Origin of the sequence: Exiguobacterium sp. UBA1053 (assembly GCF_002316465.1) — a bacterium.
Lineage (GTDB): Bacteria > Bacillota > Bacilli > Exiguobacteriales > Exiguobacteriaceae > Exiguobacterium_A > Exiguobacterium_A abrahamii.
This window is the reverse complement of record NZ_DCDO01000013.1, coordinates 865,073-922,743: the sequence shown is the minus strand read 5'-3', so window position 1 is coordinate 922,743 and position 57,671 is coordinate 865,073. Positions and strand designations below refer to the sequence as shown.

At 47.8% G+C, this 57,671-nt stretch carries 50 protein-coding genes, 2 pseudogenes and 2 riboswitches (1 of these 54 cut by a window edge); of the genes and pseudogenes, 31 read left to right on the top strand and 21 right to left on the bottom strand.

The genetic code is table 11. From position 1 onward, the window contains the following. A protein-coding gene (locus tag B3G15_RS12350) for an O-antigen ligase family protein (protein ID WP_290721443.1) crosses the window boundary here: on the bottom strand, positions 1-1,157 show its 5' portion. 112 nt of this gene lie to the left of the window's left edge; 1,157 of the gene's 1,269 nt are visible here — the first part of the coding sequence; the start codon lies at positions 1,155-1,157; its stop codon lies off the left edge, out of view. 338 nt (positions 1,158-1,495) lie between these two features. On the opposite strand from B3G15_RS12350, the gene B3G15_RS12345 reads away from it, so the two are divergent. From B3G15_RS12345 to B3G15_RS12285, 13 genes are read left to right on the top strand one after another with little or no spacing between them, the layout of a single operon-like run. Continuing rightward, positions 1,496-2,131, top strand: coding sequence for a YveK family protein (locus tag B3G15_RS12345; RefSeq protein WP_290721441.1), 636 nt, complete (start codon positions 1,496-1,498; stop codon positions 2,129-2,131). Between the two features lie 21 nt (positions 2,132-2,152). After that, a complete protein-coding gene (locus B3G15_RS12340) occupies positions 2,153-4,018 on the top strand; it encodes a polysaccharide biosynthesis protein (protein WP_023469400.1) in 1,866 nt (621 codons plus the stop codon). Between the two features lie 15 nt (positions 4,019-4,033). Continuing rightward, the gene (locus B3G15_RS12335; RefSeq protein WP_023469399.1) at positions 4,034-5,293 is read left to right on the top strand and encodes an oligosaccharide flippase family protein; all 1,260 of its coding nucleotides are present in this window, start codon (positions 4,034-4,036) and stop codon (positions 5,291-5,293) included. A 12-nt stretch (positions 5,294-5,305) separates the two neighbouring features. Beyond that, the gene (locus B3G15_RS12330) at positions 5,306-6,592 is read left to right on the top strand and encodes a glycosyltransferase family 39 protein (RefSeq protein ID WP_290721438.1); all 1,287 of its coding nucleotides are present in this window, start codon (positions 5,306-5,308) and stop codon (positions 6,590-6,592) included. Beyond that, complete coding sequence (locus tag B3G15_RS12325; protein WP_290721436.1) at positions 6,582-7,616, top strand: NAD-dependent epimerase; 1,035 nt, start codon at positions 6,582-6,584, stop codon at positions 7,614-7,616. Before B3G15_RS12330 ends, B3G15_RS12325 begins: the two co-directional genes overlap by 11 nt. Then, complete coding sequence (locus B3G15_RS12320) at positions 7,606-8,955, top strand: phenylacetate--CoA ligase family protein (protein ID WP_290721434.1); 1,350 nt, start codon at positions 7,606-7,608, stop codon at positions 8,953-8,955. The genes B3G15_RS12325 and B3G15_RS12320 overlap by 11 nt, the downstream gene beginning before the upstream one ends. A 12-nt stretch (positions 8,956-8,967) precedes the next feature. Beyond that, positions 8,968-10,311 (top strand): nucleotide sugar dehydrogenase, encoded by a 1,344-nt coding sequence (locus B3G15_RS12315; protein ID WP_290721423.1) that lies wholly within the window; start codon positions 8,968-8,970, stop codon positions 10,309-10,311. Next, positions 10,299-11,408 carry a glycosyltransferase family 4 protein gene (locus tag B3G15_RS12310; RefSeq protein ID WP_290721420.1) on the top strand — a complete coding sequence of 370 codons (1,110 nt, stop codon included), beginning with the start codon at positions 10,299-10,301 and terminating at the stop codon, positions 11,406-11,408. Before B3G15_RS12315 ends, B3G15_RS12310 begins: the two co-directional genes overlap by 13 nt. A gap of 15 nt (positions 11,409-11,423) precedes the next feature. Next, positions 11,424-12,044 (top strand): sugar transferase, encoded by a 621-nt coding sequence (locus B3G15_RS12305; protein WP_290721417.1) that lies wholly within the window; start codon positions 11,424-11,426, stop codon positions 12,042-12,044. After that, entirely contained in the window at positions 12,025-13,098 is a 1,074-nt protein-coding gene (locus B3G15_RS12300; RefSeq protein WP_290721414.1) for a lipid II:glycine glycyltransferase FemX, read from the top strand. The genes B3G15_RS12305 and B3G15_RS12300 overlap by 20 nt, the downstream gene beginning before the upstream one ends. Next, the gene (locus tag B3G15_RS12295) at positions 13,095-14,246 is read left to right on the top strand and encodes an aminotransferase class I/II-fold pyridoxal phosphate-dependent enzyme (protein WP_290721411.1); all 1,152 of its coding nucleotides are present in this window, start codon (positions 13,095-13,097) and stop codon (positions 14,244-14,246) included. Before B3G15_RS12300 ends, B3G15_RS12295 begins: the two co-directional genes overlap by 4 nt. A gap of 23 nt (positions 14,247-14,269) precedes the next feature. After that, the gene (locus B3G15_RS12290; RefSeq protein ID WP_290721409.1) at positions 14,270-15,013 is read left to right on the top strand and encodes a hypothetical protein; all 744 of its coding nucleotides are present in this window, start codon (positions 14,270-14,272) and stop codon (positions 15,011-15,013) included. A 29-nt stretch (positions 15,014-15,042) separates the two neighbouring features. After that, positions 15,043-15,939: an LCP family protein gene (locus B3G15_RS12285; protein WP_290721406.1), complete on the top strand. Its 897-nt coding sequence runs from the start codon at positions 15,043-15,045 to the stop codon at positions 15,937-15,939. 285 nt (positions 15,940-16,224) lie between these two features. Here the strand turns inward: B3G15_RS12285 and B3G15_RS12280 are convergent, their stop codons facing one another. Both B3G15_RS12280 and B3G15_RS12275 read right to left on the bottom strand, forming a co-directional pair. Then, positions 16,225-16,830, bottom strand: coding sequence for an AmiS/UreI family transporter (locus B3G15_RS12280; RefSeq protein WP_290721403.1), 606 nt, complete (start codon positions 16,828-16,830; stop codon positions 16,225-16,227). A 146-nt stretch (positions 16,831-16,976) separates the two neighbouring features. Next, complete coding sequence (locus B3G15_RS12275) at positions 16,977-18,230, bottom strand: SH3 domain-containing protein (RefSeq protein WP_058704503.1); 1,254 nt, start codon at positions 18,228-18,230, stop codon at positions 16,977-16,979. Between the two features lie 172 nt (positions 18,231-18,402). On the opposite strand from B3G15_RS12275, the gene B3G15_RS12270 reads away from it, so the two are divergent. Then, positions 18,403-19,314, top strand: a complete 912-nt coding sequence (locus tag B3G15_RS12270) for a Gfo/Idh/MocA family protein (RefSeq protein WP_290721400.1) — start codon at positions 18,403-18,405, stop codon at positions 19,312-19,314. A gap of 65 nt (positions 19,315-19,379) precedes the next feature. Here the strand turns inward: B3G15_RS12270 and B3G15_RS12265 are convergent, their stop codons facing one another. Further along, positions 19,380-20,000 carry a hypothetical protein gene (locus B3G15_RS12265; protein ID WP_290721398.1) on the bottom strand — a complete coding sequence of 207 codons (621 nt, stop codon included), beginning with the start codon at positions 19,998-20,000 and terminating at the stop codon, positions 19,380-19,382. Next, complete coding sequence (locus tag B3G15_RS12260; protein WP_290721396.1) at positions 19,997-20,686, bottom strand: hypothetical protein; 690 nt, start codon at positions 20,684-20,686, stop codon at positions 19,997-19,999. Before B3G15_RS12260 ends, B3G15_RS12265 begins: the two co-directional genes overlap by 4 nt. Positions 20,687-20,817: 131 nt before the next feature. Here B3G15_RS12260 and B3G15_RS12255 point away from each other — a divergent pair, with 131 nt between their 5' ends. Together B3G15_RS12255 and B3G15_RS12250 are read left to right on the top strand one after the other, a co-directional pair. Next, a complete protein-coding gene (locus B3G15_RS12255; protein ID WP_290721395.1) occupies positions 20,818-21,891 on the top strand; it encodes a glycerate kinase in 1,074 nt (357 codons plus the stop codon). A 62-nt stretch (positions 21,892-21,953) separates the two neighbouring features. Beyond that, the gene (locus B3G15_RS12250; protein ID WP_047392959.1) at positions 21,954-22,523 is read left to right on the top strand and encodes a hypothetical protein; all 570 of its coding nucleotides are present in this window, start codon (positions 21,954-21,956) and stop codon (positions 22,521-22,523) included. Positions 22,524-22,569: 46 nt separating this feature from the next. On the opposite strand, the gene B3G15_RS12245 is transcribed toward B3G15_RS12250, so the two are convergent. Continuing rightward, a complete protein-coding gene (locus tag B3G15_RS12245; RefSeq protein ID WP_290721391.1) occupies positions 22,570-23,049 on the bottom strand; it encodes a glutathione peroxidase in 480 nt (159 codons plus the stop codon). A gap of 170 nt (positions 23,050-23,219) precedes the next feature. Here B3G15_RS12245 and B3G15_RS12240 point away from each other — a divergent pair, with 170 nt between their 5' ends. The 6 genes from B3G15_RS12240 (at position 23,220) to B3G15_RS12220 (ending at position 29,482) form a co-directional block, all read left to right on the top strand. Then, positions 23,220-23,414: a hypothetical protein gene (locus B3G15_RS12240; protein WP_029342614.1), complete on the top strand. Its 195-nt coding sequence runs from the start codon at positions 23,220-23,222 to the stop codon at positions 23,412-23,414. A 240-nt stretch (positions 23,415-23,654) separates the two neighbouring features. Then, positions 23,655-23,808: riboswitch (cyclic di-AMP (ydaO/yuaA leader) on the top strand. Between the two features lie 221 nt (positions 23,809-24,029). After that, positions 24,030-24,110 (top strand): potassium-transporting ATPase subunit F, encoded by an 81-nt coding sequence (locus B3G15_RS16010; RefSeq protein WP_071908832.1) that lies wholly within the window; start codon positions 24,030-24,032, stop codon positions 24,108-24,110. Positions 24,111-24,133: 23 nt separating this feature from the next. Next, positions 24,134-25,774, top strand: a complete 1,641-nt coding sequence (gene kdpA / locus B3G15_RS12235; protein ID WP_214724014.1) for a potassium-transporting ATPase subunit KdpA — start codon at positions 24,134-24,136, stop codon at positions 25,772-25,774. Positions 25,775-25,791: 17 nt separating this feature from the next. Further along, a complete protein-coding gene (kdpB, locus tag B3G15_RS12230) occupies positions 25,792-27,861 on the top strand; it encodes a potassium-transporting ATPase subunit KdpB (RefSeq protein ID WP_023469376.1) in 2,070 nt (689 codons plus the stop codon). A 14-nt stretch (positions 27,862-27,875) separates the two neighbouring features. Next, on the top strand, positions 27,876-28,397 hold the full coding sequence (kdpC, locus tag B3G15_RS12225; RefSeq protein ID WP_290721386.1) for a K(+)-transporting ATPase subunit C: 522 nt from the start codon (positions 27,876-27,878) through the stop codon (positions 28,395-28,397). Beyond that, a complete protein-coding gene (locus B3G15_RS12220; RefSeq protein ID WP_290721384.1) occupies positions 28,394-29,482 on the top strand; it encodes a universal stress protein in 1,089 nt (362 codons plus the stop codon). Before kdpC ends, B3G15_RS12220 begins: the two co-directional genes overlap by 4 nt. A gap of 636 nt (positions 29,483-30,118) precedes the next feature. Here B3G15_RS12220 and B3G15_RS12215 read toward each other — a convergent pair. Together B3G15_RS12215 and B3G15_RS12210 are read right to left on the bottom strand one after the other, a co-directional pair. Further along, positions 30,119-33,703 carry an SH3 domain-containing protein gene (locus B3G15_RS12215; protein WP_290721382.1) on the bottom strand — a complete coding sequence of 1,195 codons (3,585 nt, stop codon included), beginning with the start codon at positions 33,701-33,703 and terminating at the stop codon, positions 30,119-30,121. 201 nt (positions 33,704-33,904) lie between these two features. Continuing rightward, positions 33,905-35,965: pseudogene (locus B3G15_RS12210) on the bottom strand (thioredoxin domain-containing protein). A 276-nt stretch (positions 35,966-36,241) separates the two neighbouring features. Between B3G15_RS12210 and B3G15_RS12205 the strand changes: the two are divergent. Then, positions 36,242-36,610: a hypothetical protein gene (locus B3G15_RS12205; protein ID WP_290721379.1), complete on the top strand. Its 369-nt coding sequence runs from the start codon at positions 36,242-36,244 to the stop codon at positions 36,608-36,610. A gap of 508 nt (positions 36,611-37,118) precedes the next feature. On the opposite strand, the gene B3G15_RS12200 is transcribed toward B3G15_RS12205, so the two are convergent. The 4 genes from B3G15_RS12200 to B3G15_RS12185 form a co-directional block, all read right to left on the bottom strand. Further along, positions 37,119-37,502 (bottom strand): helix-turn-helix domain-containing protein, encoded by a 384-nt coding sequence (locus B3G15_RS12200; RefSeq protein ID WP_290721377.1) that lies wholly within the window; start codon positions 37,500-37,502, stop codon positions 37,119-37,121. Between the two features lie 202 nt (positions 37,503-37,704). After that, positions 37,705-38,589, bottom strand: coding sequence for a tyrosine-type recombinase/integrase (locus B3G15_RS12195; protein WP_290721374.1), 885 nt, complete (start codon positions 38,587-38,589; stop codon positions 37,705-37,707). 283 nt (positions 38,590-38,872) lie between these two features. Next, entirely contained in the window at positions 38,873-39,277 is a 405-nt protein-coding gene (locus tag B3G15_RS12190; protein ID WP_290721371.1) for a hypothetical protein, read from the bottom strand. A gap of 150 nt (positions 39,278-39,427) precedes the next feature. Then, positions 39,428-40,948: a recombinase family protein gene (locus B3G15_RS12185; protein WP_290721368.1), complete on the bottom strand. Its 1,521-nt coding sequence runs from the start codon at positions 40,946-40,948 to the stop codon at positions 39,428-39,430. Between the two features lie 80 nt (positions 40,949-41,028). Between B3G15_RS12185 and B3G15_RS12180 the strand changes: the two genes are divergently transcribed. Continuing rightward, the gene (locus tag B3G15_RS12180; RefSeq protein ID WP_290721366.1) at positions 41,029-41,925 is read left to right on the top strand and encodes a hypothetical protein; all 897 of its coding nucleotides are present in this window, start codon (positions 41,029-41,031) and stop codon (positions 41,923-41,925) included. A gap of 52 nt (positions 41,926-41,977) precedes the next feature. On the opposite strand, the pseudogene B3G15_RS12175 reads toward B3G15_RS12180, so the two are convergent. Further along, positions 41,978-42,136: pseudogene (locus tag B3G15_RS12175) on the bottom strand (DUF255 domain-containing protein); the annotation flags it as partial. A gap of 599 nt (positions 42,137-42,735) precedes the next feature. Between B3G15_RS12175 and B3G15_RS12170 the strand changes: the two are divergent. Both B3G15_RS12170 and B3G15_RS12165 read left to right on the top strand, forming a co-directional pair. Further along, positions 42,736-42,915 carry a hypothetical protein gene (locus B3G15_RS12170; protein ID WP_035396111.1) on the top strand — a complete coding sequence of 60 codons (180 nt, stop codon included), beginning with the start codon at positions 42,736-42,738 and terminating at the stop codon, positions 42,913-42,915. A gap of 129 nt (positions 42,916-43,044) precedes the next feature. Next, complete coding sequence (locus B3G15_RS12165; protein ID WP_290721358.1) at positions 43,045-45,792, top strand: FN3 associated domain-containing protein; 2,748 nt, start codon at positions 43,045-43,047, stop codon at positions 45,790-45,792. Positions 45,793-45,806: 14 nt separating this feature from the next. On the opposite strand, the gene B3G15_RS12160 is transcribed toward B3G15_RS12165, so the two are convergent. Continuing rightward, positions 45,807-46,163, bottom strand: a complete 357-nt coding sequence (locus B3G15_RS12160; protein WP_064299344.1) for a hypothetical protein — start codon at positions 46,161-46,163, stop codon at positions 45,807-45,809. A 348-nt stretch (positions 46,164-46,511) separates the two neighbouring features. Between B3G15_RS12160 and B3G15_RS12155 the strand changes: the two genes are divergently transcribed. Both B3G15_RS12155 and B3G15_RS12150 read left to right on the top strand, forming a co-directional pair. Next, positions 46,512-47,390, top strand: a complete 879-nt coding sequence (locus B3G15_RS12155) for a CAP domain-containing protein (protein ID WP_290721355.1) — start codon at positions 46,512-46,514, stop codon at positions 47,388-47,390. An 87-nt stretch (positions 47,391-47,477) separates the two neighbouring features. Continuing rightward, a complete protein-coding gene (locus tag B3G15_RS12150) occupies positions 47,478-47,975 on the top strand; it encodes a GNAT family N-acetyltransferase (protein WP_290721353.1) in 498 nt (165 codons plus the stop codon). 59 nt (positions 47,976-48,034) lie between these two features. Here B3G15_RS12150 and B3G15_RS12145 read toward each other — a convergent pair whose 3' ends face one another. From B3G15_RS12145 to B3G15_RS12130, 4 genes are all read right to left on the bottom strand, one after another. After that, positions 48,035-48,850 (bottom strand): MetQ/NlpA family ABC transporter substrate-binding protein, encoded by an 816-nt coding sequence (locus B3G15_RS12145; RefSeq protein ID WP_029342601.1) that lies wholly within the window; start codon positions 48,848-48,850, stop codon positions 48,035-48,037. Between the two features lie 27 nt (positions 48,851-48,877). Then, entirely contained in the window at positions 48,878-49,543 is a 666-nt protein-coding gene (locus tag B3G15_RS12140) for a methionine ABC transporter permease (RefSeq protein WP_290721349.1), read from the bottom strand. Next, positions 49,533-50,546, bottom strand: coding sequence for a methionine ABC transporter ATP-binding protein (locus tag B3G15_RS12135; protein ID WP_050678124.1), 1,014 nt, complete (start codon positions 50,544-50,546; stop codon positions 49,533-49,535). The genes B3G15_RS12140 and B3G15_RS12135 overlap by 11 nt, the downstream gene beginning before the upstream one ends. 84 nt (positions 50,547-50,630) lie before the next feature. Next, a riboswitch (SAM riboswitch) is annotated at positions 50,631-50,736 on the bottom strand. 62 nt (positions 50,737-50,798) lie between these two features. Next, the gene (locus B3G15_RS12130; protein ID WP_290721345.1) at positions 50,799-51,986 is read right to left on the bottom strand and encodes an aminotransferase class I/II-fold pyridoxal phosphate-dependent enzyme; all 1,188 of its coding nucleotides are present in this window, start codon (positions 51,984-51,986) and stop codon (positions 50,799-50,801) included. Positions 51,987-52,134: 148 nt separating this feature from the next. On the opposite strand from B3G15_RS12130, the gene B3G15_RS12125 reads away from it, so the two are divergent. Then, positions 52,135-53,745 (top strand): alpha-glucosidase, encoded by a 1,611-nt coding sequence (locus B3G15_RS12125; RefSeq protein ID WP_290721342.1) that lies wholly within the window; start codon positions 52,135-52,137, stop codon positions 53,743-53,745. A 264-nt stretch (positions 53,746-54,009) separates the two neighbouring features. On the opposite strand, the gene B3G15_RS12120 is transcribed toward B3G15_RS12125, so the two are convergent. From B3G15_RS12120 to B3G15_RS12110, 3 genes are all read right to left on the bottom strand, one after another. Then, a complete protein-coding gene (locus B3G15_RS12120) occupies positions 54,010-54,747 on the bottom strand; it encodes an MBL fold metallo-hydrolase (RefSeq protein ID WP_149427826.1) in 738 nt (245 codons plus the stop codon). Between the two features lie 126 nt (positions 54,748-54,873). After that, positions 54,874-55,680 (bottom strand): SMP-30/gluconolactonase/LRE family protein, encoded by an 807-nt coding sequence (locus B3G15_RS12115; RefSeq protein ID WP_214858296.1) that lies wholly within the window; start codon positions 55,678-55,680, stop codon positions 54,874-54,876. A 168-nt stretch (positions 55,681-55,848) separates the two neighbouring features. Further along, on the bottom strand, positions 55,849-56,112 hold the full coding sequence (locus B3G15_RS12110; RefSeq protein WP_023469359.1) for a metal-sensitive transcriptional regulator: 264 nt from the start codon (positions 56,110-56,112) through the stop codon (positions 55,849-55,851). Between the two features lie 226 nt (positions 56,113-56,338). Here B3G15_RS12110 and B3G15_RS12105 point away from each other — a divergent pair, with 226 nt between their 5' ends. Both B3G15_RS12105 and B3G15_RS12100 read left to right on the top strand, forming a co-directional pair. Beyond that, on the top strand, positions 56,339-56,902 hold the full coding sequence (locus B3G15_RS12105) for an RNA polymerase sigma factor (protein WP_290721335.1): 564 nt from the start codon (positions 56,339-56,341) through the stop codon (positions 56,900-56,902). After that, a complete protein-coding gene (locus B3G15_RS12100) occupies positions 56,883-57,620 on the top strand; it encodes an anti-sigma factor (RefSeq protein ID WP_290721332.1) in 738 nt (245 codons plus the stop codon). Before B3G15_RS12105 ends, B3G15_RS12100 begins: the two co-directional genes overlap by 20 nt. The last annotated feature ends 51 nt before the right edge of the window (positions 57,621-57,671 follow it).

Below are 57,671 nucleotides of genomic sequence, written 5' to 3'. Positions count from 1 at the left end.
TGAAGTAGTCCGAGCCAGCCAGTAAGCAACAGGGCGAGAAAAGTGAGATCCGTCGTCTGAATCCGAAACAGTCGATAGAACAGATACAGAAAGACTGCACCGTACAGCAAACAACCGATGAGTCCGAATTCATAAAGATGGGTGATCGGTGTGCTGTGGAACGTATAGAGAACTTGTTCGTTCAGTTGTTCCTGCAGACCGCGTGGGGCACTTCCAATCCCGTGTCCGAACCAAAGCGAATCAGTGGAAGCGCGCCATCCTACTTGCCAAAGCGTAAATCGTCCGTTGAGACTGAGCAAACGGGGAAGCAGTCCTTGAAACGCAAAAACAGCTAGGAGAATCAAGCTTCCCGTTACGTAACATGCTGTCACCTGCATCCTGCGTCTCGTTCCTTCAACCATTCGAATACTCGTCAAAAGAGCAAGGAGGAGAAAAGAATAGATTCCTGTCTGCGAACCACTTCGAAGTAGAGCGATGGTGATGAGAAGGAGGAGAACAGCATGTAGAAAGCTTTGCCGACGTGGGAACTGTTTGAGTAGATAGAACCAAGCAAACAGTCCGCCTGGAACAAGCCACGCTGCAAACGTATTCGGATTGTTCATCAGACCAGCGAGGCGAAGGAATGAGCCTTGTTCCCCGACGTACAATTGTGGAAACGACAAGGGACCGATCCGAAGCCATTGCAGGTTTTCGACCGGGACATACTCTGAACCAAAGGAGACGATGAGGGCATAGGAAGCGAGAAAGACGGCCTGTCCATAAAGAAAGTGACACAAAAGCCGTTGCCATTGTTCGATCGATGTACGCGAGAGCGAAGAGACGATGCCAACGAATAGCCAAGTCGAGATGAGGTAAAGCGAAGCGAGAACACGATCCGTATTCGCGTTAAAAAAGAAAAAAATGATATGAAATGTCAGATAAATCAGAAAAATGATTACAATTTGATGCCCAGTCGCTCGATTGGCACGATAGAACGGTCGTAAGATGAACCAACAGACGCTGAACAGAACGATATAGATGGGAAGCAACCAAAGAGACCACTGTTTCGGCAATACTTCGTCCGTGAACGATAAGGGACGAATCCAAGCATCGAGCATGATCCAAACGACTAGGATGGATAAGGCAAACGATGTGGGTATATTGGCTGATTTTAACATGATTTCTAAAGACTATCCACCCTTCATATAGGACTTATTACCGATTTAAGCACTTTTTAATCATCAAATTTGTATTTACCCTTATCTTTCAAAACATCATGCAGATAAATGAAAAAATATTAAGGAAAACGTGATCATTTTTTCATGAATCGCGTTTTTTTCGTGACATGAATTCATGCTATGAACTAGTGTCACGCAAGCGAGATAGCTACTGAAAAAAATATAATCATTTCCACCAAGCTCTAATTGTTTTGGGAGTCGATTGGAAATAAGGTGTAGACATAACCAATGTCCATCCATTCGGTCAAGCCAGAAAGAGGTGAACAACAGTGAGCTCGATGCATCAAAGAAAAACCTTTGGAGATCATTTGACGACGCTCCGACGCGGCTGGTGGTTACTCGCACTCTTCATGATTCTCTTTGCGGGAGCCGGATATGCGCTTAGCACGTATGTCATCCCGAAGACATACGAGGCGACAGCCTACATCCTCGTCGTTCCTCAAGCGAACGCAGAGGCGACATCGACGCCGACACTCGTCAGTACCTATCAAGATATCCTACGAAGCCCAGAGGTCGTCGATCAGGTCGCCCAAAAGATGAACGTCACCGACAAGCGGTTATTCGATTTGACGGATCGTCTGACGGTCTCGAGCAATCTCGATTCGCAAGTCATCGCCTTATCCGTAACGGATCGTTCGGCGGAGCAGGCAGCTATCCAGGCGAATACGATGACGGAAGTCTTCCAGGATTACCTCCCGCAACTGATCAACACGAGTAAGACGGAAGTGTTCTCGAGCGCACGGATTCCAACGAAACCCGTGTCACCGAACATTCTGATGAATACAGGCATCGGTGGCGTCCTTGGTCTGATGCTCGGACTCTTGATCGTTTATTCTCGCTCGTTAAGCAAAAAGGAAGCGACACGCGAATCCGCTGATAGTTATCCGAAAGCGATTCCCCGCAGTCATTCATGAGAGAGGAGAGGAGACACCGTCATGCAGCATTCCCCGCTCACCCCGTACCGTCGGCAGTTGAAGATCGGACTCCTTCGCCTGATCGACGCCGGAATCATCGCACTCGCGACTGTCGTTACGTTCTACTTCTTTAATCCGCTCCATCTCACCGTCAACTTCGAGTTGCAGGATGCACTCGAAATCGCTCTCATCCAGTGGGTCGCCCTTACGTTCGTTGCACACTGGATGCGCTTCTATCAAATCATCTGGCGTTACGCGAGTCTTCGTGATCTCGCCGTTCTCCTCGTCGTCGTTCTCGCCAGCAGTTTCGTCTTACTTGGTCTTGAATACGCGTTGTTCGACTTTGCGGTCGAACGAGCGATCTTCTTGCAGACCGGTCTCGTTTTGAACGGAATCTTATTCGTCCGTCTGTTGATTCGTGGACGTAGCTTAAGACTCGTTCCTGACAATAAGACGCTCGGCAAACGAACACTCATTATCGGTGCCGGTGCTTCCGGTCAGATGATCACAAAAGAACTGAAGCAAAAGAAGTCGCACATCTTAAACGTCGTTGGCTTACTTGATGATTCGCTTGAACTACGCGGGATGCGGATTCACGGTGTTCCCGTCATCGGAGCAATCGACCAACTCGAATGCATCATCGAGGAACAAAAAATTGAAGCGGTCGTCCTGGCAATCCCATCGTTACCTTATCCGCAGCGGGTTGAATTGCTGAACCGGATCAAACAAACCCAAGTCGAAGCGCATACGTTACCGATGCTCGTCGAACTGGCGTCCGGAAAGGTCTCGATCAAACAAATCCGTGAAGTCTCAATCGCCGATTTACTCGGTCGAGAACCGGTCGAACTCGATATTACGGAAATCGAACGAAGCGTTCATAGCGCGACCGTCCTCGTCACCGGTGCTGGTGGATCGATTGGTTCCGAGATTTGCCGGCAACTGATTCGCTTCCGTCCTGAACGGCTCATCCTTCTCGGACACGGCGAAAACAGCATCTACCTGATCCGCCGGGAGCTCGAGTGTCTCAGTCGAGACATCCAGTTCGAATCCGTCATCGCCGATGTGCAGGACAGTGACCGGATGCTTGAAGTCATGCGACGGTTCGAACCAGATCTCGTCTATCACGCGGCAGCCCACAAGCACGTACCGCTGATGGAGGATAACCCAAGCGAAGCCGTCAAGAACAACATCTATGGCACACGCAACGTCGCTCGAGCAGCGGAGGCAGCCGGTGTCAAACGTTTCGTCATGATTTCGACCGATAAGGCCGTCAATCCGACGAGTGTGATGGGGGCGACGAAACGAATCGCCGAGATGGTCATCCAGCAGATGGCGCGTAACAGCGAGACGACGTTCGCTGTCGTCCGATTCGGCAACGTCCTCGGGAGCCGCGGTTCCGTTATTCCACTCTTCAAAGAACAAATCGCCAAAGGCGGACCGATTACGATCACCGATCCCCGGATGACACGTTACTTCATGACGATCCCGGAAGCGAGTCGTCTCGTCATTCAAGCGAGTGTCCTCGCGAAAGGTGGCGAAGTGTTCGTCCTCGATATGGGTGAACCGGTCCACATCACGACACTAGCGAAGAACTTGATTCACTTGAGTGGATTCACGGAAGAGCAGATCCCAATCGTCTACAGCGGCATTCGAAAAGGCGAGAAACTCTACGAGGAACTGCTCGCTCGCGATGAAGTGCATGACGAACTCGTCTTCGACAAGATTCTCGTTGGCAAGACACGTCCCTTCGGATCCGTCGACCCGTACTTGCGTGAGATCGCCCAAGCGCTCGGTCAGGACGAGGTACTCCGCCAGTATTTGTTAGACGTCACGAACGAAACCGATGCCGACCCGGTCGCACCGACGATGCGGATCGCTCGCAAATAGAGAGGAGGGAGAACGATGAAAACGGCCCGGCTGTCCCGCTTCAATCTCATCTTCATTGCCGATACGGCGTATTCGCTCCATCAATGGATGATTTTGACGCTCCTGATCAAATGGAGTACACCGCTCAACATCGGTTATTTTAACTACGCCCTTGCCATCACTGCACCGATCGTCATGTTCTGTTGGCTGAACGCCAGTACGATCCTGACGGCAGAACGGGCTGGACTGACGAACTTCTGGCTCTTCATCAAGACTCGTTTTTCACTCCTCTCGGCAGGTGTGTTCGTCCTCCTTGGAGTCTATTATTTCTTCGGTGAAGCGGACATCTTACTTCTGACACTACTTGTCTATCTCAACAAGTACATGGAGTCATTCGCTGATCTCGCTTATGGTTTCCTGCAAGGACACACTGCCTTCAAGGAAGTCGCTGTCTCGAAGATCTTCCGGAGTCTCTTGAACGTCTCGGGCGCAGCACTTGTCCTCTTTACGACCCATTCGATTCATGGATTCGTACTCGCCTTGATCGCCGGAAACTTGATCATGCTACTCGCATACGACTTACCGACGATTCGCCGCGTCGGTCGCGGCTTTGACAATCAAGCACTCGACTTACGGTACCGATCAGGTAAGGAGCTGTTCCTTAAGGCGATGCCACTCGGATTCGTCGCTCTCCTGATCGCCTTGAACGCAAACATCCCACGATTGTTCGTCGGTCACGCAATCGGAACGGAAGAGCTCGGTTATTACGCCAGCATCGCCTATCTACTCGTACTTGGCAGTCTGTTCATCCACTCCTTGATTGCCGTCTTGCTACCGAACTTCTCGTCTGAGACGGGTGAACGCCAAAGTTTACCGGAACTACGCAAGCTGACCCGATCGATGTTACTGATGACGAACGTCGTCGGGATCCTGTTGATCATCGGAGCAATCTTCTTTGGTAAGTGGGGCTTGACGATTTTCTATAACGCGTCGTTCGTTCAATATCATCTGATTTTCGTCTTGATGATGGTCGCCTCACTCTTTTTCTACAACTCGACCGTCATTCAGGCACTGTTGACCGGCTTCCAGCAGTTCCGGATCCAGACGATCTCGATCTTCGGCAGTGTCGTCGTCAACCTGATCGCTTGTAGCCTGTTGATTCCGCTGTATGGTCTGTACGGTGCGACGATCGCTTACACCCTCTGCGCTGTCACTCAAATCGTCCTATTGTTACCGGCACTGTATCGGTCCTTATATCCACGGGACGTCACGCTCGTCGTCGAACAAAGCAGCTGAGGAGGGAAGAAGATGCGACCAATCCTAATACTCATCGTCATCGAAGCGCTCGTTTGTCAATTCGCCCGGTCGCTCTTCCCGGACACCTACGTGACCGCCTTGCTGCTCATCAACGCGGTGTTGTTTCTCTATTATCTGCTCCGTCAGGCAGAGACGACGCCACTCTTTCTCGTTTTCATCACCGCTTTCTTCGTCCGACTGGTCCTGATGTTCATCGATCTTGAGCTGTTTCGTTTACCGCCACACAGTGGTGACGATACGGAAGCCTTTCATCTCGAAGGTGTCCAAATCTTCACTGATCCGTCGACTTTCAATGATGTCGTTCGCGGCACCTATTCCAAGTTTCTCGGAATCTTTTACCTGATGTTCGGTCCGGAACGAATTCTCGCTCAGTTCTTGAACGTCATTCTTGGCGTCGTCGCTGTCGTCATCCTAGCGAAGACGCTGCAACGGTTACGCTTACCGGAACGTTACGTGTTCGCAGCAACACTGATTTTCGCGTTCTTCCCACAAGGATTGCTGCTCTCACCGATTCTCTTGCGTGACCAGATCGTCGCTCTGGGCATCGTCTATACACTCTACTACATGGTTCGCTGGACGGAAGAGAAGTCCGGATGGTATATGACGCTCGCGTATCTCGGCTATTTCGTCAGTACGATGTTCCACTCCGGTCTTGCTGTCGGCATCATCGTCTTACTCGTCTACTTCTCGTTTTACAGTCATGAGACACGACGAATGGATTTTGAACCGACGAAGGTGCGGCGACTAATCTTTCAAGTACTGATCGTCGGCTTCATCGTCTACAGCTTCCAGGATGTCTTGTTTGCAAAGTTCACCCACGTCTCAGAAAACGGTCAGTTGTTCAGCGGAATGAGTTACGACCGTGGCGGCTCCGCTTATCTGAACGGATTGACGGTGACAGGTCCAACTGACATGATTCTCTACTCGCCGATCCGGACGATTTACTTCCTGTTCTCACCGTTCCCGTGGCAATGGTCGAGCGTCATGAACATTTTGATTTTCTTCCTTGACGCCGTCTTCTACTTCATCGCTTGTTTTGCGATCGTCCGGTCCTTTAAACTGATCCGTCAGCATCCATTCGGCAGCGTCCTCTTCTTCTTTTTCCTTCTCTTTGCGCTTAACGCGGTCATCTTCGGTCTAGGAACCGGCAATGTCGGAACGGCCATCCGACACCGGTATAAGTTGTTCCCGATGTTACTCATCGTCTACACATCCGTTCACTACTTGCGCTGGCAAGCGCGCCACTACTTCGAGGAGGTCGAACACCGTGCCGAATAAAACGATCTTAATCACTGGTATCGCAGGCTTCATTGGATTTCACGCCGCACGTCGTTTCATCCGGGAGGGTTACCGAGTCATCGGACTCGATGAAGTGAACGACTATTACGACCCGACGTTAAAAGAAGCCCGGCTCGCTGAACTCGGAACGAACTACACGTTTTACCGGGTTTCACTCGAAGAGACGGCAGCCGTCGCGCAGATTTTCGAACAGGAATCGATCGATCTCGTTCTCCACCTGGCAGCACAAGCAGGGGTACGGTATAGCATCGATCGACCGGACGTCTACATGACGTCAAACATCGTCGGCTTTCTCTCGATTCTTGAGGCGTGTCGGCATTACCCAGTCGAACAACTGATTTACGCTTCCTCAAGTTCCGTCTACGGATCGAATACGAAGATGCCGTTTGCGACGACGGATGCCGTCGATCATCCGCTAAGTCTTTACGCCGCTTCAAAGAAAGCGAATGAACTGATGGCACACACCTACAGCAGTCTCTACGGCATCAAGACGACAGGCCTTCGCTTCTTCAGCGTCTATGGTCCTTGGGGACGCCCGGATATGGCATTGTTCAAGTTCACAGAGGCGATTGCGAAGGGCGAGCCGATCGATCTTTACAACTACGGCGAGATGGGGCGAGACTTCACTTACGTCGACGATATCATCGAAAGCATCTATCGCCTGTTCCAGACTGAACCGGAAGTCGATGAAACGTTCGATGCCTCAAATCCCTTACCGGACCGTAGCAACGTTCCGTACCGCGTCTACAACATCGGCAGTCACAGCCCGATTCGACTGAACGAATTTGTTGCCTTGATTGAACGGCGCCTTGGCAAGACAGCAATTAAAAATGGCATGCCACTTCAACCAGGCGACGTTCCAGAAAGTTTTGCTGACGTCTCCTCACTGTTCGAAACGATCGGCTACCGTCCACAGACGACGGTCGAAGCCGGTGTCAACGCATTCATCGACTGGTATGAGAGTCACTACTTGCTGAAGGAGGAAATCCAAGATGGCGCTTAAGGAGGAATTCTACTACCGCTCCCCGATCTTCATCCAAAATTGGCTGACCTCGTTATACGGTCGGAAGTTAATGCAAGAACGCTACGGTCGCTTCTATGAGCAAAAGATGAAGGAACTTCGGATGAAGGATCGGACGCAGGATTATAAAGCGGAACAACTCGATCGCCTGAATGCCTTTCTCGCTTTCGTCGTGACGCATACACCGTACTACACGCAACTCTTTCACGAACATGACATCCAGTTACCGTTGACATCACTTGAGCAGTTGAAGAAAATCCCGATCCTTGAAAAAGAGACGCTTCGCCAAAATAACGATGCGTTCATGTCCCGCGTCGATGCGCCGGTCCGAGGGCGGACGGGCGGGACGAGCGGAAAGTCGCTCCAAGTCGCATTCATGCGCGAGGATGTCCAGGAACGGATGGCGCATCTCGACTATTTCAAGGAACGTCACGGCTTTCACGCCGGGATGCGGCGGGCGAGCTTCACCGGTCGGACGCTGACAGCCGTCGATCAAAAGAAACCAATTTTTTGGCGAATGAACCGGCCACTCAATCAGTTGCTCGTCTCGATCTTTCACATGAAGGAAGAGAACTTCCCAGCTTATATCGAGGAGCTGAATCGATTCCAGCCACAGGCACTTGACGGCACACCGACAGCGATGGTCGAGATCGCCCGCTATATGCTGAAGCATCACATCCAACTGGATATCCCACTGATTGCCATTTTCCCGACATCGGAAACGGTGACGGAGGAGATGCGCTCGGTTCTCGAGGAAGCCTTCAACGCACCGGTCTTCGATCAATACGGTTCTTCAGAAGGCGCACCAATCATCTCAGAATGCAGTCATCGAAAACTTCATCTGCATCATGAGACGGGCATCATCGAACCATATGGAGAGGACGGCGAAGTCGTCGTCACCTGTTTTACAACACGGGGAACACCGCTGATTCGTTACCGGATTGGTGACCGGATGACGCTCAGTGACGAGACCTGCAGCTGTGGACTAAACGGACCGGTCATCGCTTCGATCGATGGACGGGGAACGAGTTATATCGTCAGCGAGAAGCGGGGCAAGGTGTTCGAAGGAGACATTACGACGATTGCCCGGGAACTACCGAATTCGGTCTTACGACTCCAAGTCGAACAGCACGCATTGAATCACGTAACACTCCGCTATATTCCGGATGCGAAACGTTTCCATCCGAAACACGAACAGATTCTTTTAAACGAGATGCGTAAGTTACTCGGCTCCGAGATGAAAATCGTCCTTGAGCCAGTCGAACAAGTCAAACAAGAGCCAAACGGAAAAACATTGATCGTCAAACAGTCGATGAAATAGGAGGAACCTACCATGAACAAGGCAGTCAAACACATCGTAGATACGACAGCAGCCCAAACTGGTTCACTTCCCATTGCCAACCGTTCGATTGCCGTCGTCGGACTCGGATACGTTGGTCTTCCCGTCGCCGTCGCCTTTGGCGAAAAAACAGACGTCGTCGGCTTTGACATCAAGGAACACCGTGTTCAAGAACTACAAGAAGGTATCGATGCAACACTTGAACTGAGTCCGTTCACACTGAAGAACGCAACCGTCGATTATGTCTCGGATCCAGCAGCACTGCAAGCAAGCGACTTCATCATCATCGCCGTTCCAACACCAATCAATGCGCAGAATCAACCGGATTTAACACCACTCTTACGGGCCTCACATCTCGTTGGTCGCCAGCTCAATAAAGGCGACATCGTCGTCTACGAATCGACGGTCTATCCAGGGGCGACGGAAGAAGATTGTATCCCGGTTCTTGAAGAAGCATCCGGCTTACGCGCTGGCGTCGACTTCTTCGTCGGCTACTCACCAGAGCGGATCAACCCAGGCGACCACGAGCACACGTTCAAGACGATCAAAAAAATCGTCTCTGCCCAGGATGAACAGACACTCGACATCGTCGCAGAAGTCTACGAAGCGGTCGTCGAAGCCGGTGTCCACCGTGCTTCATCGATCAAGGTCGCGGAAGCGGCAAAAATCATCGAAAATACACAACGCGATCTCAACATCGCCTTGATGAATGAACTGGCGATCATCTTCGACCGGATGGACATCGATACGCTCGAAGTCCTCGAAGCAGCCGGTACGAAATGGAACTTCCTTCCGTTCCGTCCAGGTCTCGTCGGTGGTCACTGTATCGGCGTCGATCCATTCTATCTGACGATGAAAGCTGAGTCACTCGGTTATCATCCGGAAGTCATTCTCGCTGGACGCCGGATCAACGATACGATGGGACGCTTCATCGCAACAGCGCTCGTCAAGAACTTGATTAAACAGAACATGCCGGTCCTCGGCGCCCGGGTCACGATCCTTGGCTTATCGTTCAAGGAGAACGTCAGCGATATCCGGAACTCGAAAGTCGCGAACCTCGTCCGCGAAATCGAAGAGTTCGGCATCGACGTCCAGGTGACGGATCGACTCGTCGAAAAAAGTGAGGCAAAACGTGAGTACGGGATTGATCTACTCGAGATGAGCGAACTCAAACCAGCCGACGTCGTCATCTTCGCCGTCTCACATGAAGAATACGTCGAAGGCGGTTGGAATCTTGCACAACATCTACTCAAAGTCGGACGCGGCATCGTCGTCGACATCAAAGGGATGTTGCCACGATCAGAACAGCCAGAGGGGGTCCACGTATGGCGCCTCTAAAAATCCTTCAAGTCTGTGCTCTTGATACGACGGCAGAGACGATGTTGCAGCCACTCTTACTCGCTTTACAAAACGCTGGGCACGACGTCGGTATCGCTTGTGCCGACACCGGTGCCTCAGCAAAACTCGCAGCGAAGGGATTCCGGATGCATGACATTCCGATCGAGCGCCGGATCGACTGGACAAGTAATTGGCGGACGATCCGTGAAATCACGCGAATCTTGAAGGAGGACGGCTACGACGCCGTCCATGTCCACACACCGGTCGCAGCCGCCCTCGGGCGCGTTGCCGCGAAGCGGGCCGGGACGAAGCATATCGTCTATACGGCACACGGCTTTTACTTCCACGAGAAGATGGGGCGGATGACGTATCAGCTGACATACTCCGTCGAGAAGTGGCTGGCGCGTTTCGCAACCGATTATCTGCTCCTTCAAAGCGAGGAAGATTATCAACTCGCCCAGCGCAAACGCTTCAAAGCAAATACGCGTCTGATGCACCTTGGAAATGGCATCGACTTAACGCGCTTCTATCCACGCCCGCGTGAAGCAGGCGCACCGTTTACGTTCTTGTTCATCGGTCGGATCGTCGAAGAGAAGGGGATTCTCGAACTGCTCGATGCGTTCGGGGATGTCGTCTATCGTCATCCGGAAGCCCGTCTCGTCATTGCCGGTGAGATGATGGCAAGCGAGCGCGATCAGACGACGAAGCATCTCTTCTTACGACGGATTCGTGAGATTCCAAACGTCGATTACCTCGGATTCGTCGAAGATGTACCGAGCTTGTTCCAACAAGTCGATGCCTTCGTCTTACCGTCGCATCGCGAAGGCGTCCCACGATCAATCATTGAAGCGATGGCGAGCGCAAAGCCCGTCATTGCAACAAATATCCGCGGCTGCCGCGAAGAGGTCGTCGAGGGGAAAACGGGATATCTCGTCGAAGTCCGCGACATCGCAAAACTTGCCAAACGGATGAACACGCTTGTCGAACACCCGGACCGTGCCAATGATATGGGGCGGAATGGATTTGACCGTGCTATGAAACATTTCAACGAAGCCGACGTCATCAAACGACAACTTGATCTCTTTTCAGCTATGTAAAAGGAGGACGTCATCATGAAACGCCTATTCGACTTCACGGTTAGTCTTATCGCCATCCTCATTCTACTTCCTGTGTATGCCGTCGTCGCCTTAGTCATCTATACGAAACTCGGACGACCGATCTTCTTCAATCAAGTCCGCCCCGGTTACAAGGGCGAGCTGTTCAAAATCTATAAATTTCGCACGATGACAAACGAAACGGATGCCGATGGAAAACTTCTTCCGGACGCGGACCGGATCCCACAATCGCTCGAGTGGATCCGCCGCTTAAGCCTTGATGAGATCCCGCAGTTCGTTAATATCCTCCGTGGACAGATGAGTTTCGTCGGACCGCGTCCCTTGCTCGTCAGCTACTTGAACCACTATACGAAGGAGCAGATGACACGGCACGACGTCCTGCCTGGTCTGACAGGCTGGGCACAGATTCACGGTCGCAACGCAACGACGTGGCAACAACGTCTTGAGCAAGATCAATGGTACGCAGCACATCATACGTTCCGACTTGATCTCTACATCCTGTTTAAGACGTTCAAGATGGTCATCTCGTCAGAAGGGAACTCGACGGCTCACCAGACCGGTATGGGTGAGTTCAAGGGTCTCGACGGAGGTGTTCCCCATGATGTCGCTAAGCGATGAACGATTGATTCGGGATCCACGCGAATGGGACGCGCTCGTCGCAACCTATCAACTCGATTGTTATTACGAACATGCTTACTTCGAACTTGCGAAGGAGCACGATGAGATTCCTGAATTATTTTATTATCCGACGGAGTTCGGAACGTTAATCTATCCGTACTTGCGGCGACCGATTCCAGGCACACGCTTTGAGGACATCACGACACCTTACGGCTATGGGGGTCCTTACTTCACAGGCATCTGGTCACTCGATCAGATTCGCGAAGCCCGCGCGCGATTCGAACAATACTGTAGTGAAACCGGAATCGTCACCGAGACAGTTCGTTTCCACCCTTTGCTTCACAATCAGGAACTCGGTCAATACTGGTGCCGTCAAACGGATATTTTGCAACCGACCGTGACACTTGAGCTGACGAATCCGTTCGAGACGATCGAAGGTGGATTCTCGCAAATGACACGCCGCAACATCCGGAAGGCACGCCGCGAAGGGGTCACGATTCGCCTCGGACGTCCGGAAGAGTACTCGGACTTCGCCCGTCTCTACCAGATGACGATGGATAAACACCAAGCCGATGCGCGGTATTACTTTGATCAGACCTACTTCAATCACTTCGCCGAAGGACGGATCAAAAATGTCCTGTTGCTTGCCGAACATGACGGACGGATCATCGCTGGATGCATCGTCTTGACCGGTCGCCAGTTCGCACATTATCATCTCGGTGCTTCAGATCCTGCATACTTGTCGCTTCGCCCGAATCACCTATTATTCGCGGAGATGATTCGCTGGGCAAAACAAGCTGGTCTTCAAGCGCTACATCTCGGTGGCGGAACGACACGATCCGATGAGGATAGCTTGCTCGCCTACAAACGATCTTTTGGTGAAGCGAATCGAACGTTTTTCGGACTCGGGACATCGATTCTTGATGCAACGATTTATGACCGACTCGCACAACAAATGAAACGACAACATCCGGAAGTCGAGACAGGACAATGGTTCCCGATCTACCGGACGCCGCTCCGTCAGCTGTCACCTCGAAGGGAGGAAACATCATGAAACACATCTCGCTCTCCATCCCGCACTTAAGTGGCCGAGAAGCACGTTACGTCACGGAAGCACTCGAGACGAACTGGGTCGCACCGCTTGGACCGAACGTCGACGCCTTCGAACGAGAGATGCGCGCCTACACGGGAGCTCGCGCAGCGCTTGCGACGAGCAGTGGTACGGCAGCCATTCACTTGGCACTCGCGACGCTTGGTGTCACGGCGGGGGATGACGTCTTCTGTCAGTCCTTGACGTTCATCGCTTCGACGAATCCGATTCGCTACGTCGGTGCTCGTCCCGTCCTGATCGATTCGGAAGAGGAGACGTGGAACATGTCACCCGTCGCACTCCGACGCGCGTTGATCCAAGCGGCAACACGGGGGCGACTTCCGAAAGCCGTCATCGTCGTTCATCTGTACGGCGTTGCAGCGCAAATCGAGGAAATCGCTGCGCTCTGTGAAGAGTACGATGTTCCGTTGATCGAAGACGCGGCAGAGTCACTCGGGACACGCGTCAACGGACGGATGACGGGGACGTTCGGGACGTTCGGGATCTACTCATTCAACGGCAATAAGATCATCACGACGTCAGGCGGCGGAATGCTCGTCGCACATGATCCAGCCTTGATCGAACGCGCCTTCTATCTTGGAACACAGGCACGACAACCGGTCCTCCATTACGAGCATACGGAAGTCGGCTACAACTACCGGATGAGCAACGTCGCTGCTGGGATCGGACGCGGACAGCTCGAAGTGATCGATCAACGCGTCGATGCACGGCGGAAAATCTTTGATCGTTACGAACGTGCCTTTGCGCCGGACGGTGTCACGTCGCAAGTCGAGCAGACAGGAACATTCGCCAACCGTTGGCTTAGTTCTTTTCTTTTACCAGGCGGTCAAGTGCAACGCGATGCGATGATCCAGACGCTCCAACAAGCGAATGCCGAGTCCCGTCCGGTCTGGAAGCCAATGCACTTACAGCCTGTCTATCGCGACGTACCATTCGTTACAGCAGAAGGAGATGATGTCAGCCGTCGCCTGTTTGAAGACGGCATCTGCCTCCCGTCTGCTTCACAAATGACATTCACCGAACAAGCCGTCGTCATCCGAAACGTTCGTCACGCCTTGCAGACGAACGTACGCCGGAACGTCCAGTCATGAATATATGGGAAGGGGACATCGTCATGCGCGATATGGAGGAAGCAATCCACGCACTCCTTCTCGCTGCGAACGGGAAAAATGAATTGACGGCCAATACCTATTTCCGCTGGCAATTGAACACCACTCATCCAAGCGTCGCGGAAATTCTGATGCTGTTTGGGTCGTGGCAGATCGCCTTGGAACGAGCTGGCATCGGACAAGCCCGCTTGACGTTCACGAAATCGGAAATCATTGACGCTTTGCGTCAGGCACGGGAGGAACTCGATCCTTTCACGAGCGCGACGTACCGCGAATGGGCGCAGCAGAAGCAAGCACCTAGCCTGACGGATATCGTCCATCAATTCAACTCGTGGCAGCAGGCATTGTCAGAAGCGGATATCTTGAAGGAACGCGTCCAGGAAATGGAACAACGGATCATCGAGTCATTACTTGAAGCGCAAGGTGCCTTGCCGGTCTTGACGAGCCAGACCTACACGAAGTGGGCGGCTGGTCAAAATCGTCCGACCGTCGCAACGATTGCCCGCCGGTACGGCTCTTGGTCAAACGCCCTTGAAATCATCGGCATCGAATTCCCGCGGAAACGCTGGCGAGAAGAGGAAGTACTCGACGTACTTGCTACAGCTGCGCAAGAAACGGAAAATCTGACGATCGCAAGTTACCAACGGTTCAGCATCGGTCGTGATGCACCCAGCATCGGTGTCATCACCGCCTTGTTCGGTAGCTGGCGCAATGCTTTGCTCGTACTTGAAGCGCAGAGACCGTCCTGAATTCAGATCGAAGAAAAGGAGAATGGATGATGAAGAAGTGGAAATGGATCGTGTTGACACTGACGGGGATATGCCTGCTCCTTCTCTTCGGTTCAGGCGGATACGTTTATCAAAAAGCGAGTCGGACGATGCAAGAAGTCCAAGTACAGGTGCCAGTCAAAGCGAGCGTCGAGACAGAGAAAGCCGTCGAACAGAAAAAAGGACTCTCGTTTCTCTTGCTCGGCGTAGATCAACGGAAAAATGAGACGGGGCGCAGTGATACGATCATCGTCGTGACGATTGATCCGAAGACGAATAAGAGCCAGATGATCAGTATCCCACGTGATTTGAAGACCGAAATCATCGGTAATGGATCGAATGATAAGATCAATCACGCGTATGCGTTTGGTGGTCCACAGATGTCACTCGACACGATTAGTCATCTGCTCGATATCCGGATCGACTATTTCGCAGAAATCAATCTAGACGGCTTTTTGGATCTCGTCAACGCCGTCGATGGGGTCACCGTCGAGAACGATATCAATTTTTCATACTATGAGATGCAGTTCCCTAAAGGAGAACTGTCGCTGAACGGGAAGGAAGCGCTCGCTTATGCGCGAATGCGCTATGATGATCCACGCGGAGATTTCGGACGACAGATTCGTCAACGACAAGTCGTTCAGGCGGTTGCTGATAAAATGACAGAGGACTTCTCGATTCGTCGCTTCAATGCTGTCCTTGAAGCTCTCGGGAAAAACGTCAAAACGAACGTACCGTTTTCCGTTGCCCGGACCGTCGCGACAGATTACCGGGATGCTTTACGAAATGTCGAGACCTTATCACTCGACGGAAAAGGTGGCATCGAATCGGACGGAATCTACTACTGGCATCCGACCGACAAGTCGTTGAAAGAAGTTCAAGCTCAACTGCAGGAAGCATTGAAATGATGAGAATAACGCGAAAAAACGACATCAGTTCTGATTGATGACGAAACGAACGCTAAAATCATCCTCGCTTTCCTCAGGCGGGAAATCAGCCGCGGCAGCTCGCACTACATGCGATTTGCCGGGTCTGACCCATCCCTGACGAAAGTGCTGATGCACTTTCTTTTCCTGTAGGAGTCGCGGATGATTTTAGCGTTCTGTATTCATCGAATGAAAAAAGGTCCGTTCCCAGAACATGATCGGGAAACGAACCTTTTTTCATATTAGCAGCTTAATGCCTTGTATCTATCACGACGAGCGAATCGTACGAAGCATCGAGAATTTCATCATCGTATAGAGGAAATAGACAGCAGTCAGAACAGCAGCGCCGCTCCATAACCACTGGTATGCCGAACTAAAGTAGCCGAACCGAAGACCAATCAGTGCCGGTACGATCAACGTCAACCAGCTCAAGACGAGGGCAACGCGGGCAGTGATTGCATCAATCGGGCGATTCATCCCCATGCCGAGGAAGAACAGGCTCCAGAGCAATGCCCAGAACAACCAGGTCACACCACCGATGATATCATTCGTCGTGAAGCTGACAAACGCATAATACAATGCGGCAATCGCAACGAACAAGGAAAACCAACCGACCCCGCTCCCGTTGAGATTGAACAAGAACGTGATCCCGACGTAAACGTACGTAAAGGCAAACAGATAGATGCTCGCGTATCCGAACGTCAACGCTGGATCACCAGCTGCACCGATGACGAGATAGGTTGCGATGAACGTCTGCAGTAGACCGGTGATGAGACTGAAGACACCCGCACTACGGAGATCGACTTTTCCGAACAAGGTCAAACTATTTAAAAAGAGCGCGACGCCCCCAAATAACAAACTGACATTTCCCACGTAAAACTCTCCTTCATTAAGACGTCAGACGTCTGATTCTAAACTTAACTCTAAGATGAATTCGTTTTCAGCGCAAGCATAATTTTAGAGGCAAAACGAAAAACAACCTGACTCCCGGAAAGGGAATCAGGTTGTTGATTAAAAGATCATTGGTTCAAGACAGAACGGAGTGTCGTCTCGGTTTGAGACAACGATCCTTTCAGTGTGACAAGACCATATCGCGTTGAGCCTTTTTTAATGAAGAAGACACGTGTGTAGCCAGATTCCGGAGTGTAACCGGTCTTGCTCGCATAAACACGCGTATCACCTGGAAGTGAGGTGTTCGTGTGATACCACGTCAATGTCCGTGCATACGGTCCTTTGACAGTCGTCTGGTATGATTTTCGTCCACTGATGGTCATGAGCGCGCTGTACTTCGCATATGTATTCGCGAGTTTTTGCATATCAGCAGCCGTCGTGTAATGACTTGGATGATAGAAGCCGTGTGGGTTCATGAAATGGCTCGCACTCATCCCGATCGAACGGGCGCGACTGTTCATGTATGAGACGAACTTCGATTCAGAACCTGCTGTCCGGACAGCGATTGCTTTTGCTGCATCATTACCAGAGCGGATCAGCATCCCATTCAAGAGTTGACGCATCGTGACTTTATCGCCAGCACGGAAGCCAGCGACACTGCTACCTGCAGGAACGGATAACATCGAAGACGTCAGGGTGAACGTTTGATCGAGCGTACCTTTACGTGCTGCTTCATCGTACGCGACGATTCCCGTCAACAGTTTCGTCGTACTCGCTGGATAACGGCGGACGAAGCTTTCTTTCGTCAATTGATAACTTGACGATCCAAGCTTGAAGTACCGCATCGAGGCAACCGGATAACTGCCGCTTGACGGTTTAGGGCTGCTCGTCGTCACTTTTCGGGCGACTTGGCTAGAGACGTAATAATAATTGACTTTCCCTTTGACCTTATACCAACCGTTCGAGTACGAGACTGCATTGAACTTCGAGTTGTAAGATGCGAGTCGTTTGATGTTCTTTGATGAGGCCGTGCTTGGTGATGTCCGGACGTTCGCTCCAGCTTTCGAATAGACGACGATTTTGTACGTCTTCACGGAACTACTCGACACTTTTTTAGCGACTTGGTTCGATAGATAACGATATGTACCTCCGTCCTTGATCTTATACCAGCCATTCGTATACGAGACGGCTGTGAATTTTGCCTTGTACGCGGCACGTCGGACAATCGTCGCAGACGAGGCTGTACTCGGCTTTGAGCGGATGTTCGCCCCAATCGTCGAAGTGACGACGACTTGGTAACTGGCTGCCTGAGCCGGTATGGCAGGGAGACATAAAGCGAACAATAATAAGAGCGTAAGACTAGTACGGAGCAAGCGCTTCATAAAAACTCATTCCCTCCTTGTTCAAATATGGTTTTATCATAAAACAAAAAAAGGAAATTCACTTCTTTTCAAAAAAAGGAATTCGAATCCTGTAACGAGCCGATTTCCATCTTTTCGTGTCAATTGACGTATCATAGGGAATGTAAGCAACAGAGGAAAAGGAGGAGTTCAGATGAAATTAGCAGTCATTGGTCTAGGGGACATCGCTCAAAAAGCCTACTTACCCGTCTATGCCGAACGATCCGATATCGAGGTGTATCTGATCTCGCGAGATGCCGAGAAAGCAAAACGGTTGCAAGCAGCTTATCGCTTTGCAGGAATATACGCGACGTTTGCTGACGCCGTACAGGAGGGAATCGATGCGGTCATGATTCATTCAGCGACTGTCGTCCATGCGGAGCAAGCACGGCAAGCGCTTGAAGCAGGAATCGCCGTCTACGTGGATAAGCCGGTCTCGATGGAAATCGAAGAGATTCGTGAACTCACACGTCTGTCAGAGGAGAAACAGCTACCGTTCATCACGGGATTCAATCGACGCTTCGCTTCAGCGCATCAGCGCTTGCTTGAGGTCAACGATCCGAATCTCGTCCTCATGCAAAAGAATCGGACGTCGTTCATCGAGGACGCTAAGCCGTTTCTGTTCGACGACTTCATTCATGTCGCGGATACGCTGCGTTTCTTGACAGGACGCGGTGAAATTGAAGACCTACACGTCAAGAGTAAGCAAGACGCAAGCGGTCTGCATCACGTAACGATTCAATTCATCTCAAACGGTATCACGGCAATCGGTGTCATGAACCGCAATAACGGCATCACGGAAGAACGCGTCGAGGTGATGGGACCGGAAGAAAAACGAATCGCAACGGACGTGACGACACTCGATCAATTGACGAAACAAGGCACGCTTCGGTATCCGCTCGATAACTGGGAAGCGACGCTAAAGCGCCGTGGATTCGTCGATATGCTGGATGCGTTCCTTCGGACGGTCAAAGGGGAACCGTCCGAGTCGGTCGTAGCTTCTGATAGCCTCGCGACACATGAATTATGTCAACAGGTGTATGAGCAAGTTCAAGCAACACGTTAAATTTAAATCATAAAAAAACGCCGCATCACTCGAGGATCGTCTCAAGTAAAGCGGCGTTTTACTGGTTATTTATCTGACAGTTGTTTGAGTTGATAGATTCGCTTACCGCCTGGTCCTTCGAACGTCATGCGGAGTGTCGAACGGACGAAGCGATAGCTGACTTGTCCTCCAGATAAACTGACACGAGCGGAGAGATCCGGTTCAAAACGAATGATTTCTTCGTCGTTTCGGAGTGCGTCCGGTAGACCGAACTGATCAAAGCGAAGCGTCGCGATGAACGTATCTTGCTCGTCAAAAGAGACATGGATGCGCCCGGTTCCGTCGAACGGCTCATCTTCGAGCGTGCTTCGTTCAACTTCATACGTACCTTCGAACTGTTTGACCTGTTGCAACGTCTCTCTTGCACTGAGGGCAATGGCTTCTGCTCGTTTTCGGACAGGGTGATCCGTTGCGAGTTGAAGACGTTCGATCGCCTCCGCCGTTTTTAAGACATCACGCAGTTGATAACCGGCAAGCTGTCGCTCAAGCTGAACCATTAGCCGAGCAGCCGGTTCGTCGATGTCTTGTTTCGATTGTTCGACGGCGCGGGTGTAAGTTTGCTGTTCGAACTGATCTTGAATTTTGGATGTTTCGGGCGAACACGCCATCAGGAGACAAAGGGGCAGACAGAGGAGCACTCGTTTCATGAGGTCACCTCCGTTCGATTGACATCAATGATTTGCAGATGATCCGTATGCACTTTCAAACGATAATGAACGCGGTAGGTCACAGGCTTTGAACTCGTTGCTGTCGCGATTTGGTACGTTTCCTGTGTACGCAAGTGATACGTGGTACCTTTTGACGTAAATTTTTGGAATGTCACGACAAGAACACTTGGAGCGACAGGGGCATCAGCGGCATTCGTCAATCGCTCGAGATGGTCGAACTCGGATTCGAACACCTTCAAGGTCGTAAACTGGATGGCGGAAAATGTCTCGATGGAATCGTATGTCTTCGAATACGTCGCTAGTTCTGGAATCGTTCGTGTGTATTGGCGGACGAAACGAAGGACATCATAGGACGTCGGAGGCCGATCTTTCGAATACGTTTGATTGTAAGCCGTTTGTTCATCGGACCATTCAGAAAGAGCGAGTGCTTCGACGCTAGGCGTCTGATTGGCTTCCGGCGAAACGGGATCTTTTAACGAATACCACAGGAAACCGGCCCCTCCGACGAGAAAGAGCAAAAGACAGGTGCTAATGAGCCAAGTGCGTGAAGAGGACGGAGCGGGTGGTTCAGCTGGTCGTTCTTTCTTAATGACAGGATGTTGGCAATGAGAACAAGTCGTATCGTGTTGACGAAGTGGTGTACCACATAACGAACAGCGTTCCATGAAATAAGACCTCCTGTGTATGTAAAATGAAATGTCAGATAAGGTAATGGTAATTTAAAATTAGTATCATCGTAACATTAATTGGAAACGCAATCAAAACTTGATATGAGTTTTTTAGGGGGAACGTACAGATGGGACGTCACTTGATTTTGATGGATGCATTCAAAGGGAGTATTTCTTCGAGCGAGGCGTCAGAAGCGGTCGCCTCCGGTATCCGGGCGTATGATCCGACAGCGATCATCGATTCCTTGCCTGTTGCGGACGGCGGGGAGGGAACGCTCGATGTCTATCTTGCACTCGGATATGACATACAGACGGCGATGACGATGGATTTGGCAGGTCGTCCGTGTGAAGTAGAGTATGCTGTCAAGGGGACAGACGCCGTCATCGAAGTCGCGCGTATTTGTGGACTGCCGATGCGGCGAAGCGAGGATGATCCCGTTCGAATGAATACGCGTGGCGTTGGTCGTTTGATCGAGCAGTTACGCGATCAGGGAATCACGCAGATCCGACTGGCTTTAGGCGGGACTGGTACGACGGACGGAGGACTCGGTTTGCTCGCTGAAGTCGGTTGTCGGCTTGAAGATGCGTCCGGTGATCCGATTTCGTTTCAAACGAATCCATTACTTGAGACGTATGCTATTCAATGCCCGGCGTATCCTGTTCAACTGGAAGCGCTCGTCGATGTGACAGCCCTTTATCATGGTCCAGATGGTCCAGCGTATCTGTTCGGTCCGCAAAAAGGACTGCTTCGAGAAGACATCGTAAAGTTCGATCAGCAACTTGAACGGATCGGGCGGTTACTTGGACTAGAGAATGTTAAAGGAGCTGGAGCAGCCGGTGGACTCGGGGGAGCGATCTATGCGCTGGGCGGCACGATCGTTCCGGGAGCCAAGACGATCCTACAACATCTTCGCGTAGCAGAGCGGATGAAACAAGCCGATTATGTCTGGACAGGAGAAGGACGCGTCGACCGTCAAAGTCAAATCGGTAAGTTACCAGGTGAGGTCACGCGGATGGCAAAAGCAGCTGACGTTCCTTGTCTGATCCTTGCCGGAATCGTCGAAGAAAACATGCCGCACGCACTCGATTGTCGTTCGATCCATGCCGGACAAGCAATCACGCTCGAGCGAGAACAGACGATGGCTCGTATGAGCGAACAAGCACGTAAGTGGCTTGAGGAACTTTCACTGAAACAGGGATGAAGTCGGAAAAGTTTGGGTAAATAACTGTATATTGCCATACTTTTAAGAAGGTAGGTCATCGTATGATCAATCAATCGATTCAATTATCGTTTCGCCAAGTCCGAGCACTGGTCGAACATACCCTGCTATTATTCAAAGAGCTTGATCAACAATTGGCAAACCGTGGATACGAACCGGTTCTCCCGGAAGTCGTCCAAACGGAACATGGTCTGAGCATCCATCAGACGAAAGAGAGTGCGGAGTCACTCGTGCCGCACTTTTTAACACGGACGTATGTCCGGCAACAAGAAAAAACGAATCAACATGGATTGCTGATCTCTGTTCAATATACGCATCCGCTCCATGAACGATTCGATCCGGTCGTCCTCGTCGGCGATGTTGCGTTCAAGCAAGCAAAACATGCGCAAAAAATCTTAAGTGAAAAGCCGTGGCTCCTGAAATACGCAGCTTTTGAATCTACGATTGCGCAAGAGTTCGTTGCCGATGGTACACGCTATACGACGCAACCGATTGAAGAAATCGAAGAGCTGATCGTCTGGGGGCATCCGTTCACGGAAATGCGCGACATCGATGACGTCAAACGATTGGCGGAAGAGATGATCAGCCGTCATCTCGAGCCGGGGACAACATGAAAATAAGCTTCCGTTCCTTCAAGAGAGAAGGAGGGAAGCTTATTTTTTAGACTTGAACGAGCAATCGTTCAATTGCTGCCGTCAAATCAGTTGGATTCGTTTTTGGTGAGAACCGCGTCACTTCTCCATCACGGGTCACGAGGAATTTCGTGAAATTCCACTCGACGTCTGTTGTACCGTCCGTCGTTGGTGCTTGTGCTTTCAGTTCCTCGAATAACGAATGTGCTTGCTCACCGTTAACATCGATTTTTGAGAAGACGGGGAATGTCACGCCGTAGTTGACTTGGCAGAACGACTGGATCTCCTCGTCAGTTCCCGGATCTTGATTCGCGAACTGATTACATGGGAAACCAAGTACGGTCAATCCTTGCGAACGATAGTCTTGATGCAATTGCTCGAGTCCTTCGAACTGTGGCGTCAAGCCACATTTGCTGGCTGTATTGACGATCAGCCATGCTTGAGCTGGGTAGTCACTTAAGGATGCCGACGTTCCGTCGACGCGTTGAAATGAATGATCTTGTAACATATCGATTCCCCCTTTTTAAGTACTTCTCCAGTGTAACAAATCCGTTTTCTCGTCGTCTTCTATCGTTACTTGCGAGATGACAGAAACATCACAATCGGGTGTCAGCGACGCTTTTTCAATGAATCTTTGTTACGATGAAAAGGAATATGGAAGGAAAGGAGAGATGCCACATGAGAAAAATGTTGAAACAATCGCGGTTCGTCATGATCGCGACGCTTTGTCTCGTCCTGGTCAGTAGTTGTATTACCTTACTGACGCTTGGGTTCGAACGCGATATTGTGATTCTTGTTTCTGGAGTGGTTGCCCTTTGGGTGACGATGCTAGCTCCTTTGACGGTCCATGCTAAAATGAATCAGCAATCATAATCATTGTTCGTTCATGAAACCGCGGAACGATTCTCGCTAAAATGGAGCTCCTCCATTTTAGATGAAGGAATCGATTTCTGCGGTTTTTTTTCTTCTATAGCATAGAGGTGAAAAACGCTATTTTTCGAAAGTAAGTCATTAAAAAATCAGACTATTTTTTTTCAACTTTTCTATTTACAACCCGAAAAAATCGGAGTAATATCCATCTCATCAACGAACACTAACATGTTAATGCTTCGATCTCAAAGTACGCCGAATTCATGATTGAAGCGGGGGACCCAACCGTCACGACACGTGACACGGGGTGAATCCTTTCCGAACGGGAAAGGTAGGGCGAATTCCTAGGTATGCCCGAATCCGACAGCTAACCTCGCAGGCGTTTTTAGGAGGGAACGACTCTTTTTCAGTATGCCAAAGTATAAAGGCGATGCTGGGGCCGTTTATTGCCTCACATCGTCTTTTTGCCGTGTCTAATTGTAAAAATATTGAATAATATGGGGGTAATTTCATAATGGGAGAGCTGTGGAGTATCGTATTGCTTGCCTTCTTCTTCGGTACGACGTTCGGGATGATTCATCTGATCGAACGTGTCCAGTGGAGAGCAGGTGACCGTAAATGACATGGTTTTTACTAGCGACGGGCTGCCTCGTCTTCTTGTATCTCGGTTATTGTCTGATGTATCCAGAAAAATTCTAATCGCATAGGGAGAAAAGAAAAACATGTGGACTCAATTCATGATCCAATTTTGGATCCTACTCGTCATCGCACTTTGCGCGGCGGTCTTGCTTGGTCGCTACATCGGGATATACTTCGCACCTGTCGCAGAGCGTCGGGTCGATAAAATCGGTAAGGTCGAACGACGACTTCTTTTGTTACTCGGCGTCGATGAAAAGAAACACGATCAATCGTGGGTCGGTTACTCGAAAAGTTTGTTGCTTGTAAATATTTTCTTCTTCATCGGTGGTTATTTGCTACTTCGTTTCCAAGGCAGTCTACCCTTGAATCCGAACGGTGCTGTGAATCTCGATTGGTCGACAGCGTTGCATACGACAATCAGTTTCATGACGAACACCGATCAACAACACTATTCAGGCGAGGCACTCTCATATCTCTCGCAAACGTTCGTCCTTGGAACGATGTTGTTCGTCGCTCCAACGATGGCGTTCACGGTCTGTATCGCTGTCATTCGTGGTCTTGCGAACAAACCACTCGGTAACTTCTATGCCGACTTCGTTCGCTTCATCTTGCGAATCCTGATTCCGATTTCACTCGTGTTCGGGATGGTCATGATCGTCTTCGGTGTACCACAGACGTTCGGAGGGGCGGTCAGCGTCACGACGCTCGAAGGAGCGAAGCAGTTGATTTACCGTGGACCGGTTGCTGCGTTTGAAGTCATCAAACAGCTCGGGAACAACGGTGGTGGTTTCTTTGGTGTCAATGGTGCTCATCCATTCGAGAACCCGAACCAATTCGTCAACTTCATCCAGATGTTCTTGATGCTACTGATTCCGATGTCACTTCCAATCGCTTACGGCAAAATCATCGGTTCCGCGAAACAAGGTCGACTATTCCTTGGAGTCATGACGCTTCTCTTCATCATGATGACGGTCGGGATGGCAGGGAGCTTGCTTGCGAATCCAACGGCACACGGTCAGGAACTACGGTTCGGTCAAATCGGAACGGCGCTCTACAGTTCGATTACGACGGCAGCTGAAACCGGTGCGGTCAACGCGATGCACGACTCACTGCATCCGCTCGCTGGATTGATCCAGCTCGGCAATATGATGCTTAACGTCGTTTACGGTGGAGCAGGTGCAGGATTCTTGAACGTCTTGCTTTATGCCTTCGTCGCCGTCTTCCTGACAGGTCTCTTGATCGGTCGGACACCGACGTTCCTCGGGAAGAAAATCGAGACGTTCGAAGTGAAGATGATCGCGATCGCGCTACTCGTGCCGCCATTCCTGATTCTCGTTGGAACGGCGATCTCGATGTACGCTGCACCAGGCGTCGCCGGCATCTCGAACCCAGGCTATCACGGACTGTCGCAAGTCTTGTATGAGTTCACGTCCGCGACGGCGAACAACGGATCAGGTTTTGAAGGACTCGGCGACGCAAACGTCTACTGGAACGTCTCGACGTCATTCGCGTTGTTCTTCGGACGCTACATTCCATTGATCTTGATGCTTGCAATCGTTGGTTCGCTTAAAGCGAAGCCATCCGTCCCGCAAGATGAATTTTCGTTTAAGACAGACACACCACTCTTCGGAACAGTCTTCCTCGGTACGGTCGTACTCGTCGGTGCATTGACATTCTTGCCAGTGCTCGTACTTGGACCAGTCGCGGATTGGCTGACGATGTGAACAGGAGATAAAAGCATATGATGGAACGAATCATGCATCCGACGCCCGAGGAACACCAACCGAACGGGGAGCCGGAACACCAATCCAAATCAGCAATCAATGGCTCGATCGCGCGTCAAGCGACGATCGATGCCTTTAAAAAATTAAATCCCGTCAACATGGTCAAACAACCGATCATGTTCGTCGTCTGGATCGGCTGCTTGCTCGCGATCGGTTACACGATCTTCATTGACGAGATGCGGGGCTTTAACTTGACGGTCAGTATCATTCTCTTCTTGACGGTCTTGTTCGCGAACTTCGCGGAATCGATCGCCGAAGGACGCGGGAAAGCACAAGCGGACTCACTGAAAGCTTCAAAAGCAGACGTCATGGCACGTAAACGTGTCGGGCAACTGATTCAAAGCGTTTCGTCTGCGACCCTTCGTAAGGGCGATATCGTCTTCGTCCGAGCAGGGGAGTATGTACCGGGTGACGGTGAAATCATCAAAGGACTTGCTTCGATTGATGAATCGGCGATCACCGGTGAATCCGCACCCGTCATCAAGGAAGCGGGCGGTGATTTCTCCTCGGTCATCGGCGGCACACTCGTCGTCAGTGACGAGATCGAAGTCCGGATCACGAGTAATCCAGGTGAATCGTTCCTCGATCAGATGATTGCCCTCGTCGAAGGCGCAAGTCGTCAGAAGACACCGAACGAACTCGCGTTATCAACACTCTTGACGAGCTTGACGTTGATTTTCTTACTTGTCGTCATGACACTACCGGTCTTTACGAACTATCTTGGATTTGATCTTTCGGGTCCAATCTTGATCGCCTTACTCGTCTGTTTGATTCCGACAACAATCGGTGGCTTGCTGTCCGCGATCGGAATCGCCGGAATGGACCGCGTTACCCGCTTCAACGTCATCGCGATGAGCGGGAAGGCGGTCGAAGCAGCAGGCGATATCCAAACGATCATCCTGGATAAAACAGGAACGATCACGTTCGGTAACCGGATGGCGTCGGAGATCACGCCAGTCGGCGGACGTACTGCCGAGCAGGCGTTCGAGGGGGCGATCCTCGCCTCACTCGCTGATGAGACACCTGAAGGACGATCGGTCTTAGAGCTCGCGGAACTTCGCGCGATGCCGGTTGAACAACATTGGTTAGATGGCGCGGAAATCGTACCGTTTCGAGCAGAGACACGGATGTCCGGACTCGACTTAAGAGATGGACGCCGTGTGCGTAAAGGGGCGGGGCAAGCGATTCAAGAATGGGTCAAGGAACAAGGCGGCACCATTCCAAATGATTTGCAAGAGAAAGTAGATGCGGTCTCTCGTCTTGGCGGCACACCACTCGTCGTTGCGATCGACGCAACGATCCTTGGCGTCATCTATTTGAAAGATACGGTGAAACCGGGTATGCGCGAACGATTCGATCGGTTGCGTGAGATGGGGATCAAGACGGTCATGTGTACGGGTGACAACCCATTGACGGCAGCAACGATCGCCCGCGAAGCAGGCGTCGATGATTTCGTCGCGGAATGTAAACCGGAAGACAAGATTCGTGTCATCCAGCAGGAACAAGCAGCCGGTCACCTCGTCGCCATGACAGGAGACGGAACGAATGATGCACCAGCACTCGCTCAAGCCGATGTCGGACTCGCGATGAACAGCGGAACGCAAGCCGCAAAAGAAGCGGCGAACATGATCGATCTTGATTCGAACCCGACGAAAATCATCGAAGTCGTCGAAATCGGGAAACAGCTCTTGATGACACGGGGTGCCTTGACGACGTTCTCGATCGCAAACGATGTCGCGAAATATTTTGCGATCATCCCGGCAATGTTCATGGTCGCAATCCCGCAGATGGAAGTACTCAATATCATGCGTCTTGATTCCCCGACGAGCGCGATCTTGTCTGCCTTGATCTTCAATGCGATCATCATTCCGATGTTGATTCCGCTTGCGATGCGAGGAGTTACCTATAAACCGATGACGGCGGATCAATTACTCGGTCGTAACTTACTGATCTATGGTCTTGGCGGTGTCGTCGTTCCATTCATTGGGATTAAAATCATCGATGTCTTGCTTGCAAGCATCCTCTAAGGAGAAAACGAATCATGAAACAAGCCATTCGTGTGACGGTCTTCGTCACGGCGTTATGCGGGATCGTCTTTCCCGCTTTATTGACCCTGTTCGGTCAACTACTCGTACCGAATAAAGCTGAAGGTTCTTTAGTACAAGAAAACGGAAAATTCATCGGATCGGAATTGATTGCCCAGCCGTTCACGTCGAAACAGTATTTTCACGGACGTCCATCGGCGGTCGATCAATTAGCGGGAGCGTCTGCTGGGGATAACCTAGCAGCATCGAACCCGGAGCTTGGCACGAAGATGGCGGAATTACAGAAACAGAACCAAGTGGACGGCGCTTCGCTTCCGGACGATGCCCTCGTGACATCCGGTTCTGGCTTCGATCCGCACATCTCAGTCGACTATGCTTTGGTTCAGGCGAAGCGTATCGCAACCGCGCGCGACCTGTCGCGTGAAGAAGTGCGGAAATTGATCACGAAGGAAGCAGGAACACATGATTACGTCAACGTCCTGCGCTTGAACTTAGCCCTTGATCGGAGTAAGTCATGACACGAGGAAAGCTGAAGCTGTATATCGGCTCAGCTCCTGGTGTCGGAAAGACGTATAAGATGCTTGCAGATGCACGAACGTTGACGCTTGAAGGCAAGGATGTCGTCATCGGTCTGATTGAGACACATGGTCGAAAAGAGACGGCGGAGATGGTCGGGCAACTCGAACAAGTTCCGCTACTTGAAGTCGTCTATAAGGACAAGACATTCCCTGAGGTGAACGTGGACGCGATTATTGCCCGTCGCCCGGATATCGTACTGATCGATGAACTGGCGCATACGAATGCGCCAGGATCGGTACGAAAGAAACGCTATCAAGATGTCGCAGCACTGCTTGAAGCAGGAATTAATGTCTATTCGGCCGTCAACATCCAGCATTTCGAAAGCTTGCTCTTTAAGGTCAAAGAAGTGACGGGCGTCGAGGTTCGGGAACGCATCCCGGATCCGTTTCTCGGTGAAGCCGATGAGATTCTACTCGTCGACGTCACGCCACAGACATTACGGGAACGACTCGAGCAAGGAAAGATTTATAAGAAGGAAAAGATTGAACAGAGCTTGAATTCGTTCTTTTCGCTTCAGAATCTTGCGAGCTTACGTGAGCTATCATTACGTCAGGTCGCAGACGAAGTCGACGATCAAGTCTATCAATCACGCTTGTTGATTGAAAAGGATCCAGCATCGTTACAGGAACGGATCCTCGTCTGTATCCAGCTCAATAACAACGCGCGGAAGTTGATCTATCGCGGCTTTCGCATGGCAAGTCGTCTAAAAGCGGATCTTTATGTGCTGACGATTTTACCGACGGCAGAGAATCAATTGAATGCGAAACAAAAAGAAGTACTTGCGATGGTACGCGAGAGTGGTTCCTTGTTCGGAGCAGAAGTACTGATCCGAATCCAAGGGGAGCGCTCGATCGCCCAAGCGATCACGGCAGCTGCTAAGCATCATCGCATCACCCAAATCGTCCTCGGTCAATCTGCACGGACCCGTTGGCAGGAAGTCCGGCGTGGATCGATCATCAATGAAATCATGCGTCATGTCCGCGGGATCGATATTCAAATCGTTGCCGATGACATGGAACGCTAGGGGAGCCCTTCCGCGTAAATGCAGGGGTTCTCTTCGTATCATTCAAGAATAACAGTACTTCGTAGTATTATGGAGTACCGTTCATATGAAGGCAGAGTGTAGTTTTTCTCTTAGTGAGAAAGATTGCACTTTTTTGTTCACCTCGCATCGTTTTCCTGGGACAAGCATCGCGCCGCTTCACTTCGTTGCAGGGTCGCTCCTGCTTGTTTTTCCCTAGGAAGCGATTTCGAGTGAACAAATCGTGTTTTTTCTTCCGGGTATAGAAAGTAGAAACGAAGAAGGAAAATGACTACTTTGTCCGTAAAAATGATGCGATTATCGATTTCATTTCGCTATGTTTTAGTAGGACGCAACCGTACATCGTTGACTCCTACAGGAAAAGGAAGTGCGGTTAGCGCTTCCGTCAGGGAAGGGTGAGACCCGACAAATCGCATGGAGTTCGAGATGTCGCGGCTTACCTCCCGCCTGTGGAAAGCGAGGATGTCGGAAACGTCCACCATAAAAATGAGAGTGACGTTATTTATTTTCGATTCTCACTCTTGAAGAATTTTAAATGGATCAACATTACGAAAAAGGAGTAGTCTTTCTCTATCAAGAGAAGAACTACTCCTTTGCGTGTATGCTTTTAACTATCTCTTAGCGAGCGAAAACCGGAATATCGAAGGTTGCTGTATAGCTATCCATCTGTTGATAGAGTGAATAGATCCGTGACGTCTGTTTGACGGCCCAACCCATGTCTGTTGCGTACTGATGGCTACCAGGGCGCATCGGACTCCAACGCATTTTGTAAAGCGTATTTTGTCCATAGACATTGTGGATGTACTTCGTGCTGATGAATTCAGCACCACCGACAATCGCGGCTTCCGGAGTGAACCAACCTTGACTGTACGCATAAGCAGCACCGGTGTTGATTGCATCGTAATCATACGCACCAATGCCGTACATGTTGTAGACTTTGCGTCCATTCCATGTCACACCCATCGCGAGTGTCGATTTTCCGTTACCTGTCTCAAGCAAAGCGTGGGAGATCAAGTAAGCTTCGTTGACGCTGTATTTTTGACCAGCATCGATGAACGCTTGACCACAACTACCATTGCTACATTTGTTGAAGATTCCTTCGCCTTTCGTCACGTTCGCTAACATCTTATCGAGTGTCGCAGGTGTCGCACCTGTTGTTTTCGATAAATCAAGGAACTGATAGAAGTCTGAAGAATTTCGGTCGACCTTGAGTGGGTCAGCAGCGTTACGGACGTCTGTTTCGAGTGCATTCAGCCACTGAATCGTCGAATAATTCGTTGCGTTCGAATAGACACGTGGGTACGTCGTATAGAAGCCACTGACGGATTGATAGACACGAATCATCCGACCAGGCTGGAATTGACCGTAGACGTGACTTGCTGTCGAAGCGCCTGAACGAATGTTGAGTGGTGTCGTCGCTGTGACAGTCGCAATCGTTCCATTGACTGGATCGAGTGCACCACCGAGACGGACGTAACCCGTACTGACGTACATCAATTTGTTTTTGTAGATATCCGTTTGCGGTGGTGGATTCAGTTTCATCTGTGCGCTGATGAAGCTATCGAACGTATACGGTGTCGCGACGGAGTTATAGACGTTTAATTTAGAAGAAGTCGTCACGAACGCCCCCTTATACGCATATCCACTTTTCCCATCGTAGGAAATCTTATACCAATCACCGATTTGACCAGAGACAGTGACGACGAGATTTTGAGGAATCGTCTTGATGACATTGTATGAGCTACCGACGTAAGAGCGTAACGCAACGTTTGATGTAGCCCGTACGTACAATTTTTGTTTTGCTTCGTATTTGATTGATGACGTGTTTTGTCCGGTGCGGATATACCCCGTTTTGCCATCGATCGTCACTTTGTGCCACGAGGTGTTCGTGTACGACGTGATCAAAGAAGATGTGTAATAGACATTTCCGAACGAGAGTGTCGTTACAGTTGCTGCTTGATCGTCCGGTGCTTGTTTGACGACAAGTGATTGGTTCGCCAAGAAGCGTGCACCCGTAATCTTTTTCGTTTCCGTGTACGGTGTCAGTGTTGATTTTAAGACATAGCCGTTTTTACCAGCGTAGCTGATTTTTAACCATTGATCGAGACTACCTGTTACTTGAACGACGGCTGCTTTTGGCAGCTTCGTCACCGTCGCATAAGCTGAACCGGCATCCGACTGGAGTGTCGTATCCGTCGTTGCTTGATAGCGGTGGTTATTGACGCTTTCGTATGTGACAGGTGAACCTTGATTGATTTGGATGTAACCGGTTTTCCCGTCGACCGTCAGGCGATGCCATTGCTCCGAACGACCAGTCGTGACGACTTGATTCGTCGTGTAGACGTCTCCAGAAGAGAGGCGAACGAGAGTGTCAGCTGTCGCTTGGTGTGACGTTTTTACTTCGACGGTACGCCCAAGGCGATAAGAAGAAGATGGAATTGATTGCGTCATGACTTTTTCCTTAGCGTAACGTGAAGCGATATAACCTGTTTTCCCGTTGTACGTCACACGATACCAATCATCGATCATTCCAGTGACCGTGATGCTCGTACCAGAAGGAATCGTTTTGACGGTCGCGTAAGTGTTTCCAGCATATGAACGTAGAGGAGTCGAAGTCATCGTCTGCATGACGATCCGGTCCGATTGATAACGAACGCTCTTGCCTTGACCGACAGGAATGTAGCCTGTCTTTCCATCCTTGCTCACACGATGCCATTGCTGACCGTTTGACGTCACGAGTTGTGTCGTGTAGTAGATGTCACCGCTCTGTAGTGTTTCAAGCGTGGATGCTTTTGCATCTGGTGAAGATTTAATGGAAACTGCTTTTTCAAGCTCAAAGCGTGCCCCTGCAATTTTCTGCTTCGTTGCAAGCGTCGTAAAGGTGCTAGAAGCAGCATATCCCGTTTTACCGTTATAACTGACCCGGTACCAATTACCGATCCGTCCGGAAATCTTGATGACCGTATTGCTCGGGATCGTTTGTACTGTTGCATATGATGGACCTGCATACGAGCGGATCGTTGTTGCGGCTGTCGTTTTCAATGAAAGGTTTGATTGTGACTCGTAAGCGATAGGTGTTGCCTGATTCGCTAATACGAAGCCGGTTTTACCTTCCTTCGATACTTGATACCATGTTTCACCGAGTGGATTCGTCACACGTGTCTTCGTGTAGTAGACGTTTCCGGCACTTAGTGTCGCAAGTGTTTTTCCGTTTGTTGCAGGTGTCGTCTTGATGGCGAGTGATGCTGTCAACAGGAAGCGTGAAGACGGAAGCTTCGTCTTTTCTGTGTACTCTGCCAATGTAGCGGATAAGACATAACCCGTCTTACCAGCGTATGTGACTTGATGATACGTTGCCGTCTTAGCGCTTGATGTGACAATCGTGCCCTTCGGAAGACTTGCTAAGCTGTTCTTCGGTTCCGCTTGACTGTAAAGGGGTGTCGCACTTTTCGTCTGATACCGTGTTTGTGGGATCAGGGTCACACTTTGCTTTTCAGAAGAGGCGAACGCATCTTGATGCATGTAACCTTTTTTCCCATCGTACTGGACGCTGACCCAGTCCTCGATCCGACCGACGATTTTGACGTCTTTTCCAGATGGAATGGTCTGAACTTTTGGATAGCCTGTTCCAGCGTATTGGCGCAAGATATAAGCGTCGACCGTTCTTGCCGTCGTGTTCGTCACCTTTTTATAGGCAACTGCTTTTGCACCAGCAGCGACATAGCCCGTCTTCCCGTCATATTTGACGCGGTACCATGTTTCGCCATATGGATTTGTCACACGTTGTGACGTGTAGTACACATCCTCTTCGTTCAACGTACCGATCGTCGCTGCAGTATCCACTGCCGTCTTTTTGATCGGTGTTTTTTTGAGGACGAGGTAGCGCTGTCCAGAAACGGTTTGTTTCTTTTCGTACAGCGTGAGGTATTTCGACGCGACATATCCCGTTTTTCCAGCGTATGTGACTCTTCTGAATGCGCCAGAAGCATACGTGGATGAAACGACAGTTCCGGTCTTGATCGTCAACAAGCGCTTCCGAGAAGATGCCGTCTTGTCGTACAGATAACTATCGGTAGACAGACGGTAGGTCGTTGCTTTCGTCGTCGCTGCTTCAGCTACGGGTAAAGATGTTAAAACGATGCTGAAAACGATGAGAAAGCTCGCGAACACCTTCAAGGTCTTCGAGAATGATGTCGTGTTCAAAGTATCTTTCCTCCTAGTAGATATTCGTCCGGATGGACGGAATCGGCTTCTAGGATGTCTAAGTCTAAGTTGTGGAATCTATTGCCTATCCTTACTATCGACAATATCGGATTTTTATGAATAAGATATTGAATTATTTTGAAAAAAGGGGTCTGGTTTTTTGAAAAACCCTCCTGTTTGTTTAAACAAGAGGGGAAATGATCAGATGTTGAGACGAGCGAGGAGTTCTGTCAGATTCGTCGTTGGTCGTTCACACGAAAAATCATGACAGAGATAAGCGGTAGGTACGTTTGGTTCAGGATAATCTGCGATCAATGGTACAAGCGGTAGAAGGTCACGCTTCGTCCCAATCAATAAGGCGACTTCCGGTAAGCGCATCTGTTGCAGTTGATTGATTTCGATTGGGATTTCCGACTCTTCAGGAATCAAGATGATCAATTCCTTCGGTTCCATCTGCCGATAGGTGAACGTACTGACAAGTGAGGCGAAGCCCGTTGGTTGTTGCTCGACTTCTTCTACTAATGCCGTAAGAGCCCGTTCGGCACTTTCCTGATAGACGAGACGCCCGGTGAGGCGACTGAGCGTGAAGAAGGCATGCAAGGCAACGCTATTTCCAGCCGGTGTGACCCCATCATACAGATCAAGTGGACGAACGAGTAGCTCGTCGGAGCGTGAAGATGTCAGATAAAAATAGCCATCTACTGTCTGGAACTGATCTTGTAGCACATCTGCAAGTACTAAAGCTTCCTCTAGATGAAGCGCTCGTCGTGTCGATTGAAACAGTTCAAGATGTGCGTCAATCAAATAAGCATAGTCATCGAGGAATCCGTGTCCGGTCGCTTGTCCTTCGCGGTAATGAACGGCAAGTTGCTGTTCGGTACGAACGAATCGTTCAAGTGATGTCATCGCACGCGTTGCGACACGTGTATAATGCGGTTCATTAAAGATGCGACCGGCTTTAGCGAACGTCGAGATCATCATCGCGTTCCACGATGTCAAGCGCTTATCGTCACGAAATGGACGCGGACGTTCATTTCGCGCACGAAGAAGAAGCTGGTGCTCGCGTTCGAGTTGCGCCGCTGTCTCAGCAGGCGACAAGTGAACAGAACGTGCGAATGTCTCGAGTGTTCGTCCCGTCCGGTAAAAGACGTTTCGTCCTTCGAAATTTCCTGATGGTGAAGCATGGTAAAAGTGCGGGAACAGTGCGTCTGGTCCGAGTAAGTCCGTCAGTTCAGTTGCTGTGAACGTATAATAGTGTCCTTCACCGCCTTCACTATCTGCATCTAGTGCGGCGTAGAAGGTACCGTCCGGGGCAGTCATCTCATGCTCTGTGAACGATAGGACTTCTTCCGCGTAACGTCGGAAGCGGATTTGTCCGGTCACTTGATACGTCTCGATGCATAAGGTCGCGAACCAAGCATTGTCGTACAGCATTTTCTCGAAATGAGGAATCTGCCACTCGGCATCGACCGTATAGCGGAACAAACCGTAGCCGACTTGATCGGTCATCCCACCGTCACGCATCGCGATCAATGATCGCATGACCATATGGAGCGCCGTCTCGTCTTCCGCGTATTGATAATAATCAAGCAAGAAACGAAGCAGGGCTGGCGACGGAAACTTCGGTGCCCCGCCGAATCCACCGTGTTGACGGTCAAATTGGCGCATCGTTTGATCAAAGGTCTCGTGAATGATGGATTCATTCCAAGTACTAGTAGACGCTGTAGGCTGCAATACGTCGCGAAGCGTTTGCGACATGTTCTGACCGACTTGTGCGATTTTTTCTGGTGAACGGCGGAATTGCTCGCTTAGCTGAAGCGTCACCTGACGAAAACTCGGGCGGTTGAATTGAGGCGTCTTCGGAAAATACGTACCGATATAAAACGGTTGCTGGTCCGCTGTCATGAAGACGCTCAGTGGCCAGCCGCCTTGTCCGTTCATGACTTGAGCCGCCGTCATATACAAGTGGTCAATGTCAGGACGTTCTTCCCGGTCGACCTTGATTGCGATGTAGCGTTCGTTCAAGAGGCGTGCCGTTTCTTCATCCTCGAAGCTTTCGTGAGACAGCACATGGCACCAATGACAAGTACTCATTACATCCTAACTATACCCAATAGATAAAAAAACAGGTTTGTTTTCTCGTTTTGCAGTTTCGAAAGCTTCTTCTCCCCAGGCATACCAATTCACTGGATTGTATGCATGTTGTAACAAATAAGGAGATTTTTCTGCAATTAATCTATTGGGTTTCGAGTTAGATTTCATAGGGCATCACCACACTTTCTAATGAGATTTTTTCTTTACGTGATTATTGTACCTTTGTTATACAGCGTTTAGATATTTAGATTGTATAAACCAAAAATTAATTTAGTGAAAGCTAGACTAAAGATATGAAGTATATTCAAGCGTTAAGTGAAATGAATGGAAAATAAATGGATTTCATTTTGAAACCTATAATTCGTTTATTTCGTAAGATATACAAAGTAACTAAAGCTGTATTTTCATTAAAAATCTATTTTATTAACATTAGGAGGGAAAATGATGGGTGGCGTAATTGAAAATCGTTATTTAACGTACATTGATGTTGAAGAACTAGATAGAAGTGAAGCAGAAGATTATTTAGATCAATTTGAAATAGTAGACAGCGAAATAGCAGATGCATACTTAACTAATCAGTGTGAATTATATGGTAAACATAAAGCGATAGAAGTTCTGAAAATCCAACAAAAAGCTGTTCAAGATAATGATTTAGGTTGGAAAAATAAAAAAGAAGAAGGAACGTTGAGTACTAATTATGATTCACTATTTGCTAATTCAATCCGAAAACTAAAACGGACTGAACAAGCTATTTCATTTTGTGGAGAAGCATTTTCTATACCTAATGAAAATGCTGAATATGAAGATTATTAAAAAAGATAAAAGCCCAAATAACAAAAATGTTATAAGGGCTTTTTTATATGAACCAATAGGCATAAAATTATTTTTTAAGATTATGTTGTTCGAACAGCTTCCATAATTGCTTATTGTATTGATTAATCGATTCGTAACTTGGTTGATTTCGTTCAACAATGTTTATGATGATTCTACTTTTACCAGCTTTGTTATTCATGTTAATGCATCCCCCTTCATGTATTAGTTGGGGTAAACATTTATAGAATGTGACATATTACAATAAACCTGAATAAATATTTCTAATCTTATTGTTTGTAAATGATTAAAATTCTTCAGTCTATTTGAATTTATAATGGAGGAGATTTATCTCCTCATGTTTATATTGTTTATGGTTCTTGTTAATTGGTTCTTGTTAAGTAGGAATAATTCCTTATAGTTTCGGCAAATATTCCAACAAGCGTGTAGTAATTTATACAACATTAGCTATCACAAACGTTTGTGATAACTAACATTAATTATCTTTTTGCTACAAACGTACTGTTTCAAATACGTAGTCATTATCTATTTGTTCGATTTCTCCTTTAAATATACTAATTTGAGAAATCGGATGAATTGTATAAATAGAATTTTTATAGGAATTTCTACTTACAAGTTCTCTTGTAACAATTGGCTTTCCGTTGATCCTGACCGCTAACAGAGAATTAATATGTTTATTTATTGTCTTTAAGTCCATTCCGCTTCTTTCAGCTAATTGTCTTTGAGTAGGATAGCAACCACCACGTTCATTCATATAAGTAGCTAATGTGAGTAAGACATTACTTCTTGCTGAACCTAGTTTGCTAGATAATCCACTTTTGTAAAAACTCAAATGAACTTTGAGAAATAAGCTATCTACTTCTTCATTTTTCATAATTTAAAACACTTCCTATCATAATAAGTCATAGAAATATTTCTATACTTATTAGTTGGGGTAAACGAAAGCTGATTGTGACAAAAATATACTAAGTATCTTTTATATAGGTATCTATTTTGATCAGGCTTATGGTCGTTGATACTACCCCCATCCCCCCCTGTGTACCCATCATCTAATAAATAAAAAAAGCCGAATCCATTTAATAGGACTCGACCTCACTTACGTATGCTTGTAGTTCTTTCATTGATGGTTCAATGTAACGCTTCGTTGTTTGAATACTTGTGTGACCTAACAACGATGAAACGGCTTCAATTCGTCCTGTGCTGTCCGCTACGTTCTTAGCGAATGTATGACGCAACTGATGAACGGTGAAATCTATTCCGGTGTCATTCGATAGACGTTGTACGATGTGCTGAACAGCCCGTGTTGTCATTTGTGGGCTACGTTTTGAATAAAACATAAATTCATTGTCGTCTTCACGCACCGCTAACCAATCATGTAATAGCATTGCAGTCTTTGCACCGAACGGCACTGTACGATACTTGTCACCCTTACCGCCACGAACGTAAATCATTCCACCTTTCATATTCACATCATCTGCTTTAAGGGCTACAACTTCACTCACACGTAGACCACAGTTCACCAGGACACCTATAATAGCCCGATACATCGACTTACGTACATCGTTGGTACGTTCCATTACATCAATCGCATGGAACAGCTTGGGAATATCAGAACGTTCTAACCACTTTGTTTCATTCTGTTGTGCCACGGATTTGAGTTTGATCGATGATAGTGGACTGGTGACAAAATGGACCCCCTTCGATTCCGCATATTCCAGTAGGTTCTTCAGTACAATCAAAGCCTGGTTCGATGTAGCGGGTTTGTACTTCAGTTCTAAGAACGCTTTATAATCACGAATAATAGATGGTGTGATGTATTCCAGTTCGTTTACATTGTCCCATGATTCATCTAACCATTTCACAAAACGTTGTAATGCTGAACGATACGACTTAATCGTATGGGCTGATTTATTCGATTCAAGTTCGTTTAAGTAGTTTTCCATTGTTATTTGAATGTTCATCATGTCGTCCCCTTGGTGCGTATATTATTATACGACGAATATTTAATTTTATTATACGACGAACTTAAGTCGATTCCAATGATTTAGGGCAACTTATTCTAGTCTTTCGTCGCATAATTACAATTATACGACGAAATTATCGTATAATCGTCTCACTATATAATTGTCATGTCTCTCTAAATGAACGAACGTTTAATGAGGGAAAGTCTATACACACCAGTGATCTATAAAGATGGTTAATAAAATGGTTACTAAATAGAAGTGACGATTTATGACGAATAATTTATAGCTTTTGGGCATACTGATAAATTGATTTCAGTGTCTTAAATTTTGGATTATCTTCATGGAAGTTAAAAAGGATGTAATTGAATGGAAGGAAATCATAAGTATCTTCAACTTTATTTACTAATTTCAGATCTACAAATTTTTTAAGTGCGTTATTTACTTCATCAACGGGTGAATGTACTCTTCTTGAGAGATATTCTAAAGTATGTTCTTTTGAACCTAATGTCATTAAACATATAAGCATATTAGAGTCTTTAAGAGACAATAAACCTTGTCTATCTAATTTGAACAAAGTAGAGAATTCGGATCTTGATAAAATACGCATATCTTTGTTATATGGTAAGTTTTCAGCATTAAAAATTAAATGTTGTACTTCATGATAATGAGTGTTTACAAATCGCATTGTTATTCCTCCTTTTTTTAATTAAGAATAGTATACTATAAATGATATTCAATTGTTAAATATAACCAATTTACGTAATGCGTAAATACGTATTTAAAAAGAAAAAGACCTAAGAATGTACGAATTCTTAAGGTCTATATTTTTAATGAATTACATATAAGTTAGTTCTAATGTGATAGTGTTATCGACTCGAGTGTAATGAATGCTTTTAATTAATTCTCGAAGGGCATGATTAATTGATTCGTCATCATTCTCCATTGAAAAAGTACTTTTAAATTCTTCGAATCGAAGTATTCTTTCTTTTTTTGTTTGATTAGATGTTTCTGCTATAGAGTTCTCTATATTAATCAGTTCTTTATTTAACTTATCGATCTTAGAAAGGATGGTGTCTGAACGAGATTTTCTTTCTTCTTTATCAATTTCTCCTTCGATATAAAGTTCTTTTATGCGTTCGAGACTCAAATTATGTTTATTTATTTCTGAAGTCTTCAGTTTACTTTCTTGATTCAAGTTAGAAAGTGTATCTTTTGTATCGTCTACGAACGAGTCTTTAATCGATAAGATTTTTGTATTTACTTGTCTCTCTATTTCTGTAATTAGGGTCTTAAGTTCAATTCCTTTATTATCACATCTATTTCCAAAAGGATCTGAAGATTGACACTTAACAACATAGGAAACATTTTTTCGTTTTACAAGGTCTTTACGATTGAATCGCATTGAATGTCCACACTTGCCACAAAATAATAGTCCAGACAGTGCATAGCGTCCGCTACGTGCTTTAGTAGGCATTCGAGTTCGTTTTTTTATATCTATTTTAACTTTATCAAAAGTTTCTTTATCGATAATAGGGGGATGAGAGTTAGGAACAATGATCCAATCATCTTCGTCTTTATACTCTAAGGTTGTGGTCTTCTTATTAAGATGTCCACTTCCTTTTGATTTACCAAAAACGTTATCCCCTATATACACTCGATTGTTTAAGATTCGAGAAATGGTAGCATCTTGAAAAAAGGAACCATTAGAAGTACGATAACCTAAAAGATTTAATTCATGTGCAATTTTATACATTGCAGTCTTTTCGAGGTAACGACTAAAAATCATTTGAACGACCTTAGCTTCATCTTCCATAATCTCTAACTGCTTTGTATTTCGGTCATACCAATAGCCGTAAGGAGGTTTACCATTTACCCATTTCCCCATCCTTGCAGAACGTACCTTACCTTCTTTTAATCGTTTTCTTATTTGTAAAAACTCATAGTTTCCCATAACGGCTTTGATAGGATTCATTATGTTTTCTGAATCTGATAAGTCATAGAACTCATGAGGTGTAATAATCAATGTTTGATTAGTAGCAAATGCTTTTTGAATGACTGAGTATTCATCCATACCAGCACGAGTTATGCGATCAAAGTCCATACAGACTACTGCATCAAATATATTCGATTCAACTTGTTTAAGTAGGTATGAGAACTTTTTACGGAAAGAGATGTCTTGAGAAGTTCCGATTTCTTCAATAATTTCATAACTCCAATTATTGTTTTCAACGAAATTAACTAATTGAATTCTGTGCTTTTCTAAAGCATCAACTTCTGATTTGTCTTGTCGAGATTTTCTAAGGTAAATTGCAACGTTTGTAATCTTTTTGGGATAATTGATAGTTGTAACCTCCATGAATAGCTGTAAACCCAATGATATAATAACTTTATTGCTTTTGAAACTAAATACTATAAAAAGATAAGAGGTTAAAATATATGATTATTAGTGAAGTTCTTCTTTCTATTGCTTCTAGTGCTGGATACGATAAATTGTTTAAAGATGAAAATGCATCAATCATTTCTGGAAAACTAGAACATTATTTAGATAAGACAACTGAGGAATTTTTTAGAAAGCATAATCAATATGGTTACGATCATGATAGTTTTCTAGCTAACGAAAATAATGTCTCTTTAATTTTAAAATCAATGTTTTATGGTGAAGAGATTGATTTGATTAATGAAATAGATAGAAGAGGATTCAACGATAATTCCGAAATTTCGAAGGAACACTTAGAAGAGTTTTTAACTTTATTCTATAAGAATTGTAAGAGTGATTTTGAATTAGCTGACATCATGTATGATAAAAATTTTAAAAGAAATACTAGTAACTCATTAGAATATCTAGAAAAAGGCATGGATAGACTCTTAAAACAACAAGAAGGTTCGGAGACTGAAAAAGTAGGATGGACAGCATATGATGAACGAACAAATGAATCGATGAATATTTTAGAAAGAAAGAAATATAATATAAATCACGAGAACGGGCTATCTCAAACATTCAAAATAAACGGTGATGTGATTTCTTATAAGCAAACAACTCTTTCTGGAAAAAAAGTCTATGCCGATATTGATATGGAAACAGGAAGGGCTTTCAACATCAAAACTTCATATCCATTGGAAGAATATTCAATAGTATATGATGAGGATGAAGTAATTAATAAAACTAGAAAAACTAATTTTGAAGATGGAAGTTACGAAGAAAAGATAATATTTGAATTTCAACGAGAATGTATTGCTTGCTATAATTCCCAAGGGAAATTAATTGGAATTAATGCTAGCGGAGGTTGGTCAATAATAGATGAAGAAAGAAAGATTATACCTATCGATATTTAAAAAAATACATTTTAAATAAGGAGGTGAAATTTTAGGATGTAATAAAATATTGGCACCAATGGCACGTCGAGTAACCAATCGATAAAAAGATCGGCTTGCCGCTTTCCCGAGCGGCAGTGAAGGCGTCTTCGCCCCACGGGTACCAATCGACAGGCTGATGAGCGTGTTGCAATAGGTAGGGACTCGTTTCATGGATAAGTCGATTCGACATGATGGATTTCCCTCGTTTCTTCTATAGTAATGAGTCCTCTTCACGATACTCGGCTTTTACGGCAGGTGCAACTCCAATTCTAAGACAGGAGAAAACGATTTTTAAAAAGAAAGATTGACTTTATAAAAGAAAGTGTGATAGATTGGTATAAGTCATGAATCGGGGATGATCACTCATGTGAGAATCTTCAATCCATATCATACAATTAAATCGACAGGTCAGGATTTTTAGACCGCTACTGACAAATGAGTCAGACATAAGTCATCGCTTTTATTTTGTCCTTCTTCATACTACGAGGAGAAGTTGACCCAGCAAGATAAACCTTCCAATCGATACTTTTCCGCTCATTCCCGAGCTATTTCTAAAAATCCCAGTATCATGCGTCCGTTGCAGACGCATCACGATTCTTGCTAAAATGCTTGATTCAGCTGGCGCGGCCAAGGAGCCGTAACAACGAAAGAGAGGTAGGGCTTTCGTCGTTTCAGGTGTTTTGATCACCTGTAATCCTCGATTCTCATGACAACCAAAACAACGACACGCTGATGAGGCGTTTTTTTTGTGCCTTTTTTCGGGTAATGCTGAAATAAGGGGGTGACGACATGCCATGGAATGAGAACGACTATCCGGAGTCATTCAAGAACTTTGATCCGCCACTTCGAAAGAAAGCAATCGAGATCGCGAACGCGTTATTAAAAGACGGGTATGAAGAGGGACGCGCCATTCCGATCGCGACATCGCAAGCTGAAAAATGGTACGAAAGTCACAAAGACGAACAATAAAAAATTGTAAGCGATACCATTTCTTTCATTTACGAAGGATGGTATCTTTTTTTACGAAAAATATACACTATTGAGAATATAATCTGATATTATTAAGAAGTGTCAGAAAATTCAATAGGGGGTCTCATCATGAAATACGGCAGTACGTTTGGAAAGTGGGCATTGGCCGGAGTGTTAACAGCAGGAATCCTTCCACAAGCGGGTCTTGTCGGGGCAGAAGGCGAAGGCGTCATCTTGTCTGAATACATAGAAGGAACAAGCAATAACAAGGCAATCGAGCTGTACAATGGATCGGGGCAAATCATTGATTTAGCAGACTATACACTCGTTCAATATACGAACGGTGGACCATCAGAAGCGAAAATCACACTATCGGGGAAAGTGGATCCAGGTAAAACGTTCGTTATCGCGAATTCGAGTGCGAATGCGGACATCAAAGCAAAAGCACAATTGACGACGGGATCATTAAACTTCAACGGGAATGATCCAATTGCACTGAAAAAAGGCGACGTCGTTCTTGATATCATCGGACCACTCGGTTCATCAACGGATTTTGCAAAAGATACGACACTCGTGCGGAATGCGGGCGTCACGTCTGGTGCTAAAACATACGAACCATCACAGTGGACGAGCTTCCCGGTCGATACACTGACGAATCTCGGTAGTCATCAGACAGAAGCGGGCGACGTTCTTGCAGCACCTACAGCTTCTCCAGTCGGTGAAGTTGAACGTGGAGATCAAGTGACATTGTCAGGTGAAGGAACGATTCATTACACGGTTGATGGCACGACACCAACTGTCGACAGTCCGGTGTATACGTCACCGATCACGATCAACGATGAAGTGACGATTCAAGCAGTTGCCGTCAAGGACGGTAAAACGTCAGCGGTTTCGACATTCAAGTACTATATCGCACCACCGATCACGAAAATCAGCAACATCCAAGGCGTTGCGCATACGTCGCCGTACGCAGATCAACTCGTCCGGACGACAGGTGTCGTCACGTACGTCGTCGATGCGAACAACTTCTACATGCAAGATCCGAATCCGGATAACGACAGCCGGACGTCGGAAGGGATTCTCGTCTACGCGAAAAACCATGGTGCTGCCATTGGACAAAAAGTCGCGACGACAGGATATGTCAAAGAGTGGTTGCTTGGTGGCTACAGCGATAAGTTCGATACAGATTTAGCGGTCACGGAAATCAGTACGGTCAATCTCGTGAAGGGTGCACTCAACGAAGGATTACCAGCAAGCATCGTTCTTGGTGATGAAGGGGTTTTGATTCCGACTCAAGTCGTCGACAACGATTCGTTCGCCCAGTTTGATCCAGAAGAAGATGCGATTGACTTATACGAAAGCTTAGAAGGTATGCGTGTCGCTTTACCGAACGCAATCGTCACAGGTCCACAAGCGAACCGGACGATTCCAGTTCGGACGCAGACGGCAGATAAGGTCTACACGAAACGCGGAACTCCGATCCTGACGAAGGACAACGTGAATCCAGAACGTCTCTTCGTTGAGATGGGTAGCTCGTCTTACCGCGCGAAAGCCGGTGATACATTCAACGGAACGATCGAAGGTGTCATGAGCTACAACTATTCGGCTTATAAAGTACTCGCAAAAGCAGCGGACCTTCCGAAACTCGTCACGCGCGAAGCGGATCGTCAACCAACGAATATCGAAACAGGTAAATCTCGTTTGACTGTCGCTTCGTACAACGTCGAGAACTTCGCTTCAACGGCAGACGCTGGAAAAGTCGACCGTGTCTCAGAAGGTATCGCAACATTCTTGAAAACACCGGACATCGTCGGTTTGACAGAGATGCAGGATAATGATGGCGCAACGGATAGTGGCACAGTCGATGCTTCGAAATCATTCGAGACATTGATCGCGGCAATCGAAGCGAAAACAGGTGTCCGCTATGCCTATACGGACATCGCACCAGAAGACAAGAAGGATGGTGGACAGCCGGGCGGAAATATCCGTGTCGGATTCCTCTACAATCCAGCACGTGTATCACTCGCACCAGGTGAAAAAGGTGGCGCAACGGAAGCTGTTGCGGTTGAGAACGGCAAGCTGACGAAAAACCCGGGTCGCATTCAGCCGACGGATCCGAACTTCGCGAGTTCACGGAAACCGCTTGTCGCGGAATTCCTCTTCAACGGTGATTCGTATCATGTCATCGTCAACCACTTTAACTCAAAAGGTGGCGACGGAGCTGACTTCGGTAAGAACCAGCCGGTCGTACGTAAAAGTGAAGTCCAGCGTCATGCGATCGCGAACATCGTCCAAGATTTCGTCTCTGAATTGAAGACGGAAGTCAAAGGATCGAACGTTGTCGTACTCGGTGACTTGAATGACTTCCAGTTCTCGAAGACGCTTGATATCTTAAAAGGCGATAACTTGTGGAACACAGTCGATGATCTGCCGGAATCAGAGCGGTACTCGTATGTCTATAACGGAAACGCTCAAGTGCTCGACCATATCTTAATCTCGAATAACTTGAAGTCGTATACGTCGTCGGATATCGTTAACATCAACTCAGAGTATATGGAAGCAGACGGTAGCGCGAGTGATCACGACCCAGCGATCATCTCAATTCAAGGTGCAGAGACGGCCGTACCGGTCAAAGGAAAAGCAGAAGTCGGCATCTGGCGCGCTGTCCAAAAAGGAAAACATATCTTCATTGAACGAAAACTAGGACGCAACTGGGATAAAGCAAGTGAAACACATGCCGACCAACAAGGTGAATTGCTCGCACTTCGTGTTTCGCAAGGTCGTCCATACATTCAAGTGAAAACGATCAAAGGAAAAACGATTTGGCTCGAACTGTCGAATAAATATAAACTAACTGAAACAACAAAATATCAATAAATTAAAAAGCGGACTTAGCGGTCCGCTTTTTTGCGTGCTGGTATAAAAAGCGAAAGAAGTGAGAGTGTACTGATCGAGAGTGTCGAAATTAAAGCAATCGGTAGAGGGATGGCGCGGAACATATACGTGAAGTGGATCAAGATTAAAAAAAGGATGATAGCAAGACCAGGAATGAACTTCTTAGAGAGCAGCATACCCGATCCAGGAACAAGTAACTCGAAACCGAGCCGTTGATTGAGTCGGACATCTTCATGTGCATTAGCCAAGCTAAACGATACGGTCAACGCGACAAGAATCATCCAGCCGGAAAATAAGTATTGTTGAATCGGCAAAAAAGCAATGGATTCATAAATGAAATACAGTAAAACCATAGGTCAACTCCTTCATATCATTATGTTATTTGGAAAAGCATTGAAAGTTTGGCTTACGAATTCTAATGATACCGAGTCGAGAATCGGAGAGCAATCAAAAATCGTTTAGAATGAAATAAAAGAATGTTCACACATTTTAATAAAAGGGGAAAATCATTTAGTATGTGTATTAAATACTTTCAAGAATCGTTTAAACAAAAGCTTTTTTGAAATGGTAGCGCTCTCATGGAATATGTCGGATTTGTGGACGAAAGATGTGATTTAGACAAATGAGAGCCGATGACTGTTCGAAGGAATGATTTTCTTTTAAAATAAAGGTAATGAAATAGAAGGAGGCGAAACGAGGGCATGAAAAAATGGCTAATCATCGGAGTAGCAGCAGTAGCCTTTTTCGGCTACGAAAACATTCCAATGGAACAAGCAGAAGCCGATTACCCGAAAAGCGGCGGCAAGCTGATTGATCGATATAGCAGTGAGTATCCGGGATACGACTGGGAAGTCAGACGGACATCAACGGAGGAATTCGTCGCCTTGACGAAGGATGGAAAAGATTATGGGAAGTATCGTTTCAAGAACGGGGTGACGACGCAAGGCGCGGTCTTGAATAAGGATACGGAATCTTCCTTGAAGAAAAAAGGTTGGACCGCAGTGAAGTCCTATCGTAAAGGCAATACGAACTACATGTTGAATCTGGATCATGCCGCCGTCTATGAGAAGAAAGGCAATTACGTGACATATTTCTTCGATCAACATGACGGCAATAAAGTCAAAGCGACGCTTGCGATTCCAAAAGACGTCGAAGCGAAGAAAAAAGGCTTCTACGGTACGACGTCGAATGCGTTACGAACGACAGATGAGAAACTGATGCTTCGGTTGATGAACTGGGAACGAGCCGACTATAAATTAAATCCATTAGCACCGTACACGGCACTGAAGCCGGTTACACGTGGTCACAGCGAAAACATGGCGAAGAACAATTTCTTCTCGCATACGGATCCACAAGGGCGTGACCCGTTCGATCGAATGAAACAAGGCGGTATCAAGTTCATGGGAGCCGGTGAGAATCTCTCGATGGGCTATCCGAATGTCTTTGCGGCGCATTGGGGCTTGATGAACTCGAAAGGACACCGCGATAACATCCTTCAAAAGAGCTTCAAGCAGGCGGATGTCGGTGTAGCATTCCGAGACAACGCACCGTACTTCACGATTAATTTCCGAACACCTTAAATAGAAGAATGGAGGACGATATCGCTCGATGTCGTCCTCTTTTTTACGAGTTAGTTCGTTCTATACTACAGGTAGGGGGTGGAGCAGTTGAAAATACGTCAATTGACGGCAGAAGATGCAACTCGTTACAAAGCATTGCGGTTAGAAGCCTTACGAAACCATCCGGAGGCATTCGGCTCTGATTATGAAGCAGAAAAAGATCGACCCATCGAACGGTACGCAACTCGTCTTGAAAGCGAACAGTCGATGACGTTCGGTGCGTTTCATGAAAATGAACTCGTCGGTGTCGTCACGATTGTCAACTTAGAACCGGTTAAGGTGAAACATCGAGCGAATTTATTTGCGATGTACGTCACGCTACACGCCCGAAAACAGCAAATCGGACGGCGCCTCGTACAAGAGGCATTACGTACATTAAAGCAGCATCCTGTGATTGAGCAAGTCCATCTCTCGGTCGTCCGGACGAATGAAGCTGCTAAAGCGTTGTATCGATCACTTGGTTTTGAATCATACGCGATTGAACCGCGGGCGCTGAAAATCGATGATATCTATCATGATGAAGAACTGATGTGGTATCGGTTCTAACACAAAACGACCGGAATTCAAAGAGAGGTGATCTCGTTGAATTCCGGTCGTTTTTTACATCAGTTTGCCCATTCAGGTTTACTGAAGCCTTTGAATGATTTTTCGATGACTGTATTGAAAGCGTCCGATTCGACGGCTGCTTTTAAGTCTTTTGCGACTTGCTTGTCCGCATCTTTCGTTTGGACAGCGACGAGGTTACGGTATTGTTCGTCCATCGTCTCAAGCGCTAACGCATCAAGTAAGTCGAATTTCGCAGCAAGTGCGAAGTTCCCTGGAACGGCTGAAATGTCGACACTTTCGACGGCGCGTGGCAATTGAGCCGCCTCGAGTGGTTTAATGACGAGTTTCTTCGGATTCTTGACGATATCCTTCTCTGAAACGGTTAGTGGATCGACATCCGGCTTCAGTTCAATCCAGCCTTGTTCCGCAAGTAAGTTCAGTGCCCGTGCTTGGTTCGTCGGATCATTCGGCGTCGCGACTTCAGCACCTGTCTTGACGTCGTCAAGTGTCTTCGCTGTCTTACTGTATAGTCCCATCGGTGCTGTCGGAACCGTGATGAGTCCTTTTAAATCGAGGTTCTTTTCTTTAGAGAACGTCTTGAGATAGATCGAGTGTTGGAACAAGTTGGCGTCGATGTTCCCGCTACCGAGAGCGATGTTCGGTTGGATGTAATCGCTGAACTCGACGATTTCGACTTTATAGCCTTTCTTTTCGAGTTGCGGTTGGATCGCTTGTTTGACCATGTCGCTATACGGACCGCTTGTCGCACCAATCTTGATCGTCTTGTCCTTTTCATCAGCACTGCTGTCTCCACATCCCGCGAGGACTCCTGCACCGAGTAAGGCTGTTGCTAAAAAGGCATATCGTTTTTTCATGATTCCACTCTCCCTTTGTATGTATGATTAGCGTTTATCTGTTTTTCGCGCCAGTTGATTGCCAAGTGCTTGAATACTTTGAACGATGACGATGAGCACGACGATCGTCACGATCATGATGAGATTATCGTAGCGATAATAACCGAAACGGATCGCGAGGTCACCAACACCTCCACCGCCGACGATACCAGCCATCGCTGAGAAGCCGATCAAGCTGATCGTCGTTAATGTGATGCTCTGAATGATGCCAGGGAGTGCTTCCGGTAAGAGGACACTGACGATGATCCGTAATGGTTTCGCCCCACATGCTTCCGCTGCTTCGATTAGACCAGGCGGAATTTCGCGCAGTGACGTCTCAACGAGTCGCGCGAGAAACGGAATCGCTGCGACACTGAGACTGACGGATGCTGCCGTCGGACCAATCGTATTGTCGAGTAAGAACTTCGTTAACGGAATGAGGGCAACCAGCAAGATGATGAACGGTAGCGACCGGACGATGTTGACGACGAAGTCAAGGACACGGCGGACGGCAAGGTTTTGAAAAAATAATCCCCGGTCGGTGACGAACAAGAGAATCCCGAGCGGAATCCCGACGACCAGTGCAAAGGCAAGTGAAATTCCTACCATCCACGCCGTCTCGCCGAGTGCCTTCAAGAGCTCAGGTAACATCGTTTGAATACGATCAAGCCACATCCTGAATCACCTCGAGTGCATGAAGTTCCGTCGCGAGCCAGTCGAGGGCAGGAGCGATTTGGTCGGATGATCCCGTCAAGCTGACAATCAGGACACCGAAGGCGACGTCTTGAATGTAGTCGACCTTGCCGTGCAAGATGCTGACTGAGATATCGTAACGGCGGATTGCTTCTGATAACGTACTCTCACCGGTCTTCTCGCCCGTGAACTGCAAGCGGATGATCTTGCCTGGAGTTGCCTGTAAGATGCGTTCCGGCAATTCGATTTGTAATGCCGTATCGACGTAATGTTGCGTCACTGGATGCTTGGCTTGACTAAACAGGTCATAGGTTGAGGCGACTTCAACGACTTCACCTTGCGACATGACCGCGACGCGATGGCAAATCTGTTTGACGACATCAATCTCATGCGTGATGAGGACGATCGTCAGTCCGAGTCGTTCATTCAAATCCTTCAGCAGTTCAAGGATCTGTAGTGTCGTAACGGGGTCAAGAGCTGATGTCGCTTCGTCACATAACAAGACGGTCGGATCGTTCGCGAGTGCCCGGGCAATCCCGACGCGCTGTTTCTGCCCACCGCTTAATTGGCTCGGGAAGTTCGTCTCAAATCCTTCAAGTCCGACGAGCGAGACGAGTTCGCGAATTCGCTCCGGGAAATCTGCTCGTTTGACTCCAGCAGCCTTGAGCGCAAAAGCGATGTTATCCGCGACGTTGCGCGACTGGATCAATTGGAAATGCTGAAAGATCATTCCTGTCCGCAAGCGAAGTTGACGCAAATCTGCTTTTGACATCCCGCCGAGCGAGACACCGTCGACCTTGACGGTTCCTTGTGTCGGATGCTCAAGCCCGTTGATCAGGCGAAGCAATGTACTCTTACCGGCACCGGACTCACCGATGATTCCGAAGATTTCTCCTTTTTGGATCGTCAAATCGACATCCCGTAATGCGAAAATCGGGGTCCGGTCTCGAACGAACCGTTTTGTAATGTGTTTGAATTCAATCATCCGCTCATCTCCTCATACAAAAAAAGTCGCTTTTTCCTAGTAGCAGAGCAACCAGAAAAAAGCGACGAAAGTGTAAGATTTCGTAACTTATCTCTCAGAATGAAGATCATTCTGTAGGATGTGGCACCGTTCCTTACAGGTGGTTGCCGGACGTCGTTGGGCCTAATCCCTCGGTCGCTCTCGATAAGTAGTTATGCTGTTGGGATTTACTTTAACGGAAATGATTCCCATCTGTCAAATGTTTTTTCAGAATTATTCCGCAACAGGTGTCCGGAACAGGTTGAGCGTTCCGATTCGATCGACGGCTTCTTCTAGACGTTCGACGTCAGCAATCAAGCTAATCCGGACGTAGCCTTCACCGTATTCGCCGAAGAATGATCCCGGGGTCACGGCGACATGTGCTTCGTCAAGCAGGTGATCGGTGAAGCTTTGGGACGTGTAACCTTCTGGAACAGGAAGCCAGACGAAGAAGGAACCGCCCGGTCGTGGTCCACTCCAACCAATCGCATCGAGTTTCGCGAACAACGCATCGCGTCGCGTTTCATACAAGTTACTTAACTCGCGGACGCACGTTTGGTCACTCGTGAGGGCGACGGTCGCAGCATGTTGAATCGGTGTGAAGGCACTGACGTAGAGATGTTCTTGGTACGTCTCGATGCTTGAGATGACGGACGGATTACCAATCGCAAAGGCGATCCGGAAGCCGGACATGTTGAAGCGTTTTGAGAGTGAGAATAGCTCGATCCCGACGTCTTTTGCCCCTTCCGTCTGCAGGAAGCTTCGCGTCGGACCATCGAAACTGATGCCGCCGTATGCTAAGTCATGGACGACACAGATATCATGGGCATCGGCGAAAGCGACTGTCTGTTCGAAGGCTTCTGCCGTCGCGGTCGCACCCGTCGGATTACTCGGGTAGTTGAGGAACAACATCCGGGCACGCTCGACGTCCGTCGTATCAAGTAAGTCGTAATCCGGTAAGAAGTTATTTTTCTCAAGCAACGGAAGCGTGATCGGGAATGCACCAGCAAGTGCTGCGCCAGACAGGTAATCCGGGTATCCTGGATCCGGAACGATGACACCTTCTCCAGGGTTGACGATTGTCTGCGGTAAGGCGACGATACCGGCTTTACTACCGAGGAGAATCGCGACTTCCGTTGCCGGATCGATTGTGACACCGAATTCAGTCGCATAAAAGCGTGCGACGGCTTGCTTTAGAAAATCATGTCCACGAAACGGTGGATATTGAAGGTTCGTTGGCTCGTCGATGGCTTGTTTTAAGGCATCGAGAATATGTACAGGCGTCGTCTGGTCAGGCGTTCCTTGACCAAGTGTGATGACATCGTGTCCGGCAGCTTTTACAGCACCGATTCGGTTCGCGAGTTCAGCGAAGACAGGAGCAGGAAGCCGATCAATGGCGATGGATGGAGCGAAATGTTTCATGGATGAATGCCTCCTTCGTGGTATTGTCGTCAAGGATAACGAATATTCAGTCAAAAGAAAAGAACTTTTTCGAAATTCAAAAAAATTGTCGGATAAACAGGTACAGATAAGTGGAGCGGGAATAAAGAGTAGGGAGAGGAGTGGGAAGATGAAGCGAGCTAACTGGAAAGAGGCAGTCGTCTATCAAGTCTACTGGCGTAGCTTTAAGGATTCGAACGGGGATGGGATTGGTGATTTGCGAGGTGTCATCGATAAGCTTGATTACATCACTTCACTTGGTGTCGATGTCGTGTGGTTGAATCCGTGTTATCGTTCCCCGGACGTCGATAACGGCTATGATATTGCCGATTATTACGAGATCATGGAAAAAGCGGGAACGATGGGAGATCTCCAGGAGTTGATCACGGCCGCTCATGCCCGTGGATTAAAGGTCATTCTCGATTTAGTCGTGAACCATACGAGTGACCAGCATGACTGGTTCCGTCAGTCGCGAGAGCGGATTAACGATAAGGATGACTGGTATATCTGGCAGGATGGCACGAAAGAGACGCCTCCGAACAACTGGCGCTCGTACTTTGCGCCAAGCCCATGGACGTGGAGTGAAGAGCGCGGGCAGTATTATTTTCATTCCTTCGCCAAAGAACAGCCCGACTTAAACTGGGAGCACCCAGCTGTGAGGCAAGCGATCTACGATATGATGAACTGGTGGATCGCTCAAGGGATCGACGGCTTCCGGATGGATGTCATCAACTTGATCAAAAAACGGTCGTTCGAGGATGTCGCCAATCCGTTTGATCTATCGTACCTTGGAAATCAGCCAGGCGTGCATGACTTCTTGCAGGAGATGCATGCGAACGTCCTTGCGGGGAAAGAGTTATTCACAGTCGGTGAGATTCCGTTCGTTGGTCCGGAAGACGGGCTGTTATACGTCAGTGAAGATCGAGAAGAACTTCGGACGCTGTTTCACTTCGAAATCGCGGATGACATGGAGGCGATGGATCTCTTACGATTCAAGGAGATTCAAAAACGCTGGTACGACGTCTTATACCCATTAGGTGTCAATTCACAGTTTCTCAACAACCATGATCATACACGACAAGTGACCCGCTTCGGCAGTGAACGGTATCGCGTCGAGAGCGCAAAACTACTCGGTTTGATGTTGCATACGTTACCCGGCATTCCATATGTGTATCAAGGAGAAGAAATCGGAATGACGGGGATTCGTTTCTCGGATCCGTCGCTTTATCAAGACGTCGCCTTTCGAAATCGATACGCGGAGCGCGTCGCTGGTGGAGAGGATCCAGAGGTCGTACTCTCGTCGATGCAGTTACTTGCCCGTGATAACTCCCGCACACCGATGCAGTGGGACGGTACACATGCAGCTGGCTTTACGAGTGGGAAACCATGGTTAGCCGTCAACCCGAATTATACGGACATCAATGTCGCGCAGGCAGAAGCTGATCCATCGTCCGTGCTTGCTTTTTACAAGTCGCTGATTCAGATGCGAAAGCAACATCCGATCATGGTTTACGGCACGTACCGAGACTTAGCACTCCATGATCCGTATCTCTATATTTATGAACGGGAACTAGAGGGAGAGGTCTGGCGGATTGTCCTCAACGTACATGATGAACCGATGCAGACCGCCCTCATTTTACCGCATGAAAAATTGTTCGTATCAAACTATCCGGATAGCCCGGATATCTTGCGTCCCTACGAAGCACGCGTCTATCGTTATTCTGTTGCAGAACAGAATTGAACCACTGGACGAAAAAATGGGGTTAACTCAAAAAAAGAATGACGCGTCTTTTCACGCCCTTTCCTCAGGCGAGACACAAGCCCCGTTTTCCTGCTTCATTCAAGCAGGAAAACGGGGCTTGTTTGTCTCTGAAGCGCATAAATGCGCTTATTCCTGTAGGAATGGCGTGCGACGCGTCATTCTTTTTGTTATGAGATAAGGGTGGCAGATTTTCATTCTGCCACCCTTATCTTTGGAAAGACTGACTTATGATATAGTCCCGTTTTAAGTGTGTGATTTGAATGGAGATGATTTTTTCGTCTGTAAGACCTGAGAGAATCGATCGACAGCTTGGCGCATCTCGTAACTTGGTCCAAGAATGAGGGGACCGTGTCCGACGGCAAGAATATCTGGAGATAGTTCCGTCAGTTGATCAGCCGAACGAAGGGCGACGTCCGGATCCCATGTTGCGAGTGCGGGGAACGGGAATTGCCAACGGACATCACCGGAGACGGCAAGTCCCCCTTGTGTCTGAAAAGCATCCCCAGCGATCAACGTCCGGCTTCCTTCATGCCAAAGCGAGATCGAACCAGGTGTATGACCGGGTGAGGCGATGACACTGAGACTTCCGACTTGTTGACCACTCTCGAGCAATCGATCCGGTCGTGTTTTGATGTTTTTCGGAATACCCCCTTTTAAGGGTGTCGTTTCGCCTTCTCGTAGCGTCTCATCCCCGCTGAGCAATGCAGCATCTCGGTAACTGATACAGACTTGAGCGAGAGGGAAGGCGTTCGCAAGGAAATCCAGTGAGCCGACATGATCGGCGTGCGCATGAGTCAGGATGATTGCACCGAGTGGTTTCTCTTGCTTTCGAATATAGTGATAGAGCGCCTTTGCGTTGATTCCGAGTCCAGCATCAATCAATGTTAAACTGTCTGCTTCTTCAAACAGGTAGCAGTTGACCGGGAAAAAGGATGGGGTCGTCTGCAGTTGGTGTAAACGTTCGATTGTCGTGACGCGCATCGGCTTCACTCCTTCAAAAAATGAATAGTCTTCTTCTTTAGTATCGTCTGTTTTTGAATAGGCGTCTAGACGAATTGTGTGGAAAAAGAGGCATCACCTCTAAAAAGATGATCCCTCCTCTACGAATCATTCAAATGTTACAGCGAAGACGGCACCGGCGTGTGGCGCATCATCTCCGTTTGCAGCCGTCGTGACGAGCAATCGATCTTCATAGAAAATCGGGCACGTCGGATTTGCGACCGGGAAGTCGACATGAGCGAGTTTTTCACCATTCGTAAGATTCCAACGGGTGATGCATGATCCAGCATAATGCGCGATCCAAGCGTGACCTTCCGCGTCCTTCGTCATACCATCCGGGAACCCTTCTTCTTCTTCGAGATCAACGGCGACACGCTTATTCGAAAGTGGTGCGTCCGGAGCGTAGTCAAAGGCATAGACTTTTTTCGTCGGTGTATCGATGTGATAGAGCGTCTTGCCATCTTCTGACCAGACGAGTCCATTGGAGTTCGTCAAGTCTTCATGTAAGACATCAATGGAGCCATCGTGACGCAGACGGAACAATCCAGCGGTCTTACCGTCTTCTTCATTAATGCTACCGGCGACATATTGACCGGTTGGATCAAGCTTTCCGTCATTCATTCGGTCGGAATCGGGTAGCGACAGTTGATGCTCAAGAGACAGGTGTCCTTCTTTGAGATCAAACGTCCCGAATCCGTGTTCAGCCGTGACACGTAATAAATCCGGTGCATCGGTCAAGGCAATCGATGTGATGGCGCTTGGTAACGTGTACGGTTTAAGTGCTTCTGTGACGAGGTCATATGAAAAGAGAAGTTGATTCGGAATATCAACGAAATAAAAGCGCTTTGTTTTTGCGTCGTAAACAGGAGATTCGCCTGTCTTACATGCGACATCAATGAATAGGGAAACGGTCATAAGTACTCTTCCTCCTAAGTGGACACCTTTTACGAGCAGTCCAGATAATAACAATTTAGTATACCTGTTTTGGCGCGCAATCAAACCTGGATCAAACGGCTGGTATACTAAATAAACGTCTAAAAAAATAGCCTGCTATCAAAGCAGACTATCCGTACGAGCGTTATATCAGCGGCTCTTAACGAGCAAGTTGACCGCTTCCTTGACGAGTTCTTCAGTTTGTCCGTCGCCGTTTTGTTCTGCGTCCTTGACGCACTCAATTAGATTCGAACTGACGACGACGCCGATCGTCCGGTCAATCGCAGAACGGGCAGCGGAGAGCTGGGTGATGACATCGCGGCAATCTTGCCCTTCTTCCATCATCCGTAAAATCCCCCGTAGCTGTCCCTCAATCCGACTAACACGGTTCTTCATTTTCCGATCATAATCCATTTTTATTCCTCCGATTCCCGTTGACCTGACGTCATGTAGTATCTTTATGCTATGCCCATTACGGTATAACTGTCAATTCAGCAGAATTTTAAGCTATACTTTTATTAGAATTAGGGAATATGGATGTGGTGAAGATTTTTACTTAGAAAATGAATAAAATAGAAAACGATTTGGTGTCAGCTTGCGTATACTATATGATAAGGCTGACGTCAGAAGGAGGAGAAGGATGCACACTCAATCCGATGAATCGCTTTATCATCTGATGCGTAGCGGTGATGAGCAAGCCCTCGAGACATTGTACGATAAGTACGAGCGGCTGTTATTCTCATTCGCCCATCGCTTTACGAATAATGACCGGTTGTCCGAAGAGGTCATACAAGAAGTGTGGATGAAGATTTGGAATGGTCGTGTTGATTTTGATACACAAAAAGGAAAGTTTTCATCGTGGATTTTAACGATTACACGTAACGCGGCACTGGATTGTCTCCGTCGTGAAAAACGACAACCGACAATCGAAGTCGAGGAGCGCGATGGTGGATACGACGAGCCGGTCGAGCGAACGGTCATGCAGCGGGAAACGGCTGCTGAAGTGCGCGACGCGGTCAGTGAACTGAAGTCAGAGCAGCAAGAGCTGATTGAACTCGTTTACTTCCAGGGTATGACGCAGCAACAGATTTCAGAGCGACTCGATTTACCTCTTGGAACGGTCAAGACGCGAATCAGGAGCGCGATTCAAGCATTACGAAAACGAATGGATGGGAGGGAACGAGATGGAAGAACGTTGTCATGACTTAATCGATTATTTCAATGGAACATTATCCGCAGCAGATCGCGACGCGTTCGAAGCGCATCTTGCGACGTGTGAAGAATGTCGCGAAGCGCTTTTAGAAATGGAAGAACTCATGCTTCCCATCGCTGAATCGCTTCCGGAGAGACCCGTTCCTGCAGGTATGAAAGCACGGATTCTTGGAGAAGTCCTTGGTTCAGCAGAGACGGCGTCTCCTCAGGAAGCACCGATGACTACTCCGGTAGACATCAAACAAGCACGTCAGCAACAAACGAAGAAAAAGAGTGTCCCACTCGGCTGGTTGATGAGTATCGCCGCCGTCTTGATTCTCTCACTTGGTGCGAATGCCTACTTCCTCTCGCAGGAAGAAAATACGGATACACCAGAGACGTTAGCAATGGATGAGATCAAAGGGATGGGGAACTTCGAAAGCACCGAGTCCATTAAAGGATCAAGCATGATTTTCACACAAAACGATAAATCGTACATGCTGGTTCAGTTGAAAGATTTACCGCCGCTTCAAGAAGGGCAACTTTATCAGTTATGGACGATCGAAGGGGAAACACCTACTGCGAACGGTGTCATCGAAAAAGATGGAGAAGCAGCAGCTGTCTTCCCACTTAAAGGAGACGGCAAGGTGGACGCGGTCGCCATCACGGTCGAACCAGAACCGGATTTAGAAAAACCGACGGGCGAAATCGTCGCATCGGTCTCATTATAATCGATAGCTCTAGCGAATCCGTATCTTACGGATTCGCTTTTTTTGTGCAAG

Coding starts and splice junctions, on each gene's coding strand:
- B3G15_RS12345 (WP_290721441.1), top strand. CDS start 1,496: ATGCATCAAAGAAAAACCTTTGGAGATCATTTGACGACGCTCCGACGC.
- B3G15_RS12340 (WP_023469400.1), top strand. CDS start 2,153: ATGCAGCATTCCCCGCTCACCCCGTACCGTCGGCAGTTGAAGATCGGA.
- B3G15_RS12335 (WP_023469399.1), top strand. CDS start 4,034: ATGAAAACGGCCCGGCTGTCCCGCTTCAATCTCATCTTCATTGCCGAT.
- B3G15_RS12330 (WP_290721438.1), top strand. CDS start 5,306: ATGCGACCAATCCTAATACTCATCGTCATCGAAGCGCTCGTTTGTCAA.
- B3G15_RS12320 (WP_290721434.1), top strand. CDS start 7,606: ATGGCGCTTAAGGAGGAATTCTACTACCGCTCCCCGATCTTCATCCAA.
- B3G15_RS12315 (WP_290721423.1), top strand. CDS start 8,968: ATGAACAAGGCAGTCAAACACATCGTAGATACGACAGCAGCCCAAACT.
- B3G15_RS12310 (WP_290721420.1), top strand. CDS start 10,299: ATGGCGCCTCTAAAAATCCTTCAAGTCTGTGCTCTTGATACGACGGCA.
- B3G15_RS12305 (WP_290721417.1), top strand. CDS start 11,424: ATGAAACGCCTATTCGACTTCACGGTTAGTCTTATCGCCATCCTCATT.
- B3G15_RS12300 (WP_290721414.1), top strand. CDS start 12,025: ATGATGTCGCTAAGCGATGAACGATTGATTCGGGATCCACGCGAATGG.
- B3G15_RS12295 (WP_290721411.1), top strand. CDS start 13,095: ATGAAACACATCTCGCTCTCCATCCCGCACTTAAGTGGCCGAGAAGCA.
- B3G15_RS12290 (WP_290721409.1), top strand. CDS start 14,270: ATGCGCGATATGGAGGAAGCAATCCACGCACTCCTTCTCGCTGCGAAC.
- B3G15_RS12285 (WP_290721406.1), top strand. CDS start 15,043: ATGAAGAAGTGGAAATGGATCGTGTTGACACTGACGGGGATATGCCTG.
- B3G15_RS12275 (WP_058704503.1), bottom strand. CDS start 18,230: ATGAAGCGCTTGCTCCGTACTAGTCTTACGCTCTTATTATTGTTCGCT.
- B3G15_RS12270 (WP_290721400.1), top strand. CDS start 18,403: ATGAAATTAGCAGTCATTGGTCTAGGGGACATCGCTCAAAAAGCCTAC.
- B3G15_RS12265 (WP_290721398.1), bottom strand. CDS start 20,000: ATGAAACGAGTGCTCCTCTGTCTGCCCCTTTGTCTCCTGATGGCGTGT.
- B3G15_RS12260 (WP_290721396.1), bottom strand. CDS start 20,686: ATGGAACGCTGTTCGTTATGTGGTACACCACTTCGTCAACACGATACG.
- B3G15_RS12255 (WP_290721395.1), top strand. CDS start 20,818: ATGGGACGTCACTTGATTTTGATGGATGCATTCAAAGGGAGTATTTCT.
- B3G15_RS12250 (WP_047392959.1), top strand. CDS start 21,954: ATGATCAATCAATCGATTCAATTATCGTTTCGCCAAGTCCGAGCACTG.
- B3G15_RS12245 (WP_290721391.1), bottom strand. CDS start 23,049: ATGTTACAAGATCATTCATTTCAACGCGTCGACGGAACGTCGGCATCC.
- B3G15_RS12240 (WP_029342614.1), top strand. CDS start 23,220: ATGAGAAAAATGTTGAAACAATCGCGGTTCGTCATGATCGCGACGCTT.
- B3G15_RS16010 (WP_071908832.1), top strand. CDS start 24,030: ATGACATGGTTTTTACTAGCGACGGGCTGCCTCGTCTTCTTGTATCTC.
- kdpA (WP_214724014.1), top strand. CDS start 24,134: ATGTGGACTCAATTCATGATCCAATTTTGGATCCTACTCGTCATCGCA.
- kdpB (WP_023469376.1), top strand. CDS start 25,792: ATGATGGAACGAATCATGCATCCGACGCCCGAGGAACACCAACCGAAC.
- kdpC (WP_290721386.1), top strand. CDS start 27,876: ATGAAACAAGCCATTCGTGTGACGGTCTTCGTCACGGCGTTATGCGGG.
- B3G15_RS12220 (WP_290721384.1), top strand. CDS start 28,394: ATGACACGAGGAAAGCTGAAGCTGTATATCGGCTCAGCTCCTGGTGTC.
- B3G15_RS12205 (WP_290721379.1), top strand. CDS start 36,242: ATGGGTGGCGTAATTGAAAATCGTTATTTAACGTACATTGATGTTGAA.
- B3G15_RS12200 (WP_290721377.1), bottom strand. CDS start 37,502: ATGAAAAATGAAGAAGTAGATAGCTTATTTCTCAAAGTTCATTTGAGT.
- B3G15_RS12195 (WP_290721374.1), bottom strand. CDS start 38,589: ATGAACATTCAAATAACAATGGAAAACTACTTAAACGAACTTGAATCG.
- B3G15_RS12190 (WP_290721371.1), bottom strand. CDS start 39,277: ATGCGATTTGTAAACACTCATTATCATGAAGTACAACATTTAATTTTT.
- B3G15_RS12185 (WP_290721368.1), bottom strand. CDS start 40,948: ATGGAGGTTACAACTATCAATTATCCCAAAAAGATTACAAACGTTGCA.
- B3G15_RS12180 (WP_290721366.1), top strand. CDS start 41,029: ATGATTATTAGTGAAGTTCTTCTTTCTATTGCTTCTAGTGCTGGATAC.
- B3G15_RS12170 (WP_035396111.1), top strand. CDS start 42,736: ATGCCATGGAATGAGAACGACTATCCGGAGTCATTCAAGAACTTTGAT.
- B3G15_RS12165 (WP_290721358.1), top strand. CDS start 43,045: ATGAAATACGGCAGTACGTTTGGAAAGTGGGCATTGGCCGGAGTGTTA.
- B3G15_RS12160 (WP_064299344.1), bottom strand. CDS start 46,163: ATGGTTTTACTGTATTTCATTTATGAATCCATTGCTTTTTTGCCGATT.
- B3G15_RS12155 (WP_290721355.1), top strand. CDS start 46,512: ATGAAAAAATGGCTAATCATCGGAGTAGCAGCAGTAGCCTTTTTCGGC.
- B3G15_RS12145 (WP_029342601.1), bottom strand. CDS start 48,850: ATGAAAAAACGATATGCCTTTTTAGCAACAGCCTTACTCGGTGCAGGA.
- B3G15_RS12140 (WP_290721349.1), bottom strand. CDS start 49,543: ATGTGGCTTGATCGTATTCAAACGATGTTACCTGAGCTCTTGAAGGCA.
- B3G15_RS12135 (WP_050678124.1), bottom strand. CDS start 50,546: ATGATTGAATTCAAACACATTACAAAACGGTTCGTTCGAGACCGGACC.
- B3G15_RS12130 (WP_290721345.1), bottom strand. CDS start 51,986: ATGAAACATTTCGCTCCATCCATCGCCATTGATCGGCTTCCTGCTCCT.
- B3G15_RS12125 (WP_290721342.1), top strand. CDS start 52,135: ATGAAGCGAGCTAACTGGAAAGAGGCAGTCGTCTATCAAGTCTACTGG.
- B3G15_RS12120 (WP_149427826.1), bottom strand. CDS start 54,747: ATGCGCGTCACGACAATCGAACGTTTACACCAACTGCAGACGACCCCA.
- B3G15_RS12115 (WP_214858296.1), bottom strand. CDS start 55,680: ATGACCGTTTCCCTATTCATTGATGTCGCATGTAAGACAGGCGAATCT.
- B3G15_RS12110 (WP_023469359.1), bottom strand. CDS start 56,112: ATGGATTATGATCGGAAAATGAAGAACCGTGTTAGTCGGATTGAGGGA.
- B3G15_RS12105 (WP_290721335.1), top strand. CDS start 56,339: ATGCACACTCAATCCGATGAATCGCTTTATCATCTGATGCGTAGCGGT.
- B3G15_RS12100 (WP_290721332.1), top strand. CDS start 56,883: ATGGAAGAACGTTGTCATGACTTAATCGATTATTTCAATGGAACATTA.